This is a genomic window from Candidatus Limnocylindrales bacterium, from assembly GCA_035626395.1.
In the GTDB taxonomy this organism is placed as follows: Bacteria; Desulfobacterota; Binatia; order UBA1149; family CAITLU01; genus DASPNH01.
The window spans coordinates 1-57671 of the sequence record DASPNR010000023.1 but is presented as its reverse complement, the minus strand read 5'-3'; the positions used below and the strand labels follow the sequence as shown (position 1 = coordinate 57671).

Below are 57671 nucleotides of genomic sequence, written 5' to 3'. Positions count from 1 at the left end.
AACCGCGCTGCGTGTGGCATCGTTGGAGGCGCTCGCTCCGGTGGCCAGGAGGAGCAGAAAGACGAGTAGCGAGCGGCGCATCCGGGAACCGTCGCGGGCACTACATGCCCGATGCACGCCATGCAAGTCGGCGCGAAGCGCGCACACGCAAGGAGGCACGATGAAGCGACACTGCCGGCAACGATCCGCGCGGCGCCTGCTGCGCACGCTGGTGATTTTCGCATCGGTGATGGCGGCGAGCCCGAACGCGGCCGTTGCCCAGCCATTCGAAGCGATCGTTTCGCTGAACTCGTACGCCAACGGCGACGATGCCGACGACGGCGCGGTGGCGATCGCGACGGACGGCAGGGGGCGCTGGGTGGCGGTGTGGGAGACGCTGCATGCGCTGGGCCGCAAGACGCCCGAGCGTCGCTGGAACATCGCCTTCTCCGTCTCCACCGATGACGGCCGCAGCTGGAGCGCCGCCGCGCTGCTGGCGCCCGGTCGAAGCGCGGGCGCCACGATGGACACGAGCCCGGCCATCGCCACCGACCGGCGCGGCGTCTGGGTCGTTGCGTTCCAGTCGGCCGGCGTCGTCAAGGGCAGCCCCGGCAGCGACAGCGACGTTCTGTGGGCCAGGTCGGACGACGACGGCGCGAGCTGGAGCGCACCGCAGCCGGTGGCGCTCGATGCGGGCGATGAGTTCCGACCGGCGCTCGCGTTCGCCGGCAACGCCTGGCTGCTCGGCTGGGAGGGGCAGGCACGCGAGCTCGGCGGCGGCGGCGACGGCGACCTCGTCGTGAGCCGCTCCACCGACGGCGCGCGCACGTGGTCGGCGCCGGCGCTGCTGACCGAGACGGCGAAGAACGATGCGGGCGTGGACAGGCGTCTCGTGCTCGCGGTCGAAGGCGCGGGAGAGCGCGTCCTTGCCGGATGGGAAGCCTTCAGCGTGCCCGGCCTCGGCAGCGACTGGGACGTCATGGTGGCGCGCTCCGACGACGCGGGTGCGTCCTGGTCGGCCGCGCAGCCGCTGTCGGCCAGAGCCGCCTCCGACGGGCACGCCGGCGATGATTCCGTCTCCCTGGCCGCTGCCGGCGACGGGCGATGGCTGGCACTGTGGGCGTCCTACGTCGGCAAGCCGGGCGACGAGGAGGACGATTGGGACATCATGGCCGCCGCCTCCAGCGACGGCGGCAAAACCTGGTCGTCGGCCGCGTCGGTCAACGGTCCGTTCAAGACCGACACGCACCGCGACCTGCTCCCGCGCGTGGCATTCGACGGCGCCGGCCGCTTTGTTGCGGTCTGGACCTCCAAGGACAGCATGGGCAAGACCAAGGGCAGCGACAGCGACGTGCTCGTCTCGGTCAGCACCGACGACGGACGCACATGGTCCCCGCCGCGCGCAGTGGCCGCCTATGCGACGGCGGACGGACGCAGCTGGGACGACAAGCCGGTGGTCGTCTCGGACGGGAAGGGGCTGGTGCTGGTGGCCTGGTCGGGAAATCACAACCTCGAAGGCCGCACCGGCACCGACGGCGATCTCCGAGTCGTGGGGCTGCCCAAGGCACCGCCGGCGACAGCCTCCGCTCCCGCACCCCCCCTGGCCATACCGCGTTGACGATCGTTCCGCCGGCGGCTTCGGTCACAGCCTCGGGCGAAGGGCGGGGCGAATGCCTGCAGCCGCAAGGGTTCTGGGCGTTGCCACCGCAGCGACGGCCACGGCGCATTGACACAACTTTCATGGCCATGCGATAAGTCCGCGCTACTTCGTGGGCATGGGGGAGTTGCATCCGCTTCGAGGGGAAGCGGCTGGCCTGCTTACTTCCCGCCGAGGATCGACAACGACGGACGACCGTCCTCGCCAGCGATTCTTTCGCAGCGCGCACGAACAACTTTGTCTCTGGGGGAGCCCATGAAGCCATTTTCCCGCGTGCGCACCAGTATCCGTTGGATGACGACCGTCGTGGTGCTCGCTGGCCTGGCCGGTCCGGAGGTCGCCGCCGCACAGCCGCAGGACGCGATCCGCCAGCGGTGCATCAACTCGATGAACAAGGCGATGGTCGGCGTGGTCAAGGCACAGGCCAAGGCCAACGTCAGCTGCCACGTGGACGCGTTGCTCGGACGCCTGCCGCTCGGACAGGACGCGCAGGAATGTCTGGCTGCCGACAACAAGGGCCTGGTTGCGAAAGCCCGCGCCAAGGTCGCCGCGACGCAGAGCGCTTTCTGCGCGAAGCTCCCCAACTTCGGCTACACCGATGCAGCCACCGTCGGCAACGCTGCCGCCGCGCAGGGTGCGCTGCTGTTCAACGAGATGTTCGGCGACGATCTCAACGAGGCCATCGAGGCGGTTGCCGACGATGAGGCCGCGCAGGTCTGCCAGGGCACTCTTGCCAAGGCCTACGGCAAGATCGTTCAGGCGGCGTTCAAGACGTTCCTCGCGTGCAAGGCCGACGGCCTGGCCAGCGGCGCCATCGTCAGCGGCGACGGCATCGAGAACTGCCTCGATGTCACCAAGGCCGATGCCGACGGCTCGATCGGCCGCGCGGTGGTCAAGCTCGCCGACTCACTCGGCAAGGCGTGCGGCGGCGTCGACATGGCGCAGGCCTTCCCGGGCCGGTGCGCCGGCAGCTTCGATTTCGCCCGCTGCGTCGAGCAGGCCGTGACCTGCCGCAACTGCCTGGCAGTCAACGGCGCCGACGGCACCGACCGCTACTGCGACGAGCTCGACAACGGCACCGCCGATGCGAGCTGCGTCGATCCTGCCCGCTGCGGCAACGGCACGCTCGAGGCCGGCGAAGGCTGCGACGACGGCAACAACATCGACGACGACTGCTGCTCGGCCACGTGCGAGTCCGAGCCTTCCGGACAGACCTGCGCCGACGACGGCAACGTCTGCACCGACGACACCTGCAGCGGCACCGGCTTCTGCCTGCATCCCAACAACAGCGCGCCTTGCGACGACGGCTTCTTCTGCAACGGCACCGACACCTGCCAGGACGGCACCTGTTCGGTGCACCCGGGCGACCCGTGCGCAGGCGGCAATCTCTGCAACAACACCTGCAACGAGGACGTCGACACCTGCTTCAGCCCCAACGACACGTTGTGCGAGGACGACGGCAACGAGTGCACCAACAACCGTTGCGACGGCGCCGGCGTCTGCCAGCCGCTGCCCGAGCCCGACACCAGGCCGTGCACCGACGACGGCAACGAGTGCACGAACGACTCGTGTGACGGCGCGGGTACCTGCGCGCATCCCAACAAGGACAACGGCGCCAGCTGCACCGACGACGGCAGCGAGTGCACCCGCGACGAATGCGACGGCGCCGGCACCTGCGGCCATCCGCCGCTGGACGCGGGCACGTCGTGCAACAGCGACGGCAACGTCTGCACGACCGACATCTGCAACGGCACCGGCACCTGCACGCATCCCAACAACACGTCGCCATGCGACGACGGCCTCTTCTGCACGCAGACCGACGTGTGCTCCAACGGCACCTGCGTCGGCAGCGGCGATCCCTGCGCCGGCGGCACGGTGTGCGCCGATGCGTGCAACGAGACGGCCAACAACTGCCTCGACCTGGCCGGCGCCTCCTGCACCAGCGACGGCAACGTGTGCACCACCGACGTCTGCGACGGCACGGGCGTCTGCACGCATCCCAACAACACGGTTGCCTGCAACGACAACGTGTTCTGCAACGGCGCCGACACGTGCTCGGGCGGCAGCTGCAGCGTGCACGCCGGCAACCCGTGCTCGGGCGGCTCGCAGTGCAACAACTTCTGCCAGGAAGCGGCCGACACCTGCTTCAACAACTCGGGCACGAGCTGCAACGACGGCAATGCCTGCACGGTGACCGACACCTGCAACGGCTCGGGCTCCTGCGTCGGCAGCGGAACGCCGGTCATCGACGACGGCGATCCCTGCACCACCGACTCGTGCAATCCGGCCACCGGCGTCCAGCACGTCGACAGCGGCTTGTGCGAGTACGCTTCGCCCACCGGCACCGGCGCGACCTGCTCGCCCGCATCGCCGTGCTCGCTCGAGACGGCGCTCGCGCAGGTCGTCAGCGGCGGCCGCGTGCGCATGGCGCGCGGTACCTACTCGCGTAGCGGGCGCATCACGGGAGTCCCGAGCAACGTCGTCGTCGAGGGCGGCTACAGCACCGGCAGCGACCATGCGGCATGGGTGCAGACGTCGGCGGCGAACTGCGGCAGCAGCAGCGCGAGCGTGGCCAGCATCATCGATCGCAACTCGACGCTCGACTTCGGCTCGGCGGGCATCGACGGTCAGGTCATCGGCGTCGACGTGGGCAGCAAGACGAACTTCACGCTCAGCTGCATGCGGATCCAGGTGGCCAGCGCGGCCAACAGCGGCACGTCCATCTACGGCCTGCGCCTGACCAACTCCTCCAGCTACACCGTCAGCAACGTCGTCATCTCCGCGGGCAACGCCGGCGGCGGCTCCGCTGGAAGCAACGGAAGCAACGGCGGCAGCGCCGGTGGCGGCGGCAGCGGTGAGGAAGGCAACTCCGACGATGAGACCCGCAACGTGTTCGGCGGCGGCGGCGGCACTGGCGGCGGCGGCACCAGCGGCGGCGGCGGCGGCAACCGCAACGGCGGCACCGGCGGATCCAGCGGCGGCGTCAACGGCGGCGGCGGCGGCGGCGGCGGCGGCGGCTCGCGCGACGGCGCCAACGCCGGCAGCGGCGGCAGCGGCGGCGGCGTCAGCGGCGGCCCCGGAGGCGGCGGCGGCGGCAGCCCGGGCGGTGATGCCTGCGTCACGACCGGCTGCAGCAACCCCGGAACCGGCACCAACGGCAACGGCGGCGGCAGCGGCGCCTCCGGCAGCAACGGCAGCACCGGCACCGCCGGCTCGCACAACACCAGCTCGTGCCTGTGGATCCCCGGCGGCCAGGGCGGCTCGGGCGCCGACGGCAAGGGCGGCGGCGGCGGCGGCGGCGGCGGCGGCGGCGGCGCCGAGGCTGGAGGCTCGTGCAATGACGGCACCGGCAGCGGCGGCGGCGGCGGCGGCGGCGGCGCGGGCGCCGGCACCGGCGGCACGGGCGGCCGCGGCGGCGGCTCCTCCTTCGGAGTCTACATCTGCAACACCAGCGGCGGCACCTTCTCCGGCGTGACTGCCTCGCCGGGCGCGGCGGGCGGCGGCGGAGCGGGCGGAGCGGGCGGCTCGGCCGGAAACGCGGCCGGCGGCGGCAACGGTCCCGACGGCGACTGCAACGTCGGCAACGGCGGCGAAGGCGGCAACGGCGGCGCAGCCGGCAACGGCGGCACCGGCGGCAGCGGCCAGGGTGGACAGTCGGTCGGATGCCGGCGCGTCGGCACCGGCACGGCACCGAGCGGGCTCAGCTGCAGCTGATCCGACGCATCATGCCCAGATGACAAAGGCCCCGCCGGGAGTTCCCGGCGGGGCCTTTTTTTCGTGGAGTACCTGGCGCGTCGACGGCAACGCCTCGAGCCGTAACGGCTCTTCCGATGCCGGCGATGACGCAGGCGGCCCTGCAGCAAGGCCGGCACGATGCCGGCGACCGCCCTACCGGAAAGCCGGCATCACCTTCTCCGCGAACAGCCGCGCCGGCTCGCGCAGGTCCTTGCCGAAGAACTCGATGACGAAGTGGCCGCAGCCCATGCCGGCGTAGCGGCGGACTTTCTCGGCCACCGTGTCGGGATCGCCCCAGATGCCGTGCTCGCGCAGGCCGGCGCCCATGTGCCCGCCGTAGATGCGTTCGGCCTTGCCGATGCTCTGCTCGGCCTCCGCCATCGTCGGCGCGATCACGACCAGGCATTGCTGCGAGACCTCGATCTGCGCCGGATCGCGGCCTTCGCGCTCGCAATGCTCGCGCAGCACCGCGACCTTGCGCGGGAGGTCGCTCTGGTTCACCGCCAGGTTGTTCCAGATATCGGCGTAGCGCGCCGCCAGTTTGAGCAGCACCTTCTCGCCGCCGCCGCCGATCAGGATGCGCGGCGTGCGCTGCGGCCTCGGCTCGCAGTAGACGTCGGTGATCGAGTAGACCTTGCCGCGATAGCTCGGCTGATCCTGTGTCCACATCGCGCGCACGATCTCGCAGGTGTCGGCGAGCGCCTCCAGGCGCCGCGACACGGGCGGGAACTCGCAACCGTAGCCTTCGAACTCGGAGGCGAACCAGCCCGAGCCGAAACCGGCAATGGTGCGGCCGCCGGCGATGTGATCGATCGTGGCGATCTGCTTGGCGAGCACGGCGGGGTTGCGGAAGAAGGGCGGAGTGACCAGCACCCCGAGCTCGACGCGGCTGGTGACCGCTGCGACGGCGGCCAGCAGGCTGTAAGCCTCGAGGATGGGAAGGTCGGGCATCGGCACGCCGTAGAGATGGTCGCATACCCAGGCGCTGTCGTAGCCGAGCCGGTCGAGCTCGGTGGCGGCGGCGCGCGTGTCTTCCCAGCTGCGCTTGATCTGGGGCAGCGTCACCCCGAATCGGATCGTCGATGTCATGCGATGCGTCTCCTTTCGATGGATGCGCTCTTCGACCTCACCCGGACACGACCGTCAAGCGAGCGCTCGTATTGCACCGGCGCCGGGCCTGCGCGTAAGGTAGCTCGTCATGGCTTTTTCCAGGGGGGTGGCGGCGCTGCTGGCCTGCGCCGCGATGAGCGGCGTTGCGCGCGCGGGCGGCGATATGGAGCCGGAGGTGTACTCGCCGGTGGTCGTCCGCAGCAACGTCAATGCCGGAGACGTCATCGAAGGGTGCGCCGGCGGCGAGACCAACCGCCTGCTGCTGCGCTACGCGATGAAGACGCACAACATCGGCGACGAGGACATCGTGCTGGGCAACCCCGGCTGCCCCGACTGCCGGGCCAATCCCGGCGCCGAATGCACCAATCCCCTTTTCCTGTGCAGCACCGCGCACGGGCACGCGCACTTCGAGAACTTCGCGGTTGCCGATCTGCTGACGGCCGCCGGCGAGCCCGTCATTCAGGGCCGCAAGTACGGCTTCTGCCTGCTCGACACCGAGTGCCCGACGCGCGTCTACACGTGCCAGAACCAGGGCATCAGTGCCGGCTGCAGCGACGTCTACGGCATCAACACGTCGTGCCAGTACATCGACCTGACCGACATCGACCTGCCGACAGGGAGCTACCGGCTGCGCGTGGAGGTCGATCCGGACGACAAGATCGCCGAGGACGACGACGGCAACAACGTCGTCGAGCTGCCGCTCGAGCTGACCTGTGCCAACACGCCCGATGGCATGCGCTGCGACGACGGCGATGCCTGCACCATCGACGACCGCTGCATCGGCGACGACTGCATTCCCGCGCCGCTCGCCCAGGCCTCCTCGCGCCTGAAGCTGCGCAAGGGCGCGGTGGCCGCCGGCGACCGTATGGTGTTGTCGGCGCGCTTCGATGCCGGATGGATGTCGCAGCCGCCCACCGAGAGCGGAGTCGAGATCAGCCTGACCGACGAGGACGGCAACAGCGTGTTCACGGCTTTCGTTCCGCCGGCAGGCTTCGAGGCCATCGGCGGCGGCGACTACGTGTTTCGCGATCCCGATAGAGAGTTCGAGGAGGCCGCCGGCATCACCAGGCTGCGCGTGCACCTGTCGTCGGCGCGTAACCGCGTCGTGGTGCGCACGATCGCCGAGAGCTTGGATCTGTCCGCCGAGGCGCTCGAGCCCGTGCTGCGCCTGACCCAGGTCTTCGGCAGCGGCCCTGCCGCATCGTGCCTGGCCGAGCAGGCTCTGGCCTGCCGCGGAAGCGCGACGTCCCGCACGTGTACGAACTGAGCCTGCAGGAACGGTGGGGGACTGGCACTTCGTCCACGGCAGCCCGGGAAGGAAGTGCCAGACCCTTGCCGCCACGCCGGTTCACGTCGCTGCGCGAACCGGCGCGACCGCCGGAACCGGCCCCCTTGGTTACGGCTCCAGCTCCACGACCAGCGCCGGCGCCTTGCTGACTCCGCCTTCGTAGGCGCGGATCAGGCGGCTGGAAGCGCTTCCGGCATCCTGCACCAGGATCGTGAGGGCGTTGCCTTCGGCCCAGCCGGGCCGGTCGACGATCTCCTGGACCAGCGGCGCCAGGTCGACGCTGCCGTTGTAGACGCTGCCGTCGAAGGCCGGCGGCGCGTCCACAATGGATGTCGCGCCCAGAGGCAGCTTCGAGAGCGCACCGGGCTCGGCCGTCAGCGGCGGCGCGTCATCGGAGGCGACCGCGGCGTACTCGATGACGATCGAATTGGCCCGCCCGGTGGAAGGGAACATCTCCAGGCGCGCGCTGCGCACGGTGGCACCGGGCGCGATGGGCACTCCCGCGAAGCGCAGCGCCGCGATGCGACCGGCGCCGAGCGTAAGGGCGCTGCCGCCGGTGATCGAAGCCGTCGTCATGGTCTCGGTGGCGTCGTCGCCGGCCGCGGCGACGACGGTGCGAACGGCGGCCTTCTTGGCGGCGAGCGTGGAGGCGCGGATCATCCATTCGCCCGGGTCGGACAGCGCCACCTTCTCGACGAGGCGCTGGTCGCTCTCGTTCTGCGCCGGCGAGAACGCCGCCGGCGCCCACAGGCCCACCGGGCTCTCGCCGAAGACCGCACAATAGACGGAAAGGGCGGCGAGGTAGCGGCCGCGCTCGTTGGAATGATGGCCGTCGGAGCCCCACAGCTCAACGTCCGGATCGTTCAGGATCTGCTCGCGATAGACCCAGCCCACGGGTGCGATGGGCGCGTCGAGCTCGTAGGCGATGGGAACATAGCCGACGTCCTCGCCGGGCGCGCCGCGAAGGGCGTCGTAGCTGACGAGCGGCGCGCCACGGTCGCGCCAGGTCATCATGAAAACGGTCTGCGCGCCGACCGCCGCGATCTGTGCATCGATGGCGCGGGCGGCGGGGTAGCGCACGTGAAACTCGCCCAGGCTCTGTTCCTGGACGACGACCGCGTCCCAGGCCTTGGAGTTGATCTTGGCCAGCGTCTTGGCCGATGCCACGTGATCGGCCACGGTCCATCCGTCCGCCGCGCGCACGACGACCGTGGCGTCGCGGCCCGAGGACCGGATGAGCGAGATCAGGTACGGCTTGATGCCGGTGGTGAAGCTGTTGCCGATCAGCAGGATCTTGGCGGCGTGTGCGTCGCCGGCGGCGAGCGTCGCCAGAATCGTGACGGCAACGACAAGCCTGCGCATTGCGTGAGAACCGGCGGCCGCGGTCATGACGCGTGTCATGCGAGAAGCTCCTTGGCGAGGTTGGAACACCAGTGCGTACCCTTCTCAGGGATCGCCAAGGACGAGGCTTTTTGTCCGACGCCGGTCCGAACAGAACCGACGCAGCGGAGGATAGAGTCTGTTCGCGGATTGGGCAATCGCTGCGAGGCCCCCGAACTAAAAAATTGTGCGCTCCTTGCGGGCGCAGCGGTCGGCTCTTCGGTCACCGCCAGCGCCGCGTGCTCATCATCGGCGCCTTGGACCGCCGGAGACGTTCGCGTTAGCGTAAGCGATCGTGAGCTTCTTCTCGGGAAATCCGCTGGATCGCGCCGCTCGCCTTCGCTGGGATCCGCAGTGGCTGTCGACTTGCTTAGAAGATCCAAAAAGTCGGTTTCTGCCGTTCTGGCGTCTCAACGTGCTGGTCAAACGTCAGGGCCCGTCGCTGGCCTGGGCACGGCGCGCGCTGCTGTCGGCAATGGATGAAGGCGTCGGCGCGGTCCTTCTCGGCGTGCGCGGTGACGTCGCCCATTACGCCGTCGACGTCTCCTCGCTGGCCGAGCCGGAGCGCGAGCTGGGACTGTCGGAGGTTGCCGAGTTCTGCGACATTCGCGCGGCAGCGGCGCAGCTTCCGGCCGAGGAATGCGCCATCGTCGCGCAGGCTCGCGCGATGATCGACTGGCACGACACGCACCGCTTCTGTCCGCGCTGCGGCGCGGCAACCGCCTCCGCGCAGGGCGGTGCGATGCGCGTGTGCACGTCGTGCAAGGCCGAGCATTTCCCGCGCGTCAACCCGGTGGCCATCATGCTGGTGACGCGCGGCGAGCGATGTCTGCTCGGGCGTCAGGCCGTGTGGCCGCGCGGGATGTACTCGACGCTGGCCGGCTTCATCGAGCCCGGCGAGACGATCGAGGAAGCCGTGGCGCGCGAGGTCATGGAAGAAGCGGGCATCTCGGTGGCCGGCGTTCGCTACACGTCCTCGCAGCCGTGGCCCTTTCCCTCCGCCCTGATGATCGGGTGCGTGGCCGAGGCGACCAGCGACCACATCGTCGTCGATCCGGCCGAGCTCGAGGATGCGCAATGGTTCGATCGCCAGACCGTGGCGCGCGCATGCCGCGGCGAGACCGAAGCCGAGGAGCTCTTCCTTCCGCCGCCCATGGCCATCGGGCGAACGCTCATCGACGACTGGGTAGCGGGTCCGCCGAGCGGCGGTCCGCGGGCGGCAAGCGATGGGTGAGCGCGACGAACGCGCAGCCTGTGACTTCGCCGTCGAGCTTGCCCGGAGCGCGGGTCGCATGCTGCTCGAGTACTTCCGGCGCGCCGATCTGAGCTCGCACCTGAAGGCCGACTTCTCCCTGGTCACTGAGGCCGATCTGGCAGCGGATGCCCTGATCGCCGGCGGCATCGGCGCCGCCTACCCGAGCGACGGCATCCTGAGCGAAGAGGACAACACCCGCTACGACGATTCGCGCCAGCACGTCTGGATCGTCGATCCCATCGACGGCACCACCAACTTCTCGCGCGGCCTGCAGCACTGGGGGATTTCGATCGCCCGCACCAGCGGCGGCCACCCGTCGCTGGCGGTGCTGTTCTTTCCGGCGCTCGATGAGCTCTACGTCGCGGCGCGCGGCTGCGGCGCCACGCTCAACGGCCGCGCCATTGCCGTCGAGCCGCCGCCGCCGCAAGGGCGCTGGCGCGTGCTGGCGTGCTGCTCGCGCACGCTGCGCTTCTACGACGTCAACCTGCCGGTGAAGATGCGCGTGTTCGGCTGCGCCACGTACAGCCTGGTGAGCGTGGCGCGCGGCAGCGCCGCGCTCGCTTTCGAGACGCGGCCGAAGATCTGGGATCTCGCCGCTGCATCGCTGCTCGTCGAGGAGGCCGGCGGCGTGGTGGTGCCCGCATCGGCGCCGGCGCCGTTCCCGCTGCAGACCGGCATCGCCTACGAGCAGCAGAGCTATCCTTTGATGGCTGCGGCCACTGCGGAGCTCGCGCAGATGGCCAGCGACGGCATCCGCCCGAAATGAAAGAGGGCTCCGGCGCCCTCCGCTAAGACACGGGCGCCGCTGCAGTAGCGACGATGCAGCACCCGTCTGGCCGGCATGAGCGTGGCTGTCCCCTCCCGCCCGTCCCTGCTACAGACAACGGTTCAGACCGGACGAAGGCAATGAGGAATCCGCGACAATATACCAATGAGCGTGGGCGGCTGCTGGCCGAGCAGATGAGCCGCCGCATCCTCGTGCTCGACGGCGCCATGGGCACGATGATCCAGAGCTACGGCCTGGTCGAAGCCGATTATCGAGGCGAGCGGTTCGCCGAATGGCCGCGCGACCTCAAGGGCAACAACGACCTGCTGGTGCTGACGCGTCCCGACATCGTACGCGCGATCCACGAGGCGTACTTCGATGCCGGCGCCGACATCGTCGAGACCAACACGTTCAACTCCACCTCCATCTCGCAGGCCGACTACGGCATGGAGGCGCACGTCTACGAGCTCAACAGGCGCGGTGCCGAGCTGGCGCGCCAGGCCGCGGCCGCTTCTCAGGGCCGCCATCCGGAGCGGCCGCTGTTCGTGGCCGGCGTGCTCGGGCCGACCAACCGCACCGCGTCGCTGTCGCCGGACGTCAATGATCCGTCCTTCCGTGCGGTGACGTTCGATGAGCTGGTCGTGGCCTACACCGAAGAGGCCGAGGGGCTGCTCGACGGCGGCGCCGACGTGCTGCTGGTCGAGACGGTTTTCGACGCTCTCAACGCCAAGGCCGCCCTCTACGCCATCGAGGACGTCTTCGAGCGCCGCGGCATCCTTCTGCCGGTGATGATCTCGGGAACCATCACCGACACCAGCGGGCGAACGCTGGCCGGGCAGACCCCGACGGCGTTCTACTATTCGCTGCGGCATGCGCAGCCGCTCTCCATCGGCTTCAACTGCGCGCTCGGCGCCGAGCAGCTGCGGCCCTACATCGATGAGGTCTCCGGCGCTGCCGAGTGCGCCGTCAGCGCGCATCCCAATGCCGGCCTGCCCAACCAGTTCGGCGGCTACGACGACACGCCCGAGCACATGGCCGAGCTGATCGGCGAGTGGGCCAGGAGCGGGTTCCTGAACATCGTCGGTGGCTGCTGCGGCACCACGCCCGCGCACATCGAAGCGATCGCCGCGGCCGTTCGCGGCGTCAGCCCGCGAACGGCGCGGGAGCTGCCGCGCGTGTGCCGCCTCTCGGGCCTGGAGCCGCTCGAGATCAGGCCAGAATCGCTGTTCGTCAACATCGGCGAGCGCACCAACGTCACCGGCTCCAAGAAGTTCGCCGACCTCATCCTCTCCGGCAACTACGAGGCGGCGGTGGAGGTCGCGCGGCAGCAGGTCGACAGCGGCGCCCAGCTCATCGACGTCAACATGGACGAGGGCCTTCTGGATTCGGAGAAGGCCATGACGACGTTCCTGCACATGATCGCCTCCGATCCGGCGGTGGCGCGGGTGCCGGTGGTGGTCGACTCGTCCAAATGGACGGTGATCGAGGCGGGCTTGAAGTGCCTTCAGGGCAAGGGCGTCGTCAACTCGATCAGCATGAAGGAAGGCGAGGAGGCGTTCGTCGCGCAGGCACGGAAGATCCGCCGCTACGGCGCCGCCGTCATCGTCATGGCTTTCGACGAGACCGGCCAGGCCGATACGGCCGACCGCAAGGTCGAGATCTGCACGCGCGCCTACCGGCTGCTGATCGAGAAGGCGGGCTTCGCTCCCGAAGACATCATCTTTGATCCCAACATCTTCGCGATCGGCACGGGCATCGAGGAGCACGCCAACTACGCCGTCGATTTCATCGAGGCGACCAGGCGCATCAAGGAGACGCTTCCGCATGCGATGATCAGCGGCGGCGTCAGCAACGTCTCGTTCTCCTTCCGTGGCAACAACCCGGTGCGCGAGGCCATTCACGCCGCCTTCCTCTACCACGCCATCCGCGCGGGCATGACGATGGGCATCGTCAATGCCGGCGCGCTGCCGGTCTACGAGCAGATCGAGAAGGACCTGCTCGAGCGCGTCGAGGACATGCTGCTCAATCGCAGGCCGGACGCCACCGAGCGGATGCTCGAGTTTGCCGAAGGCTATCGCGGTGTGGCCAAGGCGCGCGTCACCGACCTGTCCTGGCGCGAGGGCACCGTGGCCGAGCGGCTGCGGCATGCGCTGGTCAACGGCATTGCCGACTTCGTCGTCGAGGACACCGAGGAGGCGCGGGCGCAGGCCTCGCATCCGCTCGAGGTGATCGAAGGACCCCTCATGGACGGCATGAACGTCGTCGGCGACCTCTTCGGCGCCGGCAAGATGTTCCTTCCGCAGGTGGTCAAGAGCGCGCGCGTCATGAAGAAGGCGGTCGCGCACCTGGTGCCGTACCTGGAGGCCCTGAAGGCCGAGGGCGGCGCCGACACCAAGGGCCGCGTGCTCATGGCCACCGTCAAGGGCGACGTGCACGACATCGGCAAGAACATCGTCGGCGTGGTGCTGCAGTGCAACAACTTCGAGGTGATCGACCTCGGCGTGATGGTCCCGTGCGACAAGCTGCTGGCGACGGCGCGCGAGCGTGAGGTCGACATCATCGGGCTGTCGGGCCTGATCACGCCGTCGCTCGAGGAGATGTCGCACGTGGCGCGCGAGATGGAGCGGCAGGGCTTTACGCTGCCGCTGCTGATCGGCGGCGCGACGACGTCCAGGGTGCACACCGCCGTCAAGATCGAGCCGTGCTACAGCGGGCCCGTCATTCACGTGCTCGACGCCTCGCGCGGCGTGGGCGTGGCCAGCTCGCTCATGAACCCGTCGCTGCGCGAGCGGCTGACGGTGGACACGCGCACCGAGTACAAGAAGCTGCGCGACGCGCACGGCAGCAAGCAGGCGCGCACGAGCAACGTGACGCTGGAGCGCGCGCGCGCCAACCGCGTGCGCGGCGATTGGGAGTCCTACCGGCCACCGGTGCCCAACAAGCTCGGGCTGACCGTGTTCGACGACGTGCCGTTGCGCGACCTGCTGCACTACATCGACTGGACGCCGTTCTTCCAGACCTGGGAGCTGCGCGGCCGCTACCCGGCGATCCTGGACGACGAGCACACCGGAGCGGCGGCGCGCAGCCTGTTCGAGGACGCGCAGAGGATGATCGAGCGCCTGATCGCCGGCGGCGAGCTGCGCGCGAGCGCCGTGGTCGGGCTGTGGCCGGCGGCCGCGGTGGGCGACGACGTGGATGTGTACGCCGACGAATCTCGTGCGCGCAAGCTGGCAACCATCCACTTCCTGCGCCAGCAGCTTCTGAAGCCGCCGGGCCGTCCCGATCTTTGCCTGGCCGATTTCATCGCGCCGGCCGACAGCGGCATCCACGATTACATCGGCGGCTTTGCCGTAACGGCGGGGCTCGGCCTCGAGGCGATCGTGCAGCGCTACGAACGCGACCACGACGACTACTCGGCCATTCTGTGCAAGGCGCTCGCCGACCGCTTTGCCGAGGCACTGGCCGAGCACATGCACGAGCGCGTGCGGCGCGAGCTGTGGGGGTATGCCGCCAGCGAAAAGCTCGACAACGAAAGCCTGATCGCCGAGAAGTACCGGGGCATCCGGCCGGCGCCCGGGTATCCGGCCTGTCCCGATCATTCCGAGAAGCCGGCGCTGATGGAGCTGCTGGGCGCGCAGGAGAATGCCGGCGTCGTTCTGACCGACACGTTCGCGATGCTCCCGGCGGCGTCGGTCAGTGGCTACTATTTCTCCCATCCCGATGCCGCCTACTTCGGCATCGGCAAGATCGATCGCGACCAGGTGCAGGACTACGCGCGCCGCAAAGGCGTGTCGGTCGCAACAGTGGAGAGGTGGCTCGCCTCCAATCTCGCTTACGAGCCCGAACGCAGCGGCGACGCCGATCCGGCTGCTTCGCCGCGGGCCGCGTCCGCTTGAGCGGTCGCAAAAGTAGCGGCGGTCGCGGCCGCGCCGGCGGCAACCGCGCCGCTGGCGACGTCAGCGGCAACGTCAGCGGCAACGTCGCCGGCAACGTCAGCGGCGATCGCAGCGGCGGCAACATCAGCGGCAACGTCATCGGCGAGCGCAGCGGCGGCAAGCTCAGCGGCGAGCGCGGCAGCGGCGGCCACGTTGCCGGCGAGCGCGGCGGCGGCAGCTCGCGCCTGTTCGGCGCCGAAAGCACCCGCTTCTTTCATGGCCTGACTCCCGATCGCATCCTTGGCGCCGTCGAGCAGAGCGGTCTGACCTGCACGGGCCGCTGCCTGGCGCTCAACAGCATGGAGAATCGCGTCTACGACATCGAGGTCGAGGTCGAGGGCGAGGTGCGCAGCCCCAGCGACCGCTTTCGCGTGGCGAAGTTCTACCGGCCCGGCCGCTGGAGCCGCGAGCAAATCCTCGAAGAGCATCGGTTTCTGCGTGAACTGGCCGAGGCCGAGATTCCGGTCGTGCCCCCGCTGCCGCTCGGCGGCGGCACCGGCGACGGCGAGGACGAACGAGCGGCGCTCGGCGGCGACACGCGCGATCAGGACGACGATGACACCACGATTTGCGACGACGCCGGCGCCACACTCGGCGAGCTGTCCGACCTCGGGATCTACTTCGCATTGTTTCCACGCGTCGGCGGCCGCCTCAGCGACGAGATCAGCGAGGCGGAGGCCGAACAGCTCGGACGTCTGCTCGCGCGCGTGCACATGGTCGGCGCCAGGAGCACGGCGCCGAGCCGGCTGCAGCTCGACGTGGACACCTACGGGCGCGGCAACCTCGAGTATCTGCTGGAGTCGGGCACGATCCCGGCGCCCTATCGCGACCGCTACCGGCACGTCGCCGAGGCGATCTGCGACCGCGCGCAGCCATGGTTCGCGCAGGCGGACGTGCAGCGCATCCACGGGGACTGCCACCTCGGCAACATCCTGTGGGGCCGCGACGGCGCAATGCTCGTCGATTTCGACGACATGCTGCGCGGGCCCTGCGTGCAGGACCTGTGGCTGATCGCGCCGGGCCGCGACGAGTGGGCACGGGCGCGGCGTCGGGCGCTGATCGACGGCTACGAGCAGCTGCGTGATTTCGACCATTCCACGCTGCGCCTGGTCGAGCCGCTGCGCGCGCTGCGACTGCTGCACTTCGCAGCGTGGATTGCGCGGCGCTGGGAAGATGCCGCATTTGCGCGGGTGTTCACCGATTTCCGCACCGACCGCTATTGGGTAGAACAGGTCGAGGCGCTGCAGGAATGTCTCGGCTCGCTCGACGAGCCCGGCGCTTGAGCGGACCCATGCCTACGAGGGACAGGATGAGCGCAATCGTTTCCCGTGCGGCCCTGGCGGCCTTTTCGGCGGTTTCCTTGGTCGCGCTGCTGTCGGCCGACGTGGCGGCACAGACACGAGTCGTGCCGCAGTACGTGGGCCTTCCGCGGCCCGAGGTGGAGAGGCGGCTGATCAAGGGTGGCTTTGCGGCGCAGTGGCGGTCGGCCGGAATGGCACCGTATCCGCAGGATCGTGGTCGCGTCGCCGCGCAGGTGCCGCCTGCCGGCAATCCGCTGCCATCGGGCGCGCCCGTGATCCTGTTCGTGTACGACGACGGGGCCCCCGGTGCGCAGCCCGCGGCTCCGGCATCGGGAGGCGCACCCGCCGCGCCCGCGCTGCCTGCCGCGCCGGTGATGGCCGACTGCTCGCGCTGGCCCGGCAGCAGCTACGATCGCGTCATCGGCGCCTGCCGCTGTCCCGAAGGCCAGTGGTGGGGCCTTCACGGCGATCGCTGCGAGCCGCGCGAGAAGGCCGCGGGCGACGTGTGCTCGAGCAAATGGCCTGGCTCGATTCCCGCCTTCACCGGCGAAGGCACCTTCCACTGCACGTGTCCGCCCGAGAAGCCGTGGAACGCCGAGGCGCTCGAATGCGGAGCCTCCACGCACGAAGTCGGCGCCGAATGCCAGTCGCGCTGGCCTGGAACGGTCGCGGTGCTGTCGCCGTCGGGAACCGATTACGAATGCCGCTGCCCTATGGGCATGCGCTGGGAGGAGTCGCGCTCGCGCTGCGACGCATCGGTCGCCGTCGAAGCTGGCGCGGGAACGGCGCCGGCTGCCGGCGCAGCGCCCGGCGTTGCCGGGCCGAGGGAACGCGGCGACTCCTCGCTGTCGATGCCGCCTCCGGTCGAGGACGAGAACTGGGACGAGGCGCAGCCGGGCCGCTTCGAAGACGGCGCGGGCGACCGCTACGGCGATGCGCCGCGAGGCTCCGATCGTTATCGCGACGCGCGCGGCGACGGCGGCGGCGACGACCGTTACGGCAATGCGCCGGACGGCGGCGGCGGCGGCGACGATCAGGTGCCATGGCCTCCACCCCGTCCGTACGAAGCAGAGCCGGCGTCGCCGGGCGACCATGCTCCACCACCGCACGATGCAGCAGCGGAGGAGGAAGGCCCGTGCGCGGCGATTCTCGCCGAGATTCGTGGCCGTGCCGGCGCCGGCCAGCGTGCGCAGGCCGATGCGCTCGCGCTGCGGGCCGCCACGCGCGGCTGCGATCCCAAGGCGATCGCCGACGCCGTCGCGACCGCACCGCAGCAGTAGGATCCGCCATGGCACCGCGACGGACGCTGATTCGGGGCGGTCACGTGCTGACGATGGACCGCGCCCTCGGCGACTTTCCGCGCGCCGACGTGCTGGTGGAGGACGATCGCATCGTCGCCGTCGCTGCGCGTCTGGATGTGGACGATGCCGAGGTGATCGATGCCGCGGGCCACATCGTTGCGCCCGGCATGATCGACACGCATCGCCACACCTGGCAGACGCAGCTGCGCGCGCTGTGCGCGGACTGGACGCTGGTGGACTACTACCTCGGCGTGCGCCTCTCGATCTCGCCCGTGTATTCCCCCGACGACGTGCATCTCGGCAACCGCCTCGGCGCGCTCGAAGCGCTCAACGCCGGCGTCACCACCATCCTCGACTTCTCGCACTGCAACAATACACCGGAGCACGCCGACGCCGCCGTTGCCGGGCTTCGCGATGCGGGCGTGCGTGCGGTGTTCGGTTACGGCTTCTTCGAGAGCAGCCCGCAGGCGCCGCCGCATTTCGCGACGCACGCGCAGCGGGTCGAGGATTTCGCGCGCATCGCCGATCGGTATTTCGCATCGTCGTCGGGTTTGCTGACGCTCGGGGTGGCGCTGAGCGAGACGGTCGCCCCCGCCGACGTGGCAGCCGAGATCCGGGCCGCGCGCAGCCGCAATGCCGTCGTCGTCTGCCACACCGGCTGCGTCTGGGCCATGCCGAGCGGGATCACCGAGCTCGACGAGGCGGGGCTACTGGGGCCCGAGCAGGTGCACGTCCACTGCAACACGCTGCGGGATGACGAATGGGTGCGCCTCGCGCGTGCCGGCGCCAAGGTCTCGATCTCGCCCGAGACGGAGCTGAACATGGGAATGGGCCGCCCCGTCTTTGCCGCCTGCGAGCGGCACGGCATCAAGCCGACGCTGTCGTGCGACGTCATTTCCCTGAACAGCGGCGACCTGCTGACGCAGCTTCGCATGGCGGTGGCGTTCAAGCGCTGGGCCGACACCGAGGGCATGAACCTTGCCGGGCAGGATCCGATCTATGTCACGGTGACGGCGGCTGATGCGCTGGAGTGGGTGACGATCAACGGCGCCGAGGCGATCGGGCAGGGCGGCCGCATCGGCAGCCTGACGCCCGGCAAGCAGGCCGACATCATCATCGTGGGCGGGCCCGGCATCGCACAGCATCCGCGCGTGGACGCCGCCGGTACGCTGGTGTTCCAGACGACGCCGTCCGATGTGCGCACGGTTCTGGTGGCCGGGCACGTGGTCAAGCGCGACGGCGTGCTCTGCGGCGTCGATGTGGCCGGGCTGCTGCAGCGGGCGGATGCATCGGCGGAGGCGGTGCTCGGCCGCGCGCGCGATCGTGCGGGTGAGCTGCCGCCGATGCGCGGCACGGGGTTCGGCGTGATCGCGGCAGCGATCCGCGGTTGAGACTCGGACGCGGTGCGGAGCCGGTGCCGCTGCGCGGCCGCTTGCGTCGGGCGATGGTGGCGCGACCGCCCTGCGCATGGTCGCCTCAGCGCGTGATGAGAGTCATCTTCGTGTCGCTGGAGCTCAGTGCGTCGACGATGTTCATCCTTACCACCCGCACTTCTCCCGTCGCGGAGTCGGCGCGGAGAATATCGACATCGGGGCCCGCCGCGCCATCCTTCATGATGTAGGCGTCGCTGCTCGTAGCTTCGCCGACGACGGCGGTCTGAACGAAGATCACCCAGGCCGTGGCCGAGGCGAGATCTTGCGCATCGGCCTTGACGACGCCGCCGTCGTCGCGCAGGTAGGCGTCTGCGGCAAGGGCGCGGATGTAGGTGCGGCCGTCGATGTTCTGGATGTCGAAGCGCTGGTCCAGCAGCGCGTCACTCGGGCTCGTCGCGAGCTCCTCGGTGTCCGCGTCGACCGTCAGGTATTCGTCGAGAGCGGCGGCGCGGATGGCTATGCCGATATCGCAGGCCGGCGCATCGCCCGAGCCGATCACGAGGTCGCCGCTGGTGTCGGCGGCATCGATGCAGGACGTGAAGCCGCTGCACGTTGCGGCGGCGATGGTGCCTTTCTCGCGGCACTTTTCCAGCGCCGTCGTGCCATCGCGCTTGGTGGTGGGCACGATCGTGCATCCACGGACACCTTCGGCATCCATCGACACACACGGTTGAAAATTGAAGCGCGCGTCACGCCCGCAGGTCGTGCGCTTGTACATCTTCTCGACCGTCAGACGGCACTTGCGCCGCAGCGCGGAGGGAACCTGCGAAGCGATGACGCCCTCCACGCAGTCCTTGTAGTCGCTGCGCTGCTTGTCTTCGCTTCCGTCGAAGCTGGAGCAGACGCAGGTCGACTCGACGAGCTCGCGCACGGCCGCGATCTGGGCCGCATCGGCGGCGACGACGGGGTCGGTGCCGGTAAGGCAGGTCGAGCTGGCGGACGACGAGCCGGCCTGCAGCAGCAGGCCGACAAGAGCGAGAACGGACAGACCGGTGGCGCGAGCAATGGCTGGAGTGACGAATGACATGGATTTCCCCCAAGACCGGCTCGGCCGGCTAGTGTGGCGAGCCTTCGTATGCGCCGGCCGAGCTCGTGTCAACGCAGGCGTCCCGGCGCGCGCATCCACGGCGACTGCGCGTGAGCCGCGTCGCCAGCAGCGCCGTCGCCGCCGATCCGGTGGCGCGGCGTTTCCGGATCTGCGGGCCGGCCGAGAGCGGTCCGCCGGCCACTTCTTTCCAAGTTAATTCCAGGTTCTTTCGATACTCGGCGCCCCGAGCTGTGTCAGTTTCCCGTCCGCCTGCCGGTGCTCGACCGCGAGAACCGGCGGAGTCCGAGGCGGAGAGACCAATGAAGCCGACGCAGAAGCGGCCGGAGGGAAATTCGGCCACACCCGAGACCCTGGCCGCCGACACTCCGGCCGGCTCCGCAAGCTCGCTTGCAACGGGCCGGGGCGCGCTGCGGCGTGCGTTCGTCGTCGAGGTCGCCGACGACTGCGACGCAGCTGGCGGCCAGCTGAGCGGCCGCGTTCAACACCTGGCCACGAGTGACGGGGGCAATTTCGCTTCGATCGAAGCGCTGCTCGCGATCGTCCACCGAATCCTCGCCGAAGACGGCGCGGGCAGCGATCGCCAAGACTGATCCAGCCACGAATACAGGGAGGGAATCATGACGAGACGACATCGTGCGCGCCGAACGGCCGCGGCGCTGCTGACGCTGCAGATGATGCTGCTGGGCTCCGCACCGGTGGCCACTGCCAGATACGACCCGGATCCGGGAGACGAAGGCTCGCCGGGCAGCACGCCGATCCATCCGCCGCCGTACGTCTTTCCGACCAACGGCTTCTCGTGGTCCGCGCCGGACCGGTACAGCCAGTGGGACGATGCCTGGCACGAGTTCGGTGGCATTCCCAAGCCCTGGCAGCGGGAGACGTACGACCCGGAATACGTCAATCCGACCACCTGGTACCTGAACTTCATGGGCTGCCAGAGCGAGCAGGACTACGGCTACGAGAATTATCCGGACGCCAAGGACGAGGACGGAAAACCGATCTTTGCGAAACCGACGAGAAGGTACACGTGGCGCTGGAACGGCAAGACGCGTGGCCCTTCGACGGATTGCTACACGTACCTCGACTTTCCGGCGCAGGGCAACTACTGGGTCGAGCTGACAGTCAAGGAAGCGGACGGCAGCATCGAGACGTACACGCAACCGGTTCGGGTCAAGGATTATCTGATCGTCGTGCTCGGTGATTCGTCCGCGTCGGGCGAGGGCGCTGTCGACAGGCCGGTGTATCCGGAACTGGCGACGCCCTATGAGCAGAACGCGGATTGGGTGGACGATCGCTGCCATCGCTCGGCCAATGCCGGCGGCGCTCAGGCAGCCCGGCTCCTCGAGGATGCGGACCCGACGAGCAGCGTCACGTTCTTGTCGTTCGCATGCTCGGGAGCCACCCTGGACACGACGCGATACAACACCGGGACCTTCGACGTTCTCGATCCGTACAACGCCAACCCAGGGCTCGTGCGCGGAACCGGTATCACCGGGCCCTACGCGGGCATGGAGCCGCCGCCCAACGGGGAGGGGCCTTATCAGGTGGGCCCCCAGACCCTGCAGTTGCACTACGCGCTGACCGGTCAAAACGCCCACGCGCCGCGTAAGGTCGACTCGCTGCTGGTCGCCGGCGGCATCAACGACGTGCGCTTCGCGGACCTGGTCGGCGTGTGCATCCTCGAGACCCTCTGTCATCAGCAGCCTGTCGGACAGAACGGCCTGACGTTGAGCGAGCAGTTCGACGAGGATCTGGAGCGAGTCGTGCCCGGCTGGCAAAAGCTTGGCGCGCAGCTGGACGGGTACGGCATCCAGGTCGAAGACGGGATGAAGCTGGCGCTCGAATATCCGGGCTTCTTCGAGAACGACAACGGGCTGCGATGCCCCGAGCTGTTCGAAGACATCACCGTCCTCGGGTCGTGGGACTTCGACGAGATCGGCGTGGCCGAGGCTGTGTGGGCGGTCAAGCTCAACGAAGCGGTCGAGGTCGGCGCCGACCTTGCCGGCTTCACGTACGTCAGCGGGATTTACGAGGCGTTCGAGAAGCACGGGATGTGCGCGAATGATCGCTACATCAACACGGCAACGGACTCCATGATCACGCAGGGTGACGCGTACGGCACCATCTACGGCTCGCAGAGCGAAACGACCGGGACGGCTCATCCCAATACGAAAGGCTACGGCGCCTACGCCAAGATCATCATCGAACAGCACTGGCAGTCCTTTCTGGCCAACGAGCCGCCGGTCGCCAATGAGGACGAAGTGAACGCCGCCTTCCACTTCGGCAGCAAGTTCAACGTGCTGGCCAACGACAGCGACCCTGACGGTGATCCGCTCTCGGTGCGTGTGACGAGCCCCGTCGCGCACGGCTTCCTCGAGCTGTTGCCGAATGGAGAAGCCTCGTATCGGCCCAACTGGAATTACCTGGGCGCCGACAGCTTCACCTACGAGGTGACCGACGGCGAGTTCACGTCGGAGGCGGTCGTCGACATAACGGTCGCGCCACTGGAGGTCCTGAGCACGGAGGTGCAGTACGGCACCACGACGCCGATAGGAGGAATGCTCGGCGGCTTCCACATGGACCCTCCGTATGTCGTCGTGTTCGACAAGCCGCTGCGTCCGAAGCGAGGCTTGATCGCTCAGATTCCGGGCGAGGACGCCGTTCTCTACACTGCACCCGAGCGGAGGAGAAGGGTAAAGCTGCCGTACACCGTCTATTCGGAGGCACCGCCGCCGAGCACGGATGCGGGCAAGAGCGTGCGAGGCATGCTGCTGATCAACGTGCGAAGGCCGTAGCGCCGCAGGCGGCGAGTACGTGCGACGGCCGCGCGCACGACCGGGCCGGGCGCGAATCGTGGGTTCGCGCCCGGCTCGTCGCTCGCGCCGGCTGCAATGAGGCTGCGCTGCAGAAGCCAGCCGGCGATGGAGCTGCCGGCGGCGCTCGTCAGTACCCGCCGCGGACGGCGCGCACACTCTCGCCGGTGGTCTTGTTCGCCAACTCGACATGGCCGCGCGCGGTGTCCACGGCCCATGCGTGCAAGGGGTAGCTGCCGCCGGTGGAGGAGCTCCAATGGATAGTGTTGCTGTCGCAGCTGCAGTCGGTGCTGCGCACGTCGCTGCAGTGGGCCGCGCAGCCTGCGTTGTGAAAGAGCGGATCCAGTGCCGGAATCGAGCGGCCGTAGTCGACGATGCCGGCAAGCTCGTTGACGTTGGGCAGGCGCCAGTCCCGGTAGCCGGCAAAGCCGCAGGCGCCGCCGCTCGCGTTGCAGTCGGCATTGCTGGCGCATGCGACCGACACATCCCGGTCGCAGCGGTTGTTCAGCTGCTCGAGGAAAAGCGTGACCACGGGGCCGTCATAGGAGCTGGCACGTCCGGGATATCCTGCAGCCCACGCATAGACGGTGTTGACGTTGTGAGGATCGGCGCAGTAAGGGTCGGTGACCGAGTTGCACGTCGCAGGATACCAAGCCTGGTTCACCCACTTCTTCTTCTCCCACATCAGGCCGGTGACCTGGTCGGTGATGGTTCCATCCCCGTTGTCGGTGAACTGAAGCGTCGCGCCCAGATGCGAGCTCCCGTCGTCGCCGCGGCCGTAGGTAACCCTCTGGCCGCTCGCCGGCGCCTGCAGCGCTGCGCATGGGGACATCGCCTCGACGTCTTTCAGCGTGGCTGCAAGATGGGCCGTACTGGCGCGCACGAAATCCAGGACGCTCTCGCCGTCCCCGCTCGTCGGGCATACCGATGCGCGCTCGTCGGACTCGAGCCGCAGGGAAGACGCGAGGAACTTCTGGTCGCAGCTGTCGAACGCCGGCGCCGACATCGTCTTGGCAGCCTTGGCCTCGGTGACGAGGCGGCAGTTCACTGCCTTCGCGGCAAGACCCACTTTTCTGGCGGCGCACGAGGACGCCGTCCAATCGGCTGCGATGGCGGGCGCGGCGATGGGAAGGCAGAGCAGGAGGCCCGTCAAGTTCGTTCGCATGCTCATCGTCCACCCCGTACCGCACGCGCAGCGAAAAATGCGCTCTTGCCGATCGTATCGACCGCGCCGCCGGCCTGAGTATGCAGGAACCACGCTTGCTGCGGATCTTCCGCGTAGCTGGTGGACGTCCACGTCGATCCCCGATCGCACCCGTCGGTCAGCAGCGCCGGCGCCACCGAATACGGCGACTGGCTCAGGTCGACGATGCTGCGGGCTTCCTTGACGTTGGGAAGGCGCCAGTCGCGATGTCCGGCAAAGCCGCAAGCACCGCCGGCCTGCGCGCAGTCAGCGTCGCTGGAGCATGCGATCGAGGAATCGTTGCTGCAGCGATGGTTGAGCTGCTCGAGGAGGACGGTTACCACGGTCCCGTCGTACGCTGTCGCGGTCGAAGACCAAGAGTAGAAGTTGTTTCCATCGTGCGGGTCGCCGCAGCTGCCCTCTTCGGAAGAGCATTCGCTGCCGCTGTAGACGCTGCAGCCGAACTTCTTCTCCCACTGCAGTCCGAGGCGGGTGTCGGTGACGGTGCCGTCGCCGTTGTCAACGAACGACTGCGCCCCGGCGACCTGCAGGTCGGCATCATCGCCGGCGCCGTAGGATACGGTTTGTCCCGTCGCCCGGAAGTCGCGCTCCTCGCAGAGGGCGCCGGCATCGCCCGACAGGTACGTGACGAGCATGGAGGTGGAGTCCGACACAAGGCCTTCGACCTGCGGTCCATCGAATCCTGCCGTGCAGCTCGAGCCCGCGTACGACGAGGAGCTCCATCTGGACCGGTATCTTTCGTCGCAGCGGCGGCCGTCGACGGCAGTACCTTCGACGAGCGACGCAACGTGCGACTTCAGGCGGCACGACTCGTAGCTGCCGGCGATGCGCAGGCGCCGGTACGCACATTCGCCCGCGACGTCGGCGTGAGCCGTCGCAGTGAGGAGGATCAGCGGAACCGCGAGGAATCGTAGTATCGGATCCATGGGCGACGTCTCTCCGGCGGGCAGGCTTCGCTCGCGATGGATCCCCGCGTATAGGGTCGGCGAACCTGCGGCAAGGCCGCCAGTCACGTGCATCCTTGGGCGGCCGCTGCGAGTGCTCACACCGTGGCCATGCCTGGAAAGCCGGCGTTTGGCGCGCTTGGAAGGTGTCGAGGCCGTGCGCAGGAGCTCCTGGCCATCGTTATTGAGGTGATCGTCGTCACGATGGATGCCCTCCTTTCGTTCAGGCGCGCCCAGATTCAGGTCCGGCCCCTCCGGCTGATCGGACGTGGACACGCCCCCGCAGCGCAAGGTCCCGTGCCACCCAGTTCTTCGTCGGGCGCCTGGAGGCGAACGAGGCAGGATGCAATTCGCACCGCGAGCGACTCCGGTGCAGGAGAAGATTTGCTCCTTCGCCTGGTCGCCCACGGTGTCGTCGCCACGATTCTGGCGGACGGCAAAAAGCGACCGACCCCAGACGTCGTCGTACCCGAAATACCCACTGCCGCTTGGATGACGCCCGCACCAGCGGCTGCACAGGCGCGCGATCAGGCGCGCTGCCGTGCTTTTCTCGTGATGTTTCGGTGAAGCCCATTGCAGCCGCCGAAGCTGCCTTCAGTGTTCTCCACACAATCGATCCGCCGTCGGTTCGAGGCTGCGCAAGGCGCGTCGGCCCGTGCCGGACTCTGTGCCACGTGTGAGGAGACACATATGAGCAGGAAATCAATTCTCGGGCTGCTGTCGATGGCAGCCCTGCGGCCACACCTTCTGTTCGCCCTTGCATTCGTTCTTGCATCCGCCGGAAATGCCACGGCTGGAATGTGCGTCGACGGAGCTTTTGGCGACGACGCCAAGTGCGACTCCAGAGACATTCGCATCGTGGATGTCGTCGGCGAGCAGGTCACGGACAATGGGTGTATCGGCCACGGTGACACCGTCACGCTCAGCGGGAAGCTCAAGGTCATCGTCGACCTCGAGGACGACGACGATCACGACGATGACGGCCACTCCGACGACAAGCTCTACGACATCGGTCTCTTCCTCGGTCAAGACGGCGAGCAGGCCCTGGAAGGCTCCTGCAAGGTCCTGACGCTGCCGACGGCGCCTTCGCCGTTCCTCGACGAGGACAACGACAATTGTGGCGACACGGCCGGCGATCGTACGCTGCTGGTGTCCTTCACGAATCTGACGGTCAAGTGCATCGACGAGGACGAGGACGGCCGCGCCGAGCTCGCCGCGTGCGCGACCTGGACCGAGAGCTCGAAGACATCGTGCTCGGGCCCGCACAACGTCAAGCCCGGAAACGAAAACAGCTGCAGCTGCACCAAGGAGCCCATCGACCTGGATGTGCCCATAACCGGTGGAAACCCCACGGGTAAGTGCGACGACGACAATCCGTGCTCCGATGATGGCATCGCATGCACGCAGGAAATCTGCGATCCCGACGACGCCCGCGCCAACGAGTTTGGCTGCTACAGCGTTGCCAGGAATTCGCGCTGCGATGACGGGAAATTCTGCAACGGCGCCGAAACTTGCGACGCCAACCTCGGCTGCAGAAGCGGCACTGCGCCGAACTGCAACGACAACGTCACGTGCACCGTGGACGCCTGCAATGAGGATCAGAATGAGTGCACGCATACGGCCAACAACAACGCCTGCAGCGACGGCAAGTTCTGCAACGGCACCGAAACCTGCACGTCGACCGGATGCAAGCCGGCGACACAGCGCGCGTGCAGCGCAAACGACGACGAGTGCACGACCAGTACGTGTAATGAGACCACCGACACGTGCAATATCGTTCCTCATCACGACGAATGCGACGACGACAATCCATGCACCACGGACACATGCGACATCCACGACGGCTGCCGCCATGTCGACACTTGCAACGCGACGACGGACGCGGTCTGTCGCAGCGCAGGATTCTGGGGCACGCATGGCGGCTTCGAACGTGGCGCTGACAACCTGATCCAGGACATCATCGATACCGTGGGTGACATCGAAGTCTGCGGCATCACGATCAGCGCAACGGTCAATGATGAAGCACTTTGGGTCGAGGATCTGGGTCTGAGCTCGGCCCTGGAAGGCTTGTGCGTCAAGGCCGAGGGCGAGAAGGTGCGCCAGCTCTATCGCCAGCTGATCGCCACGGCGCTCAACTGCGCCCTTAGCGGCGCCGGCGATTCCTGCGACGACGTTCTCGCCTCGGCCATCGACGTCAGCTTCGACGACTGCAGCGACCTGTGCACCACGTTGCACGAGTCCTTCGTCAACGGAGTCGCGGGACACGACGACGATGACGATGAACTGACCACCGGCCAGTGCATTCAGCAACTCGACTGCTTCAACAAAGGGGGCAGGATGATCGACGGCAAATGTGCCCGCGGTACCTGTTCCGAGCAGGAGGAGCTGTTCTGCGGCTTCCAGTACCCGGCCTGCCCCGAGATTGACGGCGACGATCAGCGCTGCCGGCGGTTCGAGGACAGCTGCGCCAGCGAGGATCTGTGCCAAGAGGAACTCGGCATCTGCCCGGACAACGCCAAAGCGTCGAGCCCGGAGGCGTGCAGGGAAGCCCGCAACAACGACTGCACGATCGATTCGTGCGAGTAGAGCAGCCGGCCTAGGCGGCGCACGCGCCGTCGCTTTCGTTCGCGAGCGGCCCGGCCACGTGCCGGGCCGCTCGTGCGTCAGGGGCGCTACCGTTTTGTTCGACGCCCCGAAATCGGGTCCCGCCGGTCCGGCCGAATCGGAAGGTGTAGGCGCGCCGCTGCCGGCAAAACGGACGCAATCACTGCGTCGGAAGGTCCCGCATCCACGGCTTTTCCTCGTCAAGGAGCTCGTTGCTCGGCACGCCTGTCAGCTCGTTGATCTCGCGCAGGATCTCGGTGACCTCGGTGCGCACACGGATGAGGGTCTCGGCATTTTCGTTCGAAGGTGGCATCCCCGCGATCACTCGCTGGGTGGCGCGATAGCGCATCACCGCGTCGGTAAGACGCTCGTACTCCTCGGTAGAGAGCTTCCTGTCCGGCAACTGCTGCCGAAGCTGCTGCTGCAGCATGCTGCGGACGCTCGCCCGTGGAAGAGGCTCGTCCTCGACCAGCTCCTTCTCGACCGCCGCCGCGCGGTCCGGGTTGATGGCGGGAATGTCGCGCTGCATGCGTTTCGTCGGCCGCTCCGGTGTACCGCGCCGAGGCAGGCGGAGTCGGTCTCCACCGTTCGCGCGGATGGAAGACGGTTGGCGTTCTCGCTCGGGACGCTGCGATTGCGGCTTGGCCAGCCGACCTCGCTCTTCATCGCGTGCCGTGGCCGGCGCCGCGGGAGCCGCCGGAGGCGGCGGGCCGGGCCGTGGCATCAGAAGCAGAACGCCGCCGATGACGATGACGGCCACCAGCAAGACCCGGAGCGTGCGGGACATTCGCGAACACTAGCAGCCGCGGCGGCCGGACGCAGCCGCGAGCGGTGTCGTTCAGCGGAAGCGCCGTCGGCAGGGCCGTGCTTTGCGAATCCGAGCGATGAGCAGGTTTTAGCACGCACCTGCCGCGTCATCGCCGGCCGCGCCTCATAGCCCGCCGCGAACCGCCCTGACTCCGTCGTTCAGATTGCTGGCGGCGCCGGGATTGAGATCCGAATATTCGAAGCTGATCGCCCAGACCTGGTCCGACTCGTTCAGATTGCGGGTCGAGGTTTTGTAGTACACGCTCTTGGTCGGGCCGAATATCGAATCGATACATGGATCGGCGCAGTCGCAGCCCGGATCCCCGGTATCCGACGCCGACTTGGCACAGGCGAACTCGAGCACGATCGTCTGCAACTCGATGAGAGTCGGTACTCGCCAGCCAAGCGCCCCGGCGAACCCCGGAGACTCGTTGAGCGCGCTCAGAAAGTCTGAGTAGGCGGTTCCATCTTCGAGGTCGAGCTTGGACGTCGCGCTGATGCTGTACGCGTTGTCGGCATCGTGCGGGTTACCGAAATCCGCACTGTTGTCCAGGCTATCCTTCTTCTCCCATACGAGCAGGGTGAGATTGTCGGTGACCGTCTGGTCGCCGTTGTCGACAAAGCGCGCTCCGCCGGATGGCTGGCAGGTGGTGCCGGCGAGCCCGCCATCGCTCTGGAACTTTTCCCATACCGCGAAGTACTTCCGGCGGCATTTCAGGGTGGCGATCGTTCGCGGCATGTATCCGGTCCCCGGCTTGGCAAGCACCGCGTTCTGACACTTGACGAAGTCCGACCATGCCTTGAGCCGAGCCTGGTCGCACTTCTCCTGGGCCGTCCGTGCCCCCGCGACAGGCGGAACTGCCAGTAAAGCCAGCGAAATCGTGATCGCGACGGGCACCACGGGACTGATCCTCATCGAAACCCTCCATGGACCGCGCCGATGGCACGAGCACTACGCCCGAAACGCGGTAGTCTGTGCACCGTGCTCTTTCGCCGCAGTTGATTCAACGTCTGCGCGTCGAGGCGTCGGTCGGCATCCAGCGGCGTCCAGGTGCGGGTGCTCTCACGCTGCCGGCCGATCCGGTCATCCCGACGCCCGGTCCTTGGCGGATGCCGGTCCGGCCTCCTCAATGCGAGCGCACGAGATGGTCGATGGTTGCGCGCATCGCTCCACGATGCATCGGCATGGAGTGGTCCGGAATCTCCTGCCGTACCTCGAAGCCTTCGGCGGCGAGCCGGTCCAGAAGCTCGGGCAGCCGTTCGGGCGCGCAGCCGGGAAGGTCGTGCAGCACCACGAGCGGCCAGGCCTGTGTGCGCGCATGCGAAAGGCATGACTCGACCCAGTCCACCGACGGATCCCAGTCGCGCGGCACGATCGACCAAAGGACCAGGCTGTAGCTGCCTCCCTGCAGATACTCGACCGCGCCGGGGCTGAGGAGCTCGTTGGTAAGCACGCCGCCGGCGCCGTAGGGCCGGAAGAAGCGGTCGCCATGAGAGAGCGAGCCGATGATCTCCTGCGCCGCGCCGATCTCGCGCTCGTGCACCGAATCGTCGGCGGCAGCGCCGAGCTGCACGCTGTGCGTCATCGTATGATTGCCGACCCAGTGCCCTTCGGCGACGGCACGCTCGGCAAGCCGGCGTGCCGTGGGATCCCGCAGCCGATCGCCCACCACGAAGAACGTCGTGCGAACGGCCCGCTCCGCCAACGTGTCGAGCACGCGCTCGGTGATGCCGGGGCTGGGCCCATTGTCGAACGAGAGCGTGATCGGCTTCATGCGCGCCGCCTCCGTGTCGCCGCGTCCGGATCGAGCATGATGCCGCGCAGCAGGATGTCGACGACGTCGCGAGCCTGCTTGTCGATGAACGCCGGGTCCAGAGGCGGCGGGCCGCCCATGCGCTCGGCGAGCGGCACCAGCGTGAACATCGCAGCGCCGCCATGCGTGAGCAGGAAGAACAGGGTGCGCGGATCATACCGGCGGATCTTCCTTTCCGCCACGGCGCGCTCGACCAGCGCCGCCCATCCGCGCTGCGCCGGCTCCATCAGCTGCGTGTAGAGGTAATCGAGGCGCGCGCTCTCGGAGGCACCCACGTGCGAGACGATGAAGAGATTGGCGGGGAAGCGGGCCGCCAGGTGAATGAACCGCTCACTGACCGCCCGCAGCACCTCGAGCACGTCGGCCTTCTCCTGGAGCCGCGCCGCCATCTCCACGAGCTCGCGGTTGATGGTGCCGATCGAGTAGTCGACGCAGGCCCGCCACAGCTCGTCCTTGGACGAGTAGTAGTGCGAGATGAGGTTGTGGCTGACGCCGAGCTCGTTAGCGAGCTTGCGCACCGACATCTCTTCGAACCCGTGCTCGCCGAACGCCCGAAGCGCGGCATCGAGGATCTCCTGCTTCGATTCGAGCGCCGGGCGGGATGCCGGCGGCCTGCCGGCCCGGCGGCGGACGGGCCGTTTCTTGCGGGTCGGCGCGGCTGCCGGGCCGGAGCGTTTATTGGCCATATGCCCAATTTCCTCTCGAAACAATTTGACACCTGGCCAATTGCCGTTGCAAACTCCGACCTGCGCGGCGACGACGCCGACCCGCAGCAAGGAGAAAGAAGAACATGGGCGTTCCCAACGGAGTTCATCATCTGGCGATTGCAACGGCGGATCTGAAGTCGCAGCTCGAGTTCTTCACCGAGGCGGTGGGTGCGGAGCTGGTCGGGCTGTACTGGATGCACGGGGTCAAGGACACGGCGCACGCCTTCCTGCGCCTCTCGGACGAATCGATGATCGCCCTCGTGTATGGTCCGGAAATCAAGGCGGTGCAGCCGTCCATCGGCGTGTCGCACGCGGGCTTCACGGCGGGCGCGGTGGCGCCCGGCGCGGTGCAGCACATCGCGCTCAACGTCCCGACGCACGAGGATCTGCTGGCGATGCGCGACCGCCTGCGCTCGCACGGCTACTGGGTGCTCGGTCCGATCGACCACGGCATGTGCAGGTCGATCTATCTGACGGGCCCCGAGGGCATGCAGCTCGAGTTTGCCAGCTCGGCCGGCCTGGCCGTGCGCGCGGATGAATGGATCGATGCGGAGGTGGCGGCCGCATGCGGCATCGACGCCGATGCGCTCGAACGCTACCGCCGGCCGTCTGCTTTCGTCTCGCAGGGCGGCGCCGTCGCGCAGCCGAGCCCGGATCTGCGCCCCGGCTTCGTCTTCCCCGAGGAGATGCGCGAGCTCGGCGAGGCGATGCTGCGCATGAGCGACGAAGAGATCGCTGCGGTTCTCGATCACCCCACCACGCCGGCGCAGGACCGTGCGGCGATGCAGCAGATGGCGATGGCGGTGTAGGCTACGGCACTTCGTGCTACGGTTTCGGTGCGGGCTCGCCTTCGCGGCACCCGCAGCGACCGTGCGGCCCGGATGCGGCTGCAGCATCCTTGCCGCCGCCACTGGCATTGCCATGCAGGACGACGACGAGCCCTTCGATGAAAATGAGCCCTTCGTCGTTCCGATCGAAGACGCGCTCGACCTGCATCCGTTCGCGCCTCGCGACATTCCTGCCGCCGTCGAAGGCTATCTGGAGGCGGCGGTCGAAGCGGGCTTTCGGGAGGTGCGGCTGATCCATGGCCGCGGGACGGGGTTCCAGCGCAGCCGCGTTCAGCAGCTTCTGTCGGCACACCCGGCGGTCGAATCGTTTCGCGATGCGCCGCCGGAACGAGGAGGGTGGGGCGCGACGCTGGTGCTACTGAAGAGGCGCTCGTAGCCCGCGCACCTTCCTACGCCCCGCGGGTGGCTGCAGGGTCCGCCCGACCGGTGAACTCGTCCATCGAGGAGTTGACGCCGAGGTGATCCGCGATCGGGTCCATCAACGAGGGCGGCAGCATGCGCATGAGCGGGATCAGCGCCACGCTCCACGGCATGATCAGGCGCGCATGATCCTTGCGAATGGCGCGCACGATGCGGCGCGCCACTGCTTGCGGCTCCAGCAGCGGCAGGAACAGGGGCCAGCGCGAGCGCACGCCGGCGAACATACCCGTGTTGATGTAGAACGGGCACACGACCGTGGTGCGGATATACGGCGCCGTACGCCGCATCTCCACGCGCAGCGACTCGTCGAAACCCATTGCCGCCCATTTGCTGGCCGCATAGTCGGAGAGGCGGTTGACGCCGATGAGGCTGGAGGCCGAAGCGATGGTGACGAGATGACCGCGCCCTCGCTCGATCATGCTGGGCAGAAAGGCCTTCGTCGTCCAGAACAGCGCCAGCGTATTGACTGCGAACGTCGTCTCGATCTTCTCGTCGGAAAGCTCGAGGAGGCTGCGGCCGCTGACGACGCCGGCATTGTTGATGAGTATGTCGACGCGGCCTGCATCCTGCAGCGTGCGCGCGGCGGTCGCGTAGACGTCGTCGCGGCGTGAGACGTCGCAGACGTACGTTCGGGCTCTGCGGCCGGTGGCCGCCTCGACCTCGCGCGCGGTGGTGTCGAGCGCATCGCCGTTGAGGTCCCACAGCACGAGATCGGCGCCCTGGTGGGCCATCTCCAGCGCCATCAGGCGGCCGATGCCGCTGGCTCCGCCCGTGATGAGGACGCTGCTGCCTCGAATTTCGCTCATCGATCCCTCCACGACCGCACGGCGCGGCCGGCGAGGGTGTTTGTCACGGAAGCGGGGCCGGTGAAAACGAGGTCGGCTGCCGTTTCGATCCGCAAAACGGCATCGACGCCGGCGGTTTCACATGACCGCGAAGTAGTTCTGGACCGCGAAGTCGAGCGCCTCGTCCGAAAGCTCCACCGGCAGCTTGTGGTACATGCAGTAGCTGCGCGCCTGCAGCATCAGATCGCGCGGATGGCACGCACGCATCGCACGACCGGTCGTGACGTAGTGCTTCTCGATCAGATGGTCGACCACCTGCGGATCGATGGTGAAGCCGAGCGACGGCGCCACCATCTCGACGATGTGCTTGAACTGCGACGGCGTCGGATTCGGCGCTTCGATCTTGTAGGGAATGCGGCGCAGGAACGCCTCGTCGACCAGGTCGCGCGGCTCCAGGTTGGTCGAGAAGATCACGAGCTGGTCGAAGGGAACCTGGATCTTCTTGCCCGAGGGCAGCTTCTGGAAGTCGTAACGCTTCTCGAGCGGAACGATCCAGCGGTTGAGCAGCTCGGCGATGGGCATGCGCTGGCGCCCGAAGTCGTCGATGACCAGGGCGCCGCAGTTGCTCTTCATCTGGATGGGCGCCTCGCTGACGTTGCTCTGCGGGTCATGGCGCATCTCGAGCTGATCCATCGTCAGCTCGCCGCCGACCACGACCGTCGGGCGCACCACCTTCACCCAGCGTCCGTCCTCGAGCCCTTCGCCGAGAATGCTCGATTCGGGCTCGGCGACTGGCTGATGGATCACCGGATCGAACAGGCGGAACAGATGGCCGTCGATGACGATCGTCTTCGGAATCCAGAGGTGGCTGCCGAAGCATCGGATGACGCGCTCGGCGATGCTGGTCTTACCGTTGCCGGGGGCGCCGTACAGGAACATGCCCTTGCCCGAGTTCACGGCCGGGCCGAGCCGGTCGAGCATCTCGTCACCGACGAGCAGATCGAAGAACGCCTCCTTCAGATGCTCGGCGTTGATGCGGTGAAGCGTCAGGCTCTGCGCGGCGACCGAAGCGATGTAGTCCTCCAGCGGCACGGGCGCAGAATCGGCATACGTGCAGGCGTCCATGGAGCGGCGTGCCCGGTCGCTGCCGGTGTCGGTCAGGACGTACTCGTAGTCCCCGGCGGCCGCGGTCTTGCGGTACGCCAGCAGCATCTCGTTCTTGGCGCGCGTCAGCAGGCCCTCGAGCGACCGGAAGGGCAGGCCGAGCTGCTGGGCGATGCGGCGGCCGGTGGCCGAGCCGCGGGTGAGAAGGAATTTGCAGATGAGCTGTTCGACGAATTCGGGCGTCAGGCCCGCGTCGGCGATGGTGGCCGGCTTGCGCGGGGAGAAATCGGTGTCGGACCGCTGCTCGGCGGCGCGGCGCGCCGTCTCGATCCCGGCCATGAGGCCTTCGTCCTCGCCGGCGGTGTCGAAGATCCTTCGCAGGTCCTCGGCGCTCGGGCCCGTGGCAGCAGGCGCACCGATATCCATCTGAAATTTCTGTGTGAAGCTCATTCCCTCTCCCTGGACCGGTTCTGGTCGCCGGCAAAGCCCATTACCGACGCGAACGTTGCAGGTGCTGCCATGGAAGTGCGGCCGGTGACAAGAGGGTCGCCGAACGTCTTTTTTTGGCCATGCAAGATAAAACCGCGCAGCCTGCGCGCCGCGCGTTCGCCCCGTGCTTTACGCGTGCAAAATGCGCTGCATGTTTTCGCATCGGCCCGCGTGACGTCGTACTGATGACGTAATGAAATCGCGTGCTGCCGCCGATCGTGGCATCGCTGCACGCACCGCCATGCGCGCAACGCGCTCTCGCCACACGGACGGGGGTGTCGAGCATCGGCCGGCCGTGCGTGACTGTGCGTTGTTGCGAGATGCCACCGAGCGCTGTCGTCCTCGTGCACGAGGAGTGCGTCATGCCAGCGGCTTCTGCGACTTCCAGCGAAGCCAGTGGTCGGCGAGCACGAGAGCGACCATCGCCTCGCCCATGGGAACGAATCGCGGCAGCAGGCATGGGTCGTGGCGCCCTTTCGTCCGGATCGAGGCCTGCTCGCCGGCGCGCGTCACCGTCTTCTGCTCCTGCGGCAGGCTGCTGGTCGGTTTGACGGCGGCCCGCAGCACGATCGGCATGCCGCTGCTGATGCCGCCGAGCATGCCGCCATGGCGATTGGTCCGGGTTCGAACCGGCGGACTGCCAGGGCCGGGCTCGAAGACGTCGTTGTTCTCGCTGCCTCGCGCGGTGGCTACGGCAAAGCCTGCGCCGTACTCGACGCCGACGACGGCGGGCAGCGTGAACAGCGCCTTGCCCAGGTCGGCCTTGAGCTTGTCGAACACCGGCTCCCCGAGTCCCGCCGGCACGCCCACCGCCACGATCTCGCTTATGCCACCGATCGAATCCTGCGCCTTGCGCATCTCTTCGATCAGCTCGACCATCGCCGCGGCGGCGGCCGGATCGGGACACCGTACGACGTTCGCCGAGCCGTCCGGGAGCTTCTCGACCTGGTCCAGGGTGACGGCGGCAGGGTCGGGGATGGAGGCCCGTACTTGGCCCACCTGCAGCACGTAACCCACCACGGACGCACCGCATTCGTTCGCCAGGATCTTCTTGGCCACGACTCCGGCAGCAACGCGCACGTTGGTCTCGCGGGCGCTGGAGCGACCGCCGCCGCGGTAGTCGCGGCGGCCGTATTTGGCGTCGAAGGTGAAGTCGGCGTGGCCCGGCCGGTACAACTCCTTGATGGCCTCGTAGTCCCTGCTGCGCTGGTCCTCGTTCGGAATCAGCAGCGCCAGCGAGGTTCCGGTGGTGTGGCCTTCGAACACGCCGGCCAGGATCTGCGGGATGTCGCTCTCCTGTCTCTGGGTGACGATTGAGCTCTGGCCGGGCCGGCGCCGGTCCAGGTCGACCAGGAGGTCCTCGACGCTCAGCGGCAGGCCCGGCGGCACCCCGTCGATGATGACGACGTTGGCCGGCCCGTGGCTCTCGCCCGCCGTGGTGATGCGAAGGGCCTGTCCGAAGGAGTTGCCGGCCATCGCGCATTCTAACGATGGGCGGCGCTCCGGTGCCAACGCGAAAGTGTTGGCAGAGCGGCAGCCGACCGCTTAGGCTGATCGCCTTTTCTCACGCGCAGACTGCGTGCTCCGGCGACGCACTCGTTGAGCGTCTCTTTAGTACGCCTTCAATCGAATCTGCTGCGTCAGCACATACCTGGCGCATGCGTCGCATTCCGCACGTGCCCCGCAACCGTGGCGAGTGCGCACGACGTTCGTTGTGCATGCGAGCACGAAAAAAGTCTGATTCCACTTTCCAACCGTCAGGCGGCTTGTCTATACTCCGCTTCGACTCGAACGGCGGTCATCGCAAGGAGCGTCCTCTCCGCGCGACCATCTTCTCCGAGTCGTTGCCTCGTCCTCGTCTTAGCGAAAAGCCAAGGCTCGTCATGGATATGACGACAATCGAAGTGCTGCGTGCGGCCGAGCCTCCGGCCGACGACGGCTCCATCGAGCAGGCGCTCACCGACCTCGACGTCAAGATCTGGACGTGGACGGACGCGATGCTGAGCGCACAGACATTCTTGAAGCGCGCGCTGACGGGCAGGGAAGCTCTCGGCGCCGCGACCACGGCGTCGATCGCGCGGCCGCAGCCCGTGCCGCAGGCAGCGACGATCTCGATCGCGCCTTCGCTGGATGCGCCCGCGGCGCCGCCTCTGGCGTCCGCCTTCGACGGCGGGGACTGGAAGCCGCAGGTCGTGACCGAGGTTCCCGCTGCATCCGAGCCTGCGCCGGCCGGCTGGCCCGCGCAGAACGGTTGGGCGTCGAGCCCTGCGCAGCCGCAGCCGCAACCGCAGCAGCCGCCGCAACTGCAAGCGCAACCGACGCAATGGGGCATTCCTCAGCCGATGAACTGGCCGAGCAACCCCGGCGAATGGCCTGCGGCAGCACCGTCGACCGCCGCTGCAGTGGAATGGCCGAGCATGAGCTGGCCATCCTCGGAGGGCGCGAACGCGGCGCCGCCGCCCGTCGAAGAGGCGCCGGCCAAGCCGAAGATCAAGGAAAAGCCGGTCAAGACCGGACCCACCGACGAGGAGCTGGCCGCGCGCGCTGCGCACGAGCAGGAAGTCCTGGCGGCGCTCGACGAAACAACGGCTCGTCGTGTGCGCCTGCTGCGTCGTCTGGATCCGGACGCGAAGATCGAACAACTCGTCGAGAAGGCGCGGCAGACCAGTGCCGAGCCGGCCGACAAAAATGACAAGTCCTCCTGGTGGCGGAGAAAGTAAGAGATGAACGCGAGCATCGAGAACCTCAGCAAGGCAGACGACGTCCAGAACCCGGACGTCAACAAGATCGCATCCATGGGCCAGGATGTGCTGCGTGCCATCGGCACGCTGCGCGACATGCTGCAGGCGCGCGCCGAGGCCATCGAGTCGTGCCGCGCGATGCTGGTGGACCAGCACGCCAAGCTCGTCGAGGACCGCGAGCGGTTCGAGCACGAGCAGGTGCTGCTGTGCGACGAGTACGAGCGGCGTGAAGCCGACCTTACCGAACGCGAAAAGCGATACGAAGGCGTCGAGCTGCGCGCCGAAGAGCTGGGGCGCGCCTTCGAGCTCGAAGCCGCCGAGCTCAAGCGTCAGCACGAGGAGCTCAACCGCCGCGCCGCCGCCTCCGAGGAGACCCTGCGCAAGATCGGCGAGCGCGAGGGAGCGGTGCTGCAGCTGGAGCAGGAGTTCCACAAGCAGAAGGCGGAGTTCGAGCAGCGAATCGCGACGCTCGATGCGGATCGCGAGAAGCTGCGCACCGCCGGCAGGCAGCTGGCCGAGGCCAAGGCACGTCATCAGCAGGAGCGCAGCGAGTGGGAGATCGAGCGCGACCGGCATCTGCAGGCGGTGGCGAGCCTGGAGCGCGATCGCGCGGCGTTCTCCGCCTCGGAGGCCGATCTCGAGTCGCGCCAGGCGCAGTTTGCGGAGCGTGCCGCCGAGCTGGCGCGCCGCGAGCTGCAGATCAAGGAGCAGGAAGGCTCGCTCGAGCTGCGCGTGCAGCAGGTCGAGGCCCAGAAGGACGAACTCGGCCGCCTGCGCCAGCGCTGGGAAGAGAAGATCGCCGAGCTCAACGACGCCAGCGTCAGCCTCAGCTCGCTGCAGGAGCAGCTGCAGGCCGAGGTCGGACAGATCGCCAACGATCGCGACGACATCCTGGAGCGCTTCGGCCTGACCGAGAAGACCTGGAATGCCGGCACGCCGGTGACCAAGGGGCTGCCTTCGGTGCAGACGCAGCAGGCGTCGGCGGCGGTGGAGCGCTACCAGAAGCTGTGCCGCGACGCGCGTCGTCGCGCGATCGGCGTGATGTAGTGATCGGGATCAAGGGGTGGCTCCTATGTTGAAAGCGTTCTGGCGCAACGACTCGCTATCGCCCGACGGCGGCGGCCGCGCTTCCACTGCCTCGGCCGTCAAGGAAACCGACCCGCTGCGCTCCTACATGCAGTTGGAGCGCTACGGGCTGGTGGTGACCAAGGGCGACCAGTTCCGCGGTCACCCCGACTTCCAGACGCTGTTCCAGAAGGCTCTCGACATCATCGACGACCGCTTCGCATTGGTGCCCGAAGGGTTCGTTTCGATGCCGACGACGCTGATGGACGTGCCCGGCTGCCCCGAAGTCGATCTGGAGACCGAGCCGTTCCTGCTCTCGCGCACGTGCGTGACCAATGCGCAGTACCAGAAGTTCGTCGATGCCGGCGCCTATGAGGATCTCGAGCTGTGGTCCGAGGAGCTGTGGCCGCATCTGATCAGCTTCCACGACCAGACCGGCAAGCCCGGCCCGCGCTTCTGGCGCGGCGGCAAGCACGACCGCGCCAAGGCGGATCATCCCGTCGTAGGCATCTGCTGCGCCGAAGCCGAGACGTATGCGCGCTGGGCAGGATTTCGTCTGCCGACGGAAGCGGAATGGCAGATGGCGGCGAGCTGGCGCATCCGCAGCTCCGCGCACGTCTTCCGGCGTTATCCGTGGGGCGATGCACTGGACACGAGGCGTTGCAACATCTGGGCGACCGGGCTCGGCACCACCTCTCCCGTGACGTCGTTCTCCGACGGCGCGGCGCCCAATGGCGTGCTGCAGCTCATCGGCAACGTCTGGGAGTGGACGTCGTCCGATCTCGATCTCACCGACGACAATGGCGTGCCGCTGATCGGCGACATGCTGATGAAGGCCATCCGCGGCGGCGCTTTCGACACCTACTTCGCCTGCCAGGCCACGAGCACGTTCCGGACGGGGCTTGCCTGCCTGTCCCGCACACACAACGTCGGCTTCCGCTGCGTCCTGGACGCGGGCCAGCCCGGCGCCTGAGCCTACAGGACGAACGATCATGGCCATGATGTCAGCATTCGGAATGGGCAACGACGAACCGCAGATCCCGTGCCTGATCTGTGAATCTCCCAACGGAACGGACGCCGCGGTGTGCAGCGAGTGCGCGGCGCCGATGTCGCTGGTGATGGATACCGCCGCGCAGGGACGCCAGCACCAGATCATCAGCGTCCTCGGCGAGAGCAACGTCGGCAAGACCGTCTATCTGGGGTTCCTGCTCGACATGCTCTCGCAGCGTGCCAAGGGCTTCGAGGCGATTCCCAAGGGAGCCTACAGCGTCGATCTTCAGCAGAGCGTGGTGGCCAGCATGACGGGCCGCGCGTTTCCGCCCAAGACCGCCATGGAGCCCGACCGCTGGCACTGGGCCTACTACCAGGCGCGCAAGGGCGAGGGCCGCAAGACGAAGTGGTACGACCTGGTGATGCCCGACATGGCGGGCGAGAGCCTGGCGGCCGAGATCGCCAGCCCCTCCACGTTCCGCATCATTCGCAGCCTGCTGCAGAAATCGTCGGGGGCGATGCTGCTGGTCGATGCTGCGCTGGCGGCCAACGGCGCCTCGCGCCCGGACTTCTTCGCGCTCAAGATGATGAGCTACATCGACGCGCTCATTCAGACCAAGCGCGAGCAGCGGGTGCGCACGCCGATCGCCGTCGTGTTGTGCAAGTCCGACCACTGTCCCGAGTGCTTCGACGATTCGCGCAAGTTCGTCCAGGCCAATCTCAACCGCCTGTGGAACCTGTGCGAGAGCCGCTTCGAGACGGTGGAATATTTCGCGTGCAGCGCGGTCGGATCCCTGGCCTATGCGACCGGCAAGGACGAGGACGGCGGTGATTACGTGCGGCCGGTTCCTCTGCACACGTCGCTCCAGGGAGTGCTGGAGCCGTTCGAGTGGCTGATCTCGAAGATCTGACGCCCATCCAGGTTTCCTGCGAGCGCGCAGTCTTCACCTCGCTGCCGTCGGCGACGGGGGAGGGCTATCGGCTCGTTGCCGCCAGCGCGGGCCTGCGCTCGGAGGAACGCGCCGAAATCATCCGGCGCTCGCCGTCGCACGATTCGCTTTGCAGCCGCGCGCCGCAGGCCGCGGCGATCGCGATGTACACGCTGGAGTCGGGCAGGGTGTGCATTTCGCTGGCGCGTTACGCCGGTGCCGAGCACACGATGCGCGGCGGCGGGCGCGTCTGGACCGACATCCTCGTGTGTGAGCCGGCCTCGTTCCTTCGCATGGCGTCCCATCCCGATTCGTTCTGCCGTGCCGCGGCGACCCTGCCGCCGCTGGGCAAGGGGTCGGACGGCGTGGTGCCGGCGGTGACGGTGGAGATGTGGCGCGACGACGACGCGCGCAGCTCCAAGAGCTGGGACGGCGCTACCCTGGCAGGTCTGGCGTCGCTTCTGCACGAGCGCGCGCCCGCCGTGGCCGCCGCCGGCAAGAGCTCGGCAATGGCGCTGGTCTGGGCGCTGCACATGCTCCCGGCTGCCGCGCGGCGCGGCATGAGCTGCAGCGGCGGCCTGCGCTTCAGCCGCATGCGGCAAATCGAGTGCACCGTTGTCGATGAGATGGATCACGACACGCTTCGCGCCACGCGCGGGCACGGCATCACGTGCTACTCCGCTGCCGACGTGCGCCGCCATGTTTCCAGTCCGCTGCGGCCCTGGCTCCAGCTCGTGGCGCGCTGGTGGGACGAAGGCCGCGCCGGTGAGATCGTGCGAGTGGCCGCGGCGATGGGCGGTTCCATCACGCCAGCCGAAGTGGCCGAGATCGCAGCGTTGTGCGAGGCCGTGGACCGGCGGGAGAAGGAGCCGGCCGAGCTCCAGTGGCTGCTGGCCAGGCGCGTGGCCGCCTGACCGCATCGGCGTTCCCTACCGCGTCGCCACGGCGCCAGGACCAGCGCCATTCCGACAGCCCTTGTTGCCCTTTTTCGAGCCAGCGCTACAGACGCCGCATGGCCCGTGCCGATTACGAAGAGCAGCTGCGACGTCACGCCGGACAATGGGACGTGCTTCCTTTCGGTCTTCCGGTGCCGTCGCTCGCTTGGGCGTCCGACTCGAGCGGCCGATGCGGCGGAACCTTGGATCTGACCGAGGCGGTGCTCGAAGGAAACCGATGGCCGGCCGTGTCGGGCGCTCTGCTGGCCGAGTGCGCGTGCCGCTGCGCGACGCTCGCGATGCTCATGCGGAGCGCCGATCCGGCCATCCGCCAGATCGCCGTTCGCTTCCGTCGCGCGATTCGGGTGGCCGAGCCGCGCACGCGCCCGCACGTCGCCGACGGAGTGAGCGAGGTCCGCTGGACGGCAGCCGTCGACGATGCATCGCCCGCAACCACCGTGGGCATCGAACTGTCCCGGCAGCTGCCGGGTGCAGCGGCGCCGGTGGTCGCCGTGCAGGCGCGGGCGCAGTTCGACGCCGCCGATGCGACCGCGGCGACCGTGCAGGCCGACCGCCGCATCGCCGACTACCTTGCGACGCTTCCGCAGCGTCTCGCCCTGCCGGCGTACGAGCTCGGCTGGAGCGACACCGAGATTCGCGGCGTGTGCAGGGAGATGCCCGGCTCGCTACTGGGCGCGGCCGAGGAGGCGCTGGGTGATGCCGGCAAGATCGCGCGGGGCCTCGGTGTTCCCGACGATCACGACGAGTCGATGCTGCTCGCGGAGATGACGTACCGATGGGTGCGGCCCGTGCAGGACGGCCGCGCTACGTACGTCGCGCGCACCGGCGAGCGGCGAAGGGACGAAAAGGGCCGCACCTGGCTCGGCGTGACCGCCGACCTCGACCTGGACGGCGAAAGGGTCGGCGAGGCCGAGGGCTCGGTCGTATTCCAGACCGTACCGCGACGGAGCTGACCCGCCGCACGGCCGGCTGGCGCAAGCTGCCCGGGACGGGGTATTGGCAAGACCATGGCCTGCCTGTTTCGCGCCCCGTCCCTGGCGATCGCGACGGCGGCCATCGCCGCCGCCACGTTCGCTGGCGAGCTGCCCGCACACGCGGCATCGGCCGAGCGCGGACGCGAGCTGTTCGCGGCGGCCGGCGGCTGCGGCTGCCACACGCTCGCTGGCGGACCGGTCGGCGCCGGCGGCAAGAAGATCGAGACGCCCTTCGGCACCTTCTACGGCACCAACATCACGCCCGATCCCGAGACCGGCATCGGAGCGTGGACCGACCAGGAGATCGATGCCGCCATCCGCGGCGGCGTTCTGCGCGGCGGCGCGGCCGAAGCGCCGGTCATGCCCTACTACTGGTATTCCGGTATGAGCGATGAGGACGCCGCCGATCTGATCGCCTACCTGCGAACGCTTCCGGCCGTGCGACGGCGCAATCGCCCGCACGAAAACGAGCTGCCGCTGGCGCGCCAGGCCTACCGCGCCTGGGCGTGGCTGCTGGCCGAGCCGGCCGTGCCCGCCGCGAGCACTCCGACCGAGGGCGTCGAGCGCGGTCGCTATCTCGCCGAGAACGTCTCGCTCTGCGCCGACTGCCACACGCCGCGTACCTGGCTCGGTGCCGTCGACCGCTCGCTGTACATGGCCGGCACCAGCGATGGACCCGGCGGCGAGGACATCCCGAACATCACGCCCCATGCCACGGGCATCGCCGACTGGGACGAGGCCGACATCGCCGCAGTGCTGGAGCTCGGCATGCTGCCGGACTTCGACAACGTGCAGGGGTCGATGGCGGAGGTCGTCGATGGCGTCGGCGGCGGTCCCGGCTACAAGGACATGAGCGACGCCGACCGCCGCGCCATCGCCGCGTACGTGCGAAGCGTGGCGCCGATCGGACATGAAGTGGAAGACTGACGCCGGCCTCCCGGCCACGAGGACAGAATGGAAGCACGCATCGCACTCTCCTTCGCTGCCATCGCGTTGATGTCCGCGGCGGTCGCCAACGGCGCCGACAGCAAGCTGCCCGCGGGGCCCATTCACGATCGCCATGAGCTGATGGAGCGCATCGGCGGCAACGCCAAGATCATCGGCGACGCGATGAAGGCGGGGGATCTGTCGCCGGTGCCGGCCGCTGCCGACAAGATCAAGGAAGATGCCGCCAAGGCGCTGCCGCTGTTTCCCGAAGGCAGCACGCACGAGAGCTCGCGCGCGCTGCCGGCGATCTGGGAGCAGTGGCCGAAATTCGAGGCGTCGATGAAGGATCTCGAGGACAAGGCGGGCAAGCTCGCGGAGGCCGCCCGCTCCGGCGGCGACGTCGGCGCCGCATCCAAGGCGATGTTCGGCAACTGCAAGAGCTGTCACGACCAGTTCCGCAAGCCCGACGAAGACGAGAAGTCGTAGCCACGTCGGACGCGCGTTCGCGAGGATCGGGATGGCGGAGTCGGCCGCGCGCACCGGTGGAACGGCAGTCGCGTTCCCGCCGACCGGCGCGGTTCGCCTGAACACGCGTTCATCACGAAAAGCGCGCCGGCGCAGCCGGACGTGCCTGTCGGCTCTTGCCGCGGCCCGTGCGCGTGGCCTATGGTTTCCGATCACGGATGCCGTGCCATCCGCAGGGGGATCACGATGCAAGTGAACGAGGTGCAAGGGCCGCGGGAGCGCCAGGCGAAGCCGCAAGCGGAGCGATGGCATGGTCCGGGGCTGCGGGCGCGAGCAATGCGCGGGGTCGGCATCGCCAGCCTGATCGGCGTCGCGATGCTGAAGGCCGACGTCGCGGACGCGCAGGCCTGCGACGCCGTCCGTATCCTTTCGGCTGGAAAGCACTACTCGTGCGTATCGTCCGCGCAGGCCTCCGCCGTGCGCGCCGGCGGCACGATCGAGACGCCGGGGCAGCCCAAGTGCACGGAGCTGTTGGAAAAGGGCTGGGCGAAGGCGGACGCGCAGGGTGATTGCAGCAGCGCGTTCGACGCGGCCGCGGCAGCAACCGACGGACAGCAGCGAACGCAGGCGCTGACGGCTGCGATCGCACCGGACGCGGAGGCGACGGCCAGCCTGTGCGCGTCGCTGCAGCTCAAGGCCGCGGGCAAGTACGCGGCCTGCCGCCTGAAGGTCCATCAGAAGAACGTCCGCAGCGGCGCCGACCTCGTCTTCGGCAAGTGCGACGACAAGCTGACGGCAGCCTTTGCCAAAGCCGAATCGTTCGAGCCCTCCGACTGCATCACCTCTGGCGCGGTCGACAGCGTACGCGCCGACGTCAGCGACGACACCGACGAGATCGTGGCGCTGATCCTGTCGACCACCACCACGACCAGCACGACGACGACGTCGCTCCCGCCCGACGGTCCCGGCGATGATTTCGAGAGCGGGACGTTGGACGACAGCTGGAGCGTCCTGCATCCGGAGATCGCCACAGTGAGCGTCTCGGGCGGGCAGCTCCACATCCAGATCAACCAGTCCTCGAACTGGTACAACACCTCCGAGTCCGTGCTCGTCTACAAGCTGGTCACCGGAGACTTCGACGTGCACGCGCCGCTGCACGCCGCCAAGACCAGCAATGCCGCCGAAGGTCCCGACCCGCAGTACGTGCTCGGCGGCCTGCTCGCGCGGGATCCGGCCTCGACGCCGCTGAACAGCAACTTCGTGCACGTGGCCATCGGCGCCGGCTCCTACGCCTTCCCGATGGCGAACGAGTTCAAGACCACCGACGACTCGAGCAGCTACTATGACTTCCAGGCCATCGCCGGGTTCGACGGCGAGGTTCGGCTGGTGCGCGCCGGCAATCAATTCTCGATGCACTACCGCGACATCGGCGCGGGGAGCTGGACGCTGCTGCATTCGGTCAGTCGTCCCGACCTGGCGGCAACGCTGCAGGTGGGCATGATGGCGTACGACAATTCGGGCGCCGTCGATTTCACCGCCAGCTTCGACGAGATCGTCTTCGACTGATCGCGTGCACCGGTGCGCGGGCCGATCCGCTCACGAGCGGGCGCCGGCATTTGCACCGGCGCGCAGACTCGTGCGGCGCGGCGGGCGATTGGCAGCGCGCGGCTCAGGCCGCCGGCGTCGGGGCCGGCTCAGGCGCGACGGCCAAGCGACGGCCCAACGGAAACTTCCGGAACAGGAAGGCGCCGACGAGATATCCGGCGGCCGGCATCCCGCCGAAGAGGAAGCGCATGCCGGCCAGGCTACGGTCGGTCTGCTCGACGTTGGGAACGAAATCGACGGCGCCCAGAAGGAAGCCGCTGCCGGCGGTCGCCAGCGAGCCGCCGATCTTGAGAGCGAACAGCATCGCGGCGTAGTAGGTCCCTTCGCGGCGATGACCGCTGCGCTGCTCGTCGCGGTCGATGATGTCGGCCATCAGCGACGACGACAGCACGCTGCCGCAGCCCATCGCGGAGCCCGCCAGCGCCAGCAGGACGAACACGAGCGGAAGCCGGTTCGCATCCACGAAGGTCATGCCCGCGAACGATACGGCTGCCAGCAGCATCGAGGCCATCCACGTGTCGCGCGTCCCGAAGCGGCGGGAGACGCTGACCCAGACCGGAATGGCCAGCACGCCCGCAAGCACGTACGAGGCCGGCAGAACGCCGACGATGTCGGGCCGCTCGAGCACGTACTGCGCGATATAGGGAGCCATCGTGCCCACCGCGCCTACGCCCAGATTCTCGACGAACCAGACCACCAGCAGCATCCTTGCCGCGTCGTCGTGCCATACGTGCCGCAAACCCTGCAGCAGGCTCTGCTCGTGCGTGCGGCGTCTGGCTGCGTCGGGAATGACCAGCGGGGTGATGGCCAGAACGATCACCGCCACCAGCACCGCCGGCAGTGCCAGCCAGGCCGCGGCGGCGCGCGGGTCTGCTGCGTTCATCACCTGCTGGATGGCCGCGAACGCGACCAGCATTCCCAGCGTGAAGCTGATCTGCTTGACGCCGAACAGCCGCGTGCGCTCGTGCGAGTCGGTGCTGAGCTCGGCGCCGAGCGCGGCGTGCGGAATGGCATACATGGCAAAGGCCGTGAAGAAGCCGAAGAGGCCCACGCCGACCCACAGCGTCGTCATGTGCGGCCCCATCGACGCCGGCGGTCGCCACAGCAGCGCGAACGTCAGCGCCAGCAGCGGCAGGGCAGCCAGCAGGAAGGGCCGACGCCGTCCCCACGAAGAACGCGCACCGTCGCTCCAGTTGCCGACGAGCGGATTGCTGGCCGCGTCCCAGAGCTTGGCCACGGCGAACAGCGCCCCCACGGTCGCCGGCGGCAGCAGCAGCACGTCGGTCGCGAACTTGAGGAAGTAGAACAGGACGAAGAACAGCAGGAACGACAGAGCAACCGTCGGTCCGCCGTAGGCGGCCATGGTGGAAGCGGACAGGCGCGGGTGCGGCATGGGCCAGCACTGAAGCACGGCCGTGCGCTAGTCAACTCGGTCGTCGCGTCGCCGGTGATGCTGGTCGCCGCCGGCGGCACGGGCGTACGGCGGCTGCTGCGAACTTGGTTCCATCCGGTCGATGCGCGATGATGGGCGGTTCGCGGACCAACGGATCGGCAGCAGCAATGCGCTTTCGTACTCTCGATGCCTGGCGCGGTATCTGCGCGTTGCTGGTGGCGCTGCTGCACTTCTGCATCCAGGAATGGCCCGTACCCCCACGGATCTGTCAGGCATCGTTCGTTCGCTCGGCGTGGCTGTTCGTCGACTTCTTCTTCGTGCTCAGCGGCTTCGTCATCGCGCATGCCTACGCCGAGCGGATGCGGTCGCCGCGCCATTGGCTGGCGTTCGTGCTGCGCCGCTTCGGCCGCCTCTGGCCGCTGCATGCGTTCGCGCTGGCCGCAGTGGTTGCCGTGCGGCTCCTTTCGCCGCTCCTCGTCCGCGGACAGGCCGAGCCGCTGCCGTGGGCAGGCCGTCAATCGGTGACGTCACTGTTGCTGGATCTGGCGATGGTGCGGCCGCTCGGTCTTGCCGCCGTCGATCCGGCCTACCATCTGGATTGGAACTATCCGAGCTGGAGCATCGGCCTGGAGTTCTGGGTGTGCGTGGTGTTCGGCCTGCTGTGCCTGACGGTGCGGCCGCGACCCGCCCTGCATGCGGTCGAAGCGGTCGCAATCGTTGCCGCGGCAGCCGCCGTCTACCTTCTCGCCGGCCATCTGGACGCGACCGACGACTACGGCATCTTCCGCTGCTTCTACGGGTTCCTGCTCGGCCACCTCCTGTATGTGCTGTTCGTCCGCACCAGGGCGCAGGCACTGCCGTTCGCGTCTGCCCTGGAGGTCGCTGCCGTGGCCGCGGTCGCCGCCTTCGTCGCGGTGGCCGAGCATCAGGCGTGGACGATTGCGGCGCCGCTGCTCTTCGCCGCCGCCATCTACGTGTTCGCTCATGAGCAGGGATTCGTTTCGCGCGCGCTGCACGCGTCTGCGGCGCAGCGGGTGGGGGCACTGTCGTACTCGATCTACATGATGCACGTGGCGGTGTTCGAGCTGATCCTGCGCCTGCTGTTTCCGATCCTGCGCTGGTCGGGACGGCGCGCCGGCTTCTCGCACCTCATCGACGGCGGACCGCAGGGGGCGGCGGCGGTGGCGGCGGCCGAGGCTGCGCAGCTCGCACTGGCGCTGGCTCTGCTGCTCGCGGTTGCCTCGGTCACCTACTTGCTGGTCGAGCAGCCGGCGCGGCGCCGCATCAATGCACGCGCGGCGAGAATGGAAGCGACGGATCGTTGAGGATCGCGGCGGCGTCGGAGGTCACGGCGGCCACACCGGCCGCCGTGACCGCGAGCTCGATCAGTCGGCGTTGTCGACGAACTCGGACTCCGTGTTGGTCCTGGCCGGAGCGCTGTAGAGCGCCTCCCAGCACTCGCCGTTGCTGGCGCGCAGCTGCACCGAGACGGGCTGCTCGGCCGGCAGGGCGCCCACGTCCAGAAGCGATCCGCGGATGGAGGCGGTGATGCGGGCCTTGCCTTCCTCGCCGCCGCGCAGCGTCAGCCTGGCGGTGGAGGAGTCGCCCGTCTCCTCGTCCTCGACGCGCCGGTCGAACGCATATCCGCGCGAGACCGGCTTCCAGCACGGACGGCCGTTGCAGTCCTGCTCGGGATCGGTGGCGAAGGCGGCCACGGCCTCGCCCGCGGCATCGAACACGCACAGCTCGTAGGCGGTGTCGACGTTGGGATGGCCGAAGTCCTCGGTCGCCGTGGCCTCGCCGTTCGTCCACCGCCACGACAGCAGCTCTTCCTCGTCGTCGCTGCCGTTGCGCAGCGTGATCTTGGCCTTTCCCGCCTTGACCGGCAGGCGGCAGCCGTCCTGCGGCCCGGTCGCGCAGGGCGGAGGCGGCGGCGTGACGGTGATGGTCACGGTCGCGGGCTGCGAATCGGAGGTGCCGTCGTTGGCGACATAGGTGAACGTATCGGTGCCGACGAAGCCGTCGGCCGGCGAGTAGGTGACCTGCGCGGTGTCGCTGTGCGGCGAGCCGGCGGCGCATGCGGCGCCGGCGATCTCGCCGACGTCGCCGTTGGCGGGCGCGTCGACGATGCGGAACGCGAGCTCGCACGTGTCGTTGTCGACCGCGCTCAGCGTCACCGTCACCGGATGGTCCCGCTCGGTCGTCGCCTGCGCGTTCGAAGCCGTCGGCGGCAGGCCTGCGGGTGCGTCGGCCACCGGAATGACCGCCGTCTGCAGCGGCACGCGCACGTTGTTGCCATAGGCATCGCCGACGTTGGTGGGAGCCGAGGTCGGCACCATGAACTGCCACTGCTGGGCGTCGATCTCGGTCACGGTCTCGGGCAGGAACGCGTTGTCGGTGTCGCCGTCCACGAAGTAGTGGACGCCGTGGGCGCCCCAGGCCCCCTGTTTCTGGATGCACTCGAGCTCTTCGTAGGGCGTGCCGCCCGCAAGCGCGACGTAGCCGTCCTTGACCCGCTGGTCCGTGCTCGATTCTCCCGGCCACGGGCGCTGCACCGGATCATCGCCGGTTCCGTCGTCCACGCACGCGTCGTCGCGGTAGTAGGGAACCACCGCCGAATTCTCGACCGACGTCGCTCCCTTCATCTCGATGATGTAGACCAGCGATCCCGCATCGCCCGCGCCGGAGACCTGCTCCCAGTTCAGCAGCGCCGAGGGCACGTTGAACGTCGGATCGTTGAGGTCGAAGAACGCGGGGCGGCCGGCGACCGCGTCGACGTTGCCGACGTCGTCGTTGACGCCGTCGATGGCCACGCCACCGGGCTTGAGCGTGTTGTAGTACGTCGTGGCCACGCCCGCATTGTAGTCCCACGACGTGTAGAGACCGTCGGGAGGAATCGGATGCACGCGCACGTGATAGCGGTAGGTGACGACGTCGCGGTAGAAGGCCTCGGTCTTGGTGACGTTGGTGCCGGAGTCGGCGCCCCAGGTCTCGCGAATCGCGCGCACCGGGCCGGTCAGCTCGCCGAGAAGCGCCGAGTTGGCTTCCCAGTTCACCTGCTCGTCCTCGAAGCCGACGATCGAGATCGTCGAATCCGGCGACTGCTGGAAGGCCCGCCCCTTCCAGCGGTCGACGAGATCGGGCCCGTAGACGCCGGGCGCGCCGGGTCTGGCGACCGAGATGTTGCGCACCATCCATCGTCCGGTTGCGCGCCAGTGATACGTGTCCGTGGACACGGTCACGCCGTCGCGGGGAAAGCGATCGTTGGAGCTGCGTGGCACGCCGTTCTCGTCGCAGACGGTGCCGCTGAGGTTGGGGCCATAGCCTGTGTTGCTGCTGCCGAGCTTCTCAGGGTCGTTGTCGGCGTAGAACGAGCGATCGATCCACTGGTCCGCGTTCGCATCGCGGACGTAGGAGACGTAGCCGTTGCTCGCATCGAAGGCGGAGCCGCCTTCGCGGAGGCCGAGGTAGACGAACGAGGCGGTCGTGGGTGCGAGAGGATCGACGATGGCCACCGCGTGCAGCGCGTTGACGCCGAACGGAAGCGGCGCGCCTGACGGCGCGACCGTGCCGGCGTCCGAGGCCATGAACACGATCTCGTCGTCGTCATCGAGCGTGGGCGCCGGGTCGGGCGTCGCCGACTCGCCCTCGTCGTATTCGGCGGTGCAGGTGCCGGCCACCTTCTTCCAGCTCTCCACGTCCCAGGCGTACGAAAGCTCCTTGTCGGTTCCCGAATAGATGCCGAAGTCCGAGTTCGGGTTGGCCAGGCAGTACGGCATGATCTCGTCGACCTGCACCGGAATCTCTTCGAAGCCGGTGCCGCGCCAGGCGAAGGCGACGATCTGGTTCGGATCGACGCCCGCGCGGACGTCGGGCGGCACGAACGTGGTGCCGTTGTGTGCCGTGCGCTCGCCGGTCAGCGCGCCGGAGGGATAGGGCTGACAGACGACCGCCGCTGCCGCTCGCGACCAGTCCGGAATGTCCAGTCCGGTCAGAATGATCGGCGCGGCCTGGCGCGCGGTGGCCGTCGGATCGGCGGGCGGCGTCTGGGCATGAGCGAGGGTCACAAGCGCGGTCAGAGCCGAGGCCAGACTCAACATCGAGATCGCATTGGAGACGGTCATGTCGGTCCCTCCCAGGGTGGATACTGACAGACCCTAAACTTACCCCGGTGTCAGCATCAACAGGGTAGGAGAAGTTTTCCCCACCTGGCGGCGCGGCGGCTCGTGTCGACAGCGCTTCGGTCGATTCGCGGTTTTCCGGCGATTTATACGGAACCCGCAGCCTTTCGCGGGGTTGCGCTTTCGCCGCCCGGGGGGAAGGGGACGTGCCGCAGTTTTCGCGTCGCCAGGACGACGTGGACGGCGCGGATGCGGCCGCCGCCGTCGAGCTCGCAGCGCAGCACGGCGCGGGGGGCCTGGCGCCTCTCCGTCCTGGCGTAGACGATCACGAGCGCCGGTTCGCCGTTGAGCTCGCGCAGCTCGACGACCGAGCCAGGGGCGCGTCGGGCCGCCACTCGCAGCAGCAGGCGCGCCACGCGATCGGCGCCGAGCATCGGTCTGGCCAGCGCGTTGAACTCGCCGCCGGCGTCGGTGAGCGCGCGGGCGTCGCGGGCCAGAAGCGCTTCGACGGCTGCAGCGTCCTGCGCGAGCAGGCCGCGCAGGAGCTCGCCGAGTGCCTGCTGCGTGCGCTCTCGGACGTGCGACGTCGTTCGCTCGCGCTCGTAGCCATCGAGCAGGCGCCGCGCTCGCAGGTGCGTGATGCGCACGTTGCCTTCGGTCATGCCGAGCATGGCGGCGACGCTGGCCGCAGGATGATCGAAGACTTCGCGCAGCAGCAGCACCGCACGCTGCTTCGGCGACAGCGCCTCGAGGGCCAGCAGGAATGCAAAGGAAAGGCTCTCGACGAGCGAGTAACGTTGCTCGGGGCCTGCACTTTCGCTGTCGGCAAGGGCGGCCGCCGATTCGATCGGGGAGGGCAGCCACGCGCCCGGATAGCCACGGCGCCTGCGCCGCCGCAGCACGTCGATGGCGTCGTTGACCGCAACTCGCGTCAGCCAGCCCCGCCACGCCTCGACCGCCAGCGTGGCGCTTGCGGCCAGGGCCTTGGCGAACGTCTCCTGAACGATGTCGTCGGCATCGGCGGCGCAGCCCGTCATCCGATACGCGATGGCCCACAGGCGCGCGCGCTCGGACTCGAAGACGGCAGCGAGGCGCTCGGATGTCTCGGCGGCGGATTGCGAGGAGGCAGGTGAAGCGGACATGGCGGAAGGAGGACGCCCTGGGCCGCCGCTTCGTTACGCGCGGTCAGGCCTCGCAGCCGGCTTCTACCGCATCGGGTCGAAGTCGGACAATCGAGGCCTGACCGCTTCGCGTCAGGACTTCTGCAGCTCGGCGTCGATGAGCGCCTTGAAGCGCTCCAGCGGCTGCGCGCCCGAGAGCATGCGGCCGTTGATGAAGAAGGCGGGCGTGCCCGAGACTCCGGCCTCGCCGGCAGCCTCGACGTCCTCGTCGATCATCGTCTTGTACTTGTCCGAGGCCAGGCACTCGTCGAATTTGGCCTTGTCGAGCGTCAGCGTCGTCGCGATCTCGCCGAGCTTGGGCTCGGAGATGTCGGTGGCCTTGAACAATGCCTCGTTGAACTCCCAGAACTTGCCCTGGTCGCCCGCGCAGCGCGCGGCCATCGCCGCCTTGCGCGCGTTCTTGTGGAACGGCAGCGGGTAGTCGCGGTGGACGTACCGGATCTTGCCCTCGTACTCCTTGAGAACCTGATGCACGGTCTCGTCCGCCCGCTTGCAGAACGGACACTCGTAGTCGGAGAAGGCGATGATGGTGACCTTGGCGTTGGCCGGTCCCTTGGCTTCGCGGCCGGCATCGCTGACCTCGACCGTCGGCGGAGCCAGCTTGATCGCGGTGGGGTGCTTGGTGCGCAGCTCTGCAAGTAGTGCTTGAGCTTTCTTGGCGCGCTCCTGGCCCTTCAGGTACTCGATGATGCGCGGCTTGACCTGATCCAGGGTCTGACCGCCGAGCTGCTCCTTGGCCTGATCGTAGAGCGCCTGGATCTGCTCGGCCGTCGGCTCGGGCACCTCGGCCGACATCAGCTCCTGCTTCAGCGCCTCGACCGTCGTGCCGCGCGTCTTGGCCTCCATCTCCAGCAGCTTGTCGGAGACCATGTTGTCGAGGCCCTGTTCGAGGATCTCGTAGCGCTCCTGCTCGTTCTTCATGAGCTCGGCCTTGACGCTCTTCTCGAGCTCGGACCGGGTGATGTTCTGATCGCCGACGGTTGCGACGATCTCTTCGGCCATCGCCGCGATGGGCAGCAAGAGCGCCATTGCGAGCGGGGCGAGGGTACGCTGAAGCATTCGTGTCTCCTGGGTTGGGGATGTGTTGGATAGCCGTCCCGCGGGCCGGGGCATGGGGCTCGGGGCGGCAAGGCCAGTCGCGAACAATACGCCCGCCGGCCTCGGAAACAAGCCGTCCGGCCTACCGGGCGCGCGGCGCGGCCACCACCGGGGTGAGGTCGCGGCAGCGCCGCTCGAGGATGCGGCGCTCGCCGGTGAACGCGTCCGACTTGCTGCCGGCGCGCAGCACCAGTCCATCGGGGTTGCCCAGGTACTGGCACAGCCGGCGCGCCGCGTTCTCGTGCACCCGCTGCGCGTGGTAGTCGGGGACGTTCAGCTCGTAGTAGGCCCAGTCCTTCAGGTCGAGCCGCACCTGGCCATCGGCGTCGCGCTCGAAGAGGTCGTGCAGCGGCTCGGGCAGGCGCAGCGCGAGCTGCGGCGTCATGTACACCTTGCCTTGAGACTCGTTGCCCGAATACAGCGTCGCGGCTTGGAAATCGTCCCAGCGGCCGATGCCCGGCAGCACCACGAAGTTGAGGATCGGCGCGATGCCGAAGAAGGCCATCAGCGCCGCTCGCAGCGGCCGCGCGCGCAGCGCCAGCATCTCCTGCAACGGCGTCGGGCTGCTCTCGAAGATCAGGTACACGAGCGCCGCGCTGGCCACGTTCCAGAACCAGACCTGGACGTTGCCGCCCAGGCCGAGCGGCCCTACGCACAGCAGGATGAAGGCGTGCATGGCGATGGCGCTCCACATGCCGATGCGCCGCCAGCGCAGCGTCAGCAGCGCGAAGCCGGTCAGCGCCTCGATGAACGGGACCAGGACCGCGCATCCCAGCAGCCACTGCGCGACCGGCTCGGGAAGATGCGGCGTGAAGGCGCCGACCATCCACGGGAACACCTTGACGTAGAACCAGTAGTTGAGCTTTTGCAGCCCACTCCACACGTAGATCAGGGCAATGACGATGCCGCAGTCATCCAGCGCCTCGCGCGCTTCCTTCTCGCTGCGCCCGCGGTGGATCGCCAGCACCAGAAGCAGCGCGCCGACTTCGTTGAAGAAGGGAATCCAGCGCTGCTGGTCCCAGAGGCTGTAGCCGAAATAGAGCACGGCGCCGGCGGCGGCGGCTGCGCGCCGCCACGGCAGCACGGCCAGGGCCATGGCCGCAGCGATCATCAGATACCAGATCCAGCGGTCCAGCGGCTCGTTGATCGCCGGCAGCCAGTCGACGAGCGGCGTGGTGGGGAAGAAGCGCCCCTGCAGCCACAGCGCCTCGGTCAGCGACAGGGCTACGGCGAATCCGGCGCCGACACAGAGTGCGACGCTGCGCAGGCGCGATCGGCAGCTCATGGCAGCGGCAGGGGAGGCGAGATCAGACGGCGATGGGACGCAGCACGTCGCCGGCCAGGCGATCGGCGAGCGCGGCCATCGCGCGAGCGGCCTCGTGGTTGGGGTTGGCGGTGACCAGCGGCGCCGGCCGGTGCGCCGCCTCCTCGAGAGCCTCGCGCGCCGGAGGAACGATGCCGTACACCTGCCGCTCCAGCTTCTGCGCCACTGCCGAGACCGGCAGCGTGTAGCCGCTGCCGCGGTCGACGATCACCAGGCCCACCGCCTTGCGGATGCCCCAGCTTCCGAGCAGCTCGAGCATGCGTTCGGCCGCCACCAGCGAAGCCGGCTCGCGCTCGACGACGAGGCCGACGAATGCCGAGCGCCACATGGCTTCACGATTGGCCAGCGAGCCGTCGCTCGGCAGGTCGACCACCGAGAACGCGCTCATATGGTAGGCCGTGTCGACGATGGCGCGCGCGGCTTCGGGCGTGATCGTCCGGTACTTGTGTGCGTGCTGCGGGGCGGCAACCAGGTCCAGGCCGCCGGCATGGCTGGTGACGGCGTGTCGCATGGACACCTCGTTGATCTCCTCCGGGGCGTGCCGCATCAGGTCGCCGAGGTCCTGGCGTACGCTTGCCTTCAGGTGCAGCGCCAGCGTGCCGAACCCCGGATGCAGGTCGAGGGCCAGCGTCGGCTTGCCGCTGCGAGCCAGAGCGGCAGCCACGTTGACGGCCACAGTGGTCGTCCCGACCCCGCCCTTGGCGCCCAGGAAGCAGACCATGCGCCGCGACGAAGGGCCGCCCGTGGCCTTGGCCGGCGCCGACTTTTCCTGATGACGGACGATCGCATAGCGGATGCATCGCTCGAGGTCGGCGGCGCGGAAGGCACCCTTGATCAGGAAATCGGCCGCGCCCGCCTGCATCGCCTCCAGGTCCAGCTCGCGCGTGGCCTGGCCGGTCAGGACGATGACGGGGCCCAGCCGGCCGCGCTCGAGCTCGTTGCGCAGCAGATCGAGGCCGGTGTGCTCGCCGAGGCGGTAGTCGACGAGGTAGGCGTCGTAGGTGTTCCTGCGGATGTGCTCGCAGGCCGTGCGATAGCTGGAGGCCCAGTCGATCTCGTACTTGCAGTCGACGATGTCGGACAGGAGATCGCGCAGCAGAACCGGGTAGTCCGGATCATCGTCGACCAGAAGAACGCGAACGGTATCCAACGGCATCTTGCTGCTATCCCCCTTGCCGGCGCGCAGCCGGCGGTGTCGGCTGCCAGCCAGCGCGACCGGTTCTTCTACACCAGGGTGCGACGCTGGTTCCAGCCGATGTGCCGCGCGAATGACCGCGATGGGGGCCAGTGGCCGCGTAGACGTTGCGGCTCGCGCGGGCTAATCGAGCCGGCCTATGCCTCAGATCATCTACACGATGAAGGGCGTCCGGAAGGTGACGCCGCAAGGCCGCGAGATCCTCAAGGGCATCTGGCTGTCATTCTGGGCGGGCGCCAAGATCGGCGTTCTCGGTCTGAACGGCGCCGGCAAGAGCACGCTGCTGCGGATCATGGCGGGCGTCGACAAGGACTTCGCCGGCGAGGCCTTCGCCGCCGAAGGCACGACCATTGGAATGCTGCCGCAGGAGCCCGAGCTGGATCCGTCCAAGACCGTTCTGCAGCACGTCGAGGAGGCCGTCTCCGAGACGCGAGCTCTCCTGCAGCGTTTCGAAGACATCTCCATGCGCATGGCCGAACCGATGGAGGACGCCGAGCTCGACAAGCTGCTGGCCGAGCAGGGGCGGCTGCAGGATGCGATCGAGGCCGCCGATGCCTGGGAGCTGGATCGCCAGCTCGAGATCGCCATGGATGCTCTGCGCCTGCCGCCGCCCGATGCCAACGTGGCCAACCTGTCGGGCGGCGAGAAGCGGCGCGTGGCGCTGTGCCAGGTCCTCCTGCGCGCACCGGACATTCTGCTGCTGGACGAGCCCACCAATCATCTGGATGCCGAGTCGGTTGCGTGGCTGGAGCGGCACCTGCGCGAGTACAAGGGCACCGTGGTCGCAGTGACCCACGACCGCTATTTCCTCGACAACGTCGCCGGATGGATCCTCGAGCTCGACCGCGGCGAAGGCATTCCGTGGGAGGGCAACTACTCCTCCTGGCTCGACCAAAAGAACAAGCGGCTGCAGCAGGAAGAAAAGGAAGCATCGGCGCGGCGCAAGACGCTCGAGCGCGAGCTCGAATGGATCCGCATGGCGCCGCGCGCGCGGCACGCCAAGGGCAAGGCGCGCATCAATCAGTACGAATCGCTGCTCGGCGAGAACGAGAAGGCCGCGGCCGCGCCCGAGAGCGGACGCATCGTGATACCGCCCGGACCGCGCCTCGGCGACGTGGTCATCGATGCCAAGGGCGTGCGCAAGTCCTATGGCGATCGGCTGCTGTTCGACAATCTCGAATTCTCGCTGCCGCGCGGCGGGATCGTCGGCGTGATCGGTCCCAACGGTGCGGGCAAGACGACCGTCTTTCGCATGATCGTCGGGCAGGAAACGCCCGATGCAGGCACGCTGACCGTTGGCGACACGGTCCAGCTCTCGTACGTGGATCAGTCGCGCGACGCGCTGGCCGGCGAGCGCACCGTGTGGGAGGAGATCAGCGACGGACCCAACGAGTTCGTCATGGTCGGGAAGCGGCAGGTCAACTCCCGTGCCTATGTCGCCTCCTTCAACTTCAAGGGCAACGATCAGCAGAAGAGGGTCAAGTCGCTGTCGGGCGGCGAGAGGAACCGGCTGCATCTGGCCAAGCTTCTGAAGTCGGGCGGCAACGTGCTGCTGCTCGACGAGCCGACCAACGACCTGGACGTGGACACGCTGCGAGCGCTGGAGGAGGCGCTGCTCGAGTTCGCCGGCTGCGCCGTCGTCATCAGCCACGACCGCTGGTTCCTCGACCGCATCGCCACGCACATCCTCGCCTTCGAGGGTGACAGCAAGGTCTTCTGGTTCGAGGGCAACTTCTCCGACTACGAAGAGGACAAGCGCCAGCGCCTCGGCGAAGACGCCACGCAGCCCCACCGCATCAAGTACCGGCAGTTGACGCGCGGGTGAGGCGGTCAGTGGAAGGGGAAGGCGGGGCCGGACGCGCCCGCGTCGGCGACGAGCGGCGCGTCCGGGGTGATCTCGATCTCGTAGTCGCCGAGGTCGCTCTCGGTGAGTCGGCCTTCGGTGAGGCCGCGGAGCGTGGGCAGCGGGTCGAAGTCGAA

Annotated in this window: 45 protein-coding genes (1 of these 45 running past the window's edge); 26 read left to right on the top strand and 19 right to left on the bottom strand. The window is 68.2% G+C overall.

Annotation, left to right across the window (positions count from 1 at the left end):
* Positions 1-81, bottom strand: the beginning of a protein-coding gene (locus VEC57_08095; protein ID HYB99085.1) for a vanadium-dependent haloperoxidase. It extends 1464 nt beyond the left edge of the window; 81 of the gene's 1545 nt are visible here — the first part of the coding sequence; its start codon is at positions 79-81; the stop codon falls past the left edge of the window.
* A 79-nt stretch (positions 82-160) separates the two neighbouring features.
* Between VEC57_08095 and VEC57_08090 the strand changes: the two genes are divergently transcribed.
* The gene (locus tag VEC57_08090; GenBank protein HYB99084.1) at positions 161-1597 is read left to right on the top strand and encodes a sialidase family protein; all 1437 of its coding nucleotides are present in this window, start codon (positions 161-163) and stop codon (positions 1595-1597) included.
* Positions 1598-1891: 294 nt separating this feature from the next.
* Complete coding sequence (locus VEC57_08085; protein ID HYB99083.1) at positions 1892-5350, top strand: hypothetical protein; 3459 nt, start codon at positions 1892-1894, stop codon at positions 5348-5350.
* Positions 5351-5524: 174 nt separating this feature from the next.
* Here VEC57_08085 and VEC57_08080 read toward each other — a convergent pair whose 3' ends face one another.
* On the bottom strand, positions 5525-6460 hold the full coding sequence (locus tag VEC57_08080; GenBank protein ID HYB99082.1) for a TIGR03560 family F420-dependent LLM class oxidoreductase: 936 nt from the start codon (positions 6458-6460) through the stop codon (positions 5525-5527).
* A 109-nt stretch (positions 6461-6569) separates the two neighbouring features.
* On the opposite strand from VEC57_08080, the gene VEC57_08075 reads away from it, so the two are divergent.
* Positions 6570-7748, top strand: coding sequence for a lysyl oxidase family protein (locus tag VEC57_08075; protein ID HYB99081.1), 1179 nt, complete (start codon positions 6570-6572; stop codon positions 7746-7748).
* A gap of 129 nt (positions 7749-7877) precedes the next feature.
* Here VEC57_08075 and VEC57_08070 read toward each other — a convergent pair whose 3' ends face one another.
* Positions 7878-9170 (bottom strand): hypothetical protein, encoded by a 1293-nt coding sequence (locus VEC57_08070; GenBank protein HYB99080.1) that lies wholly within the window; start codon positions 9168-9170, stop codon positions 7878-7880.
* Between the two features lie 274 nt (positions 9171-9444).
* On the opposite strand from VEC57_08070, the gene nudC reads away from it, so the two are divergent.
* The 6 genes from nudC to VEC57_08040 all read left to right on the top strand — a co-directional run bounded on the left by nudC (position 9445) and on the right by VEC57_08040 (position 19098).
* The gene (gene nudC, locus VEC57_08065) at positions 9445-10383 is read left to right on the top strand and encodes an NAD(+) diphosphatase (GenBank protein HYB99079.1); all 939 of its coding nucleotides are present in this window, start codon (positions 9445-9447) and stop codon (positions 10381-10383) included.
* Complete coding sequence (locus VEC57_08060; protein ID HYB99078.1) at positions 10376-11170, top strand: inositol monophosphatase family protein; 795 nt, start codon at positions 10376-10378, stop codon at positions 11168-11170. The genes nudC and VEC57_08060 overlap by 8 nt, the downstream gene beginning before the upstream one ends.
* A 140-nt stretch (positions 11171-11310) precedes the next feature.
* The gene (metH, locus tag VEC57_08055) at positions 11311-15066 is read left to right on the top strand and encodes a methionine synthase (GenBank protein ID HYB99077.1); all 3756 of its coding nucleotides are present in this window, start codon (positions 11311-11313) and stop codon (positions 15064-15066) included.
* Positions 15063-16388: a serine/threonine protein kinase gene (locus VEC57_08050; protein HYB99076.1), complete on the top strand. Its 1326-nt coding sequence runs from the start codon at positions 15063-15065 to the stop codon at positions 16386-16388. The genes metH and VEC57_08050 overlap by 4 nt, the downstream gene beginning before the upstream one ends.
* 26 nt (positions 16389-16414) lie before the next feature.
* Entirely contained in the window at positions 16415-17686 is a 1272-nt protein-coding gene (locus VEC57_08045) for a PASTA domain-containing protein (GenBank protein HYB99075.1), read from the top strand.
* An 8-nt stretch (positions 17687-17694) separates the two neighbouring features.
* Positions 17695-19098: an amidohydrolase family protein gene (locus VEC57_08040; GenBank protein HYB99074.1), complete on the top strand. Its 1404-nt coding sequence runs from the start codon at positions 17695-17697 to the stop codon at positions 19096-19098.
* A gap of 85 nt (positions 19099-19183) precedes the next feature.
* Here the strand turns inward: VEC57_08040 and VEC57_08035 are convergent, their stop codons facing one another.
* Positions 19184-20167, bottom strand: a complete 984-nt coding sequence (locus tag VEC57_08035) for a hypothetical protein (protein ID HYB99073.1) — start codon at positions 20165-20167, stop codon at positions 19184-19186.
* A gap of 320 nt (positions 20168-20487) precedes the next feature.
* Between VEC57_08035 and VEC57_08030 the strand changes: the two genes are divergently transcribed.
* On the top strand, positions 20488-20778 hold the full coding sequence (locus VEC57_08030; GenBank protein HYB99072.1) for a hypothetical protein: 291 nt from the start codon (positions 20488-20490) through the stop codon (positions 20776-20778).
* A gap of 27 nt (positions 20779-20805) precedes the next feature.
* On the top strand, positions 20806-22983 hold the full coding sequence (locus VEC57_08025; GenBank protein ID HYB99071.1) for an Ig-like domain-containing protein: 2178 nt from the start codon (positions 20806-20808) through the stop codon (positions 22981-22983).
* 148 nt (positions 22984-23131) lie between these two features.
* Here the strand turns inward: VEC57_08025 and VEC57_08020 are convergent, their stop codons facing one another.
* A complete protein-coding gene (locus VEC57_08020) occupies positions 23132-24166 on the bottom strand; it encodes a DUF1566 domain-containing protein (protein HYB99070.1) in 1035 nt (344 codons plus the stop codon).
* Positions 24167-24168: 2 nt separating this feature from the next.
* Entirely contained in the window at positions 24169-25131 is a 963-nt protein-coding gene (locus tag VEC57_08015) for a DUF1566 domain-containing protein (protein HYB99069.1), read from the bottom strand.
* A 708-nt stretch (positions 25132-25839) separates the two neighbouring features.
* Here VEC57_08015 and VEC57_08010 point away from each other — a divergent pair.
* Positions 25840-27735 (top strand): hypothetical protein, encoded by a 1896-nt coding sequence (locus tag VEC57_08010; protein HYB99068.1) that lies wholly within the window; start codon positions 25840-25842, stop codon positions 27733-27735.
* A 178-nt stretch (positions 27736-27913) separates the two neighbouring features.
* On the opposite strand, the gene VEC57_08005 is transcribed toward VEC57_08010, so the two are convergent.
* The 4 genes from VEC57_08005 to VEC57_07990 form a co-directional block, all read right to left on the bottom strand.
* Positions 27914-28540, bottom strand: coding sequence for a hypothetical protein (locus VEC57_08005; protein HYB99067.1), 627 nt, complete (start codon positions 28538-28540; stop codon positions 27914-27916).
* 144 nt (positions 28541-28684) lie between these two features.
* Positions 28685-29476 carry a DUF1566 domain-containing protein gene (locus VEC57_08000; protein ID HYB99066.1) on the bottom strand — a complete coding sequence of 264 codons (792 nt, stop codon included), beginning with the start codon at positions 29474-29476 and terminating at the stop codon, positions 28685-28687.
* A 211-nt stretch (positions 29477-29687) separates the two neighbouring features.
* Positions 29688-30335 (bottom strand): polysaccharide deacetylase family protein, encoded by a 648-nt coding sequence (locus tag VEC57_07995; GenBank protein ID HYB99065.1) that lies wholly within the window; start codon positions 30333-30335, stop codon positions 29688-29690.
* Positions 30332-30892, bottom strand: coding sequence for a TetR/AcrR family transcriptional regulator (locus VEC57_07990; GenBank protein ID HYB99064.1), 561 nt, complete (start codon positions 30890-30892; stop codon positions 30332-30334). The genes VEC57_07995 and VEC57_07990 overlap by 4 nt, the downstream gene beginning before the upstream one ends.
* Before the next feature lie 18 nt (positions 30893-30910).
* Between VEC57_07990 and VEC57_07985 the strand changes: the two genes are divergently transcribed.
* From VEC57_07985 to VEC57_07975, 3 genes are all read left to right on the top strand, one after another.
* On the top strand, positions 30911-31216 hold the full coding sequence (locus VEC57_07985) for a hypothetical protein (protein HYB99063.1): 306 nt from the start codon (positions 30911-30913) through the stop codon (positions 31214-31216).
* Positions 31165-31890 carry a VOC family protein gene (locus tag VEC57_07980; protein ID HYB99062.1) on the top strand — a complete coding sequence of 242 codons (726 nt, stop codon included), beginning with the start codon at positions 31165-31167 and terminating at the stop codon, positions 31888-31890. The genes VEC57_07985 and VEC57_07980 overlap by 52 nt, the downstream gene beginning before the upstream one ends.
* A 112-nt stretch (positions 31891-32002) precedes the next feature.
* The gene (locus VEC57_07975) at positions 32003-32305 is read left to right on the top strand and encodes a Smr/MutS family protein (protein ID HYB99061.1); all 303 of its coding nucleotides are present in this window, start codon (positions 32003-32005) and stop codon (positions 32303-32305) included.
* Between the two features lie 13 nt (positions 32306-32318).
* Here the strand turns inward: VEC57_07975 and VEC57_07970 are convergent, their stop codons facing one another.
* The 3 genes from VEC57_07970 to aroC form a co-directional block, all read right to left on the bottom strand.
* Positions 32319-33155 (bottom strand): SDR family oxidoreductase, encoded by an 837-nt coding sequence (locus VEC57_07970; GenBank protein ID HYB99060.1) that lies wholly within the window; start codon positions 33153-33155, stop codon positions 32319-32321.
* A 117-nt stretch (positions 33156-33272) separates the two neighbouring features.
* Positions 33273-34688, bottom strand: a complete 1416-nt coding sequence (locus VEC57_07965; protein HYB99059.1) for a hypothetical protein — start codon at positions 34686-34688, stop codon at positions 33273-33275.
* Between the two features lie 399 nt (positions 34689-35087).
* Positions 35088-36203: a chorismate synthase gene (aroC, locus tag VEC57_07960; protein ID HYB99058.1), complete on the bottom strand. Its 1116-nt coding sequence runs from the start codon at positions 36201-36203 to the stop codon at positions 35088-35090.
* Between the two features lie 14 nt (positions 36204-36217).
* On the opposite strand from aroC, the gene VEC57_07955 reads away from it, so the two are divergent.
* The 9 genes from VEC57_07955 to VEC57_07915 all read left to right on the top strand — a co-directional run bounded on the left by VEC57_07955 (position 36218) and on the right by VEC57_07915 (position 45340).
* The gene (locus VEC57_07955; GenBank protein HYB99057.1) at positions 36218-37447 is read left to right on the top strand and encodes a hypothetical protein; all 1230 of its coding nucleotides are present in this window, start codon (positions 36218-36220) and stop codon (positions 37445-37447) included.
* Between the two features lie 3 nt (positions 37448-37450).
* Positions 37451-38515, top strand: a complete 1065-nt coding sequence (locus VEC57_07950) for a hypothetical protein (protein HYB99056.1) — start codon at positions 37451-37453, stop codon at positions 38513-38515.
* Between the two features lie 25 nt (positions 38516-38540).
* Entirely contained in the window at positions 38541-39506 is a 966-nt protein-coding gene (locus tag VEC57_07945; GenBank protein ID HYB99055.1) for an SUMF1/EgtB/PvdO family nonheme iron enzyme, read from the top strand.
* Positions 39507-39531: 25 nt separating this feature from the next.
* Complete coding sequence (locus tag VEC57_07940) at positions 39532-40434, top strand: hypothetical protein (protein HYB99054.1); 903 nt, start codon at positions 39532-39534, stop codon at positions 40432-40434.
* The gene (locus tag VEC57_07935; GenBank protein HYB99053.1) at positions 40413-41366 is read left to right on the top strand and encodes a hypothetical protein; all 954 of its coding nucleotides are present in this window, start codon (positions 40413-40415) and stop codon (positions 41364-41366) included. The genes VEC57_07940 and VEC57_07935 overlap by 22 nt, the downstream gene beginning before the upstream one ends.
* Positions 41367-41464: 98 nt before the next feature.
* On the top strand, positions 41465-42361 hold the full coding sequence (locus VEC57_07930; GenBank protein ID HYB99052.1) for a hypothetical protein: 897 nt from the start codon (positions 41465-41467) through the stop codon (positions 42359-42361).
* A gap of 54 nt (positions 42362-42415) precedes the next feature.
* Positions 42416-43309, top strand: coding sequence for a cytochrome c (locus tag VEC57_07925; protein ID HYB99051.1), 894 nt, complete (start codon positions 42416-42418; stop codon positions 43307-43309).
* 27 nt (positions 43310-43336) lie between these two features.
* On the top strand, positions 43337-43795 hold the full coding sequence (locus tag VEC57_07920; protein HYB99050.1) for a cytochrome c: 459 nt from the start codon (positions 43337-43339) through the stop codon (positions 43793-43795).
* A 315-nt stretch (positions 43796-44110) separates the two neighbouring features.
* Positions 44111-45340: a hypothetical protein gene (locus VEC57_07915; GenBank protein HYB99049.1), complete on the top strand. Its 1230-nt coding sequence runs from the start codon at positions 44111-44113 to the stop codon at positions 45338-45340.
* A gap of 103 nt (positions 45341-45443) precedes the next feature.
* Here VEC57_07915 and VEC57_07910 read toward each other — a convergent pair whose 3' ends face one another.
* Positions 45444-46772 (bottom strand): MFS transporter, encoded by a 1329-nt coding sequence (locus VEC57_07910; GenBank protein ID HYB99048.1) that lies wholly within the window; start codon positions 46770-46772, stop codon positions 45444-45446.
* A gap of 167 nt (positions 46773-46939) precedes the next feature.
* Here VEC57_07910 and VEC57_07905 point away from each other — a divergent pair, with 167 nt between their 5' ends.
* Positions 46940-48097: an acyltransferase gene (locus VEC57_07905; GenBank protein HYB99047.1), complete on the top strand. Its 1158-nt coding sequence runs from the start codon at positions 46940-46942 to the stop codon at positions 48095-48097.
* A gap of 60 nt (positions 48098-48157) precedes the next feature.
* Here VEC57_07905 and VEC57_07900 read toward each other — a convergent pair whose 3' ends face one another.
* From VEC57_07900 to VEC57_07880, 5 genes are all read right to left on the bottom strand, one after another.
* Positions 48158-50896: an Ig-like domain-containing protein gene (locus tag VEC57_07900; GenBank protein HYB99046.1), complete on the bottom strand. Its 2739-nt coding sequence runs from the start codon at positions 50894-50896 to the stop codon at positions 48158-48160.
* A 143-nt stretch (positions 50897-51039) separates the two neighbouring features.
* Positions 51040-52035, bottom strand: coding sequence for a sigma-70 family RNA polymerase sigma factor (locus VEC57_07895; protein ID HYB99045.1), 996 nt, complete (start codon positions 52033-52035; stop codon positions 51040-51042).
* Positions 52036-52146: 111 nt separating this feature from the next.
* Positions 52147-53133: a thioredoxin domain-containing protein gene (locus VEC57_07890; GenBank protein ID HYB99044.1), complete on the bottom strand. Its 987-nt coding sequence runs from the start codon at positions 53131-53133 to the stop codon at positions 52147-52149.
* A gap of 121 nt (positions 53134-53254) precedes the next feature.
* Positions 53255-54457, bottom strand: coding sequence for a hypothetical protein (locus VEC57_07885; GenBank protein ID HYB99043.1), 1203 nt, complete (start codon positions 54455-54457; stop codon positions 53255-53257).
* Positions 54458-54479: 22 nt separating this feature from the next.
* Positions 54480-55646, bottom strand: coding sequence for a response regulator (locus VEC57_07880; protein HYB99042.1), 1167 nt, complete (start codon positions 55644-55646; stop codon positions 54480-54482).
* 184 nt (positions 55647-55830) lie between these two features.
* Between VEC57_07880 and ettA the strand changes: the two genes are divergently transcribed.
* On the top strand, positions 55831-57516 hold the full coding sequence (gene ettA, locus VEC57_07875) for an energy-dependent translational throttle protein EttA (GenBank protein HYB99041.1): 1686 nt from the start codon (positions 55831-55833) through the stop codon (positions 57514-57516).
* Positions 57517-57671 lie beyond the last annotated feature (155 nt).

Coding starts and splice junctions, on each gene's coding strand:
- VEC57_08075 (HYB99081.1), top strand. CDS start 6,570: ATGGCTTTTTCCAGGGGGGTGGCGGCGCTGCTGGCCTGCGCCGCGATG.
- VEC57_08080 (HYB99082.1), bottom strand. CDS start 6,460: ATGACATCGACGATCCGATTCGGGGTGACGCTGCCCCAGATCAAGCGC.
- VEC57_08070 (HYB99080.1), bottom strand. CDS start 9,170: ATGACACGCGTCATGACCGCGGCCGCCGGTTCTCACGCAATGCGCAGG.
- VEC57_08010 (HYB99068.1), top strand. CDS start 25,840: ATGAGCAGGAAATCAATTCTCGGGCTGCTGTCGATGGCAGCCCTGCGG.
- VEC57_07905 (HYB99047.1), top strand. CDS start 46,940: ATGCGCTTTCGTACTCTCGATGCCTGGCGCGGTATCTGCGCGTTGCTG.
- VEC57_08060 (HYB99078.1), top strand. CDS start 10,376: ATGGGTGAGCGCGACGAACGCGCAGCCTGTGACTTCGCCGTCGAGCTT.
- ettA (HYB99041.1), top strand. CDS start 55,831: ATGCCTCAGATCATCTACACGATGAAGGGCGTCCGGAAGGTGACGCCG.
- VEC57_08045 (HYB99075.1), top strand. CDS start 16,415: ATGAGCGCAATCGTTTCCCGTGCGGCCCTGGCGGCCTTTTCGGCGGTT.
- VEC57_07955 (HYB99057.1), top strand. CDS start 36,218: ATGGGCGGCGCTCCGGTGCCAACGCGAAAGTGTTGGCAGAGCGGCAGC.
- VEC57_08000 (HYB99066.1), bottom strand. CDS start 29,476: ATGAGGATCAGTCCCGTGGTGCCCGTCGCGATCACGATTTCGCTGGCT.
- metH (HYB99077.1), top strand. CDS start 11,311: ATGAGGAATCCGCGACAATATACCAATGAGCGTGGGCGGCTGCTGGCC.
- VEC57_07910 (HYB99048.1), bottom strand. CDS start 46,772: ATGCCGCACCCGCGCCTGTCCGCTTCCACCATGGCCGCCTACGGCGGA.
- VEC57_07915 (HYB99049.1), top strand. CDS start 44,111: ATGCGCGGGGTCGGCATCGCCAGCCTGATCGGCGTCGCGATGCTGAAG.
- VEC57_07890 (HYB99044.1), bottom strand. CDS start 53,133: ATGCTTCAGCGTACCCTCGCCCCGCTCGCAATGGCGCTCTTGCTGCCC.
- VEC57_08015 (HYB99069.1), bottom strand. CDS start 25,131: ATGGATCCGATACTACGATTCCTCGCGGTTCCGCTGATCCTCCTCACT.
- VEC57_08090 (HYB99084.1), top strand. CDS start 161: ATGAAGCGACACTGCCGGCAACGATCCGCGCGGCGCCTGCTGCGCACG.
- VEC57_07900 (HYB99046.1), bottom strand. CDS start 50,896: ATGACCGTCTCCAATGCGATCTCGATGTTGAGTCTGGCCTCGGCTCTG.
- VEC57_07950 (HYB99056.1), top strand. CDS start 37,451: ATGAACGCGAGCATCGAGAACCTCAGCAAGGCAGACGACGTCCAGAAC.
- VEC57_08040 (HYB99074.1), top strand. CDS start 17,695: ATGGCACCGCGACGGACGCTGATTCGGGGCGGTCACGTGCTGACGATG.
- VEC57_07925 (HYB99051.1), top strand. CDS start 42,416: ATGGCCTGCCTGTTTCGCGCCCCGTCCCTGGCGATCGCGACGGCGGCC.
- VEC57_08020 (HYB99070.1), bottom strand. CDS start 24,166: ATGCGAACGAACTTGACGGGCCTCCTGCTCTGCCTTCCCATCGCCGCG.
- VEC57_07885 (HYB99043.1), bottom strand. CDS start 54,457: ATGAGCTGCCGATCGCGCCTGCGCAGCGTCGCACTCTGTGTCGGCGCC.
- VEC57_07940 (HYB99054.1), top strand. CDS start 39,532: ATGATGTCAGCATTCGGAATGGGCAACGACGAACCGCAGATCCCGTGC.
- VEC57_07980 (HYB99062.1), top strand. CDS start 31,165: ATGGGCGTTCCCAACGGAGTTCATCATCTGGCGATTGCAACGGCGGAT.
- VEC57_08025 (HYB99071.1), top strand. CDS start 20,806: ATGACGAGACGACATCGTGCGCGCCGAACGGCCGCGGCGCTGCTGACG.
- VEC57_08030 (HYB99072.1), top strand. CDS start 20,488: ATGAAGCCGACGCAGAAGCGGCCGGAGGGAAATTCGGCCACACCCGAG.
- VEC57_07995 (HYB99065.1), bottom strand. CDS start 30,335: ATGAAGCCGATCACGCTCTCGTTCGACAATGGGCCCAGCCCCGGCATC.
- VEC57_07930 (HYB99052.1), top strand. CDS start 41,465: ATGGCCCGTGCCGATTACGAAGAGCAGCTGCGACGTCACGCCGGACAA.
- aroC (HYB99058.1), bottom strand. CDS start 36,203: ATGGCCGGCAACTCCTTCGGACAGGCCCTTCGCATCACCACGGCGGGC.
- VEC57_07965 (HYB99059.1), bottom strand. CDS start 34,688: ATGAGCTTCACACAGAAATTTCAGATGGATATCGGTGCGCCTGCTGCC.
- VEC57_08085 (HYB99083.1), top strand. CDS start 1,892: ATGAAGCCATTTTCCCGCGTGCGCACCAGTATCCGTTGGATGACGACC.
- VEC57_07895 (HYB99045.1), bottom strand. CDS start 52,035: ATGTCCGCTTCACCTGCCTCCTCGCAATCCGCCGCCGAGACATCCGAG.
- VEC57_08035 (HYB99073.1), bottom strand. CDS start 20,167: ATGTCATTCGTCACTCCAGCCATTGCTCGCGCCACCGGTCTGTCCGTT.
- VEC57_07945 (HYB99055.1), top strand. CDS start 38,541: ATGTTGAAAGCGTTCTGGCGCAACGACTCGCTATCGCCCGACGGCGGC.
- VEC57_07920 (HYB99050.1), top strand. CDS start 43,337: ATGGAAGCACGCATCGCACTCTCCTTCGCTGCCATCGCGTTGATGTCC.
- VEC57_07975 (HYB99061.1), top strand. CDS start 32,003: ATGCAGGACGACGACGAGCCCTTCGATGAAAATGAGCCCTTCGTCGTT.
- VEC57_08005 (HYB99067.1), bottom strand. CDS start 28,540: ATGTCCCGCACGCTCCGGGTCTTGCTGGTGGCCGTCATCGTCATCGGC.
- VEC57_07970 (HYB99060.1), bottom strand. CDS start 33,155: ATGAGCGAAATTCGAGGCAGCAGCGTCCTCATCACGGGCGGAGCCAGC.